This window comes from Sutcliffiella halmapala, assembly GCF_050107295.1.
Classification (GTDB): Bacteria; Bacillota; Bacilli; order Bacillales; family Bacillaceae_I; genus Sutcliffiella_A; species Sutcliffiella_A halmapala_A.
In genome coordinates, this window is the sequence record NZ_JBNIKR010000017.1 from 1 (window position 1) to 57671 (window position 57671).

A 57671-nucleotide genomic window follows, 5' to 3' on the forward strand; every position below is an offset into this window, starting at 1 on the left:
CCTCAAGATGAGATTTCCTTTTGCTTCGGCAAGTAAGATCCCTGAAAGATGATCAGGTAGATAGGTTCGAGGTGGAAGCATGGCGACATGTGGAGCTGACGAATACTAATCGATCGAGGACTTAACCAAAAAACAATGAACGACACTTGTGAATCTTGATAAGAAAAACGTTATCTAGTTTTGAAGGAATATAGCAAATAATGCTTGATTATCTTTCAAAGTTATAGTATAATAATATATGTCTGGTGGCGATAGCGAAGAGGTCACACCCGTTCCCATACCGAACACGGAAGTTAAGCTCTTCAGCGCCAATGGTAGTTGGGGGCTGTCCCCCTGTGAGAGTAGGACGTTGCCAGGCGTATAATTACTATACATATTATTATCGCGGGGTGGAGCAGTCTGGTAGCTCGTCGGGCTCATAACCCGAAGGTCGCAGGTTCAAATCCTGTCCCCGCAACCAATAAGGTCCCGTGGTGTAGCGGTTAACATGCCTGCCTGTCACGCAGGAGATCGCCGGTTCGATCCCGGTCGGGACCGCCATTTTTAAAGAAAACGAAACTTGGTTTCGTTATTTTTTTTGGCCATTTTTAAAGAATGATAAGAAAAATGGGTAATATGTATGGAATGTACAAGTGAAATACGGAAACTAACCGAGATGAATAAAGGTAGATAGTCTATATATTAAGCTTTTCTAGGAGTTCGTGCCAAAACGGGCAAAGTTCGTGCCAAACCGAGGCGAGTTCGTGCCAAAAACCCTAAAGTTCGTGCCAAACTACACAGAATTCATGCCAAACTGTCTTGCGAGCCCTTTTAGACAACATAATACAACAAATATAAAAAACCCCTCGCCTTCACAAGATGGCGAGGGGTTTTTGCTTAATTGTAATTAGCTTGATAATCGGTTTCTTCGAAGATCTCACTTGCAGGCTTCGCTGCCCATTCTTCGATTGGTGTGTCTGGATTTGCATCTAGGTACGCCTTAACTATGTTCTTTTTTAAAGAATGATAAGACAAAATGGGTAATATGAATTGAAATTATATGTAAAATATAAAAACAGACCGAAATGAATAATGGTAGATAGTCTATAATTTAAGCTTTTCAAGGAGTTCGTGCCAAAACTGCCAAAGTTCGTGCCAAACCACGGCAAGTTCGTGCCAAAACTGCCAAAGTTCGTGCCAAACTCTACATAGTTCATGCCAAACTTGTTTGCGAGCCTCTTTCTGACTACAACTCAATCATAAAAAACCCCTCGCCATCACAAGATGACGAGGGGTTTTTGCTTAATTGTAATTAGCTTGATAATCGGTTTCTTCGAAGATCTCACTTGCAGGCTTCGCTGCCCATTCTTCGATTGGTGTGTCTGGATTTGCATCAAGATAGGCCTTGACCATTTTGTAGCCTTCGCTTGCACCATAGCTTTTTGGAAGCTGCTGAACCTGTGCGCCGCCTTTGAGGATCGCATTTCCTCTGTCAGGATCAGAGCTTTCAAGATCTTTTTCGATCTTTGCCCACTGTTCCTTTTTGAAGGCTTCATCAACCGGTGTTAAAGAGAAATTAGGGAATACAGTTTTTTCGAACATAACAGCCTTCCCTTTATTGACCAGTTGATCCAGGACATTCGTTGAATCAGCAAGTTGCTTCTCATAAGCGACACTATTATAGTATTCATGTGCTACTGCTGATTTAATGATATCAGGTGAATAGTTTCGATTGTATAATAGGATGATCTTTCCGGATCCCGCTGAAAACGATAAAGTGGTAGAGTCATTGGTAGGGAAAATACAAACTGTTGTATCTTTTTCAGATGGTAATAGTTTTGAAGATTCAATAAGTGCTTCTTTTACTGCTTCATTTGTGCTAGCATAATCGATTTTCTTGATAACATCCTGAACGGCGATTCTATTTTTGGGTTCCTCGTTCAAGATGGTTTCCGCCATTTGAATATTTTCGCCATCTTTAAAACATTTATCGTTGACCTGGTCAATGATACTTGATTTATATAAAGCCAAAACTTCTTCTTTTGGAAGACTCTTAGATTCTTCATAATATGGGTTGAATAACTGGTATGCATGAATTACTTCGAAGTTTTGATCATTTTCCTTAAATGTAGAAGTTAAACCTTCTTCCCCACTTTCCGTACCTGCACTCTCTCCGTTGCCACAACCTGTCAAGGCTAAAACAATGATGAAAAAAAACAAGAAACCTTTCAAACGCATTAATTTCCCTCCTAAACATAATTTTGTCCACAATTGATACTTATTTGTGCCTGAGGATAAGTATTCTACAAAATACCTGAAAATCCTTTATTTTCAGAAAATTTTTGTTGTAAGGAAACTTCCCACGCCAAATGCCCTACCGGTTAGGGTAGGGCTATTGTCTCAATTGTAATTTTGTTTGAAGAGTTTGTAGGTACCAGTGCGGGCACACCCCGCTTTTCATTGTCTAGATCCGCCGGCTAGGTCCTCGAGTAGCGGAGGTAAAAACCTACCTCCACTGTAATATTTGCTTAAGCTTGTCGGGCTTGACCGAGCCGGCTCCGCTTTTCTATTAATCTACCAATTTAACAAGCATATGTGCGAGCTTGTGGCGTTCTTCCTTGTCGCCGACTTTCCAGAGTTCCTGGAGGAGTTTTTCTTCGCTGTTTCTCGGCTCTTCGTGTTTGGCCAGGTAGTCGGCTACTTTCTCTGCTGCGATGGCTAGTTGCTCTTCACCGAGGCCGACTCTTTTCCCTGCTGATACTTTGTCGTTCAAATAGCTCTTAAAGGTATCAAAATCGGCAAGGATTTGTTCTTTTTTGCTATTATCCATGTTTTCTACTGTTCTTTCCACTTTGCTTTGAGTATCTTGATCAGTGTGTGCCATTATTGAATTCCTCCTTTAATTTCCTTTAAATAATACATCCCTAGTCCATATCCTTTTTTTGGATAGGTTAAACCTTTTGATGTGGGGGGAGGATTTATTTTCTTTCTCTTTCTTCTTTCGTTATAATAGTGGATAGCATAAAAAAGCAGAGGGGTGTCGGCTTTTGGCGGTTTCGGATGAGTTTGGTTTCATTAGGAGTATCAGTCCGGAGTCTTTGTTTCATCAGGACAAGATTGTGGGCATCGGGGATGATGCAGCAATCGTTGGGGTGGATGAGGGCTTTGAAAGCGTGGTATGCGTGGACACCATGGTGGAAGAGGTCCATTTTAGCCCGCAGACCATGAAGTCGTATGATATCGGTTATAAGGCGCTTGCAGCGAATATTAGTGATATTGCTGCCATGGGAGGGATCCCGCTTTATTATCTGGTTTCCATCTCCATTCCAAAAGATTGGCCGGAGGAAGAGCTTTTGGCCATCTATAAAGGGATGAAGGATTTGGGGGATCGGTATCGTATGGACCTTATAGGTGGCGATACGACTTCTGGGAAAGCCCTTGTACTGAGTGTCTTTGTCATTGGGAAGGTGGAGAAGGGGAAGCGTCTCCTCCGGTCCAATGCCAAAACGGGTGATGTTGTATTTGTGTCTGGTACATTAGGTGACTCCGCTGCTGGATTGGATGTTCTTTTACAAAATCATTCCGGTTGGTCCGAGTTGATAAGAAAGCATCAGAACCCTGCACCTCAAGTGGAATTAGGCAGGATTCTCACAGAATTTGATCGGGTGGCATTGAACGATGTAAGTGATGGCATTGCAAGCGAGCTGATCGAAATTGCCGAAGCAAGCCATGTAGATATTGTGATAAACAAGGATACACTACCATTAAGTACATCAATGGTTCAATATAAGGAAGAAAAGGCGCTGAAGTGGGCGCTTACCGGTGGAGAGGATTTTGAGCTGGTAGGTACAATTGGTGCCGGGGATTGGTCTCTTTTACAGAAGCGCTGCCAGGATGAGGATATCAGGCTCACTAGAATTGGTGAAGTGATGGCTTCTGGAAACGGACAGGTTTTTATGAGAGATGAAGATAGTAAAGTATTATTGAAAAAAGAAGGATATAATCACTTTTTAAAAGAGTAGGAGCATGGATATATGATGCAAGTCGAGTTGAAGACACATTCTTCAGAAGAAACGATGACAACCTCGCATGCGCTTGGAAAGCTTCTGAATGGAGGGGAAGTCCTTTTATTGGAAGGTGACCTGGGAGCAGGCAAGACCACGTTCACCAAGGGACTGGCAAAGGGATTGGATATCACCCGCAATGTGAACAGTCCTACGTTTACCATCATAAAAGAGTACGAGGGCAGATTGCCTCTTTACCATATGGATGTGTACCGCTTAGTGGACAGTGAGGAAGATCTCGGGTTTGATGATTATTTTATGGGCAGCGGTGTGACGGTTGTGGAATGGGCCCATTTGATCGAGGAGTATTTGCCGGAGGAACGGTTGGAGATTTATATCTACCATCTTGGCGACGATGAAAGAAAGATTGTGCTGACTCCAAGGGGAGCACGCTATGAAGATATCTGTAAGGAGCTAATGGAATGACTAGAGTACTGGCCATTGATACATCAAGCTATGTGCTTGGTGTCGCGATTGTAGAGGAAGACAGAGTGATCGGAGAACTTGTAACCAACTTGAATAAAAACCATTCGGTGCGTGCGATGCCAGCTATTGATCAGTTGATGAAAGATTGCGAGATAAAGCCGGACACGCTTGATCGAATTGTCGTGGGAAGAGGACCGGGCTCCTTCACCGGTGTACGTATCGGCGTGACGCTGGCTAAGACTTTGGCGTGGACGTTGAATGTGCCGCTTGTAGGCGTGTCGAGTCTGGAGCTGTTGGCAGCTAATGGCCGTTATTTCAAAGGAGTTATATCTCCTATCATGGATGCAAGACGCGGTCAGGTGTATACAGGTTTATACACATGGAATAACATGTCTGTACAGACGGAAGTGGAAGATGTAAATATCGCACTGACGGATTGGCTGGGCATGCTGAAAGAAAAAAATGAGGACGTATTATTCATCGGTAATGATGTGCACCTGCACAAGGAAACCATCATAGAGTATCTTGGGGAAATGGCTCATTTTGCCGAGACAAGTGAAAACAACCCTCGTCCGAGTGAGCTGGCTCTGATCGGGCTGCAAAGGGAAGCGGAGGATGTCCATACCTTTGTTCCGAACTACACCCGCTTAGCGGAAGCGGAAGCAAAATGGCTAGAAAGCAAAGAAAAATAGGTGAACAAGATGGAATCAATGATTGATATTGCTAAAATGACGGTCCATGATATTGAGGGAGTCCATGAAGTGGAAATGCTTTCGTTTGCCACCCCCTGGACTAAAGATGCCTTTTATTATGAGCTTACCAATAACCCTTATGCGCATTATTTTGTCATGAGGGAAGAGAACAGAGTGATTGGCTATTGTGGGATATGGGTGGTCATGGGTGAGGCGCAGATAACCAATATTGCAATCCATCCTTCGTGCCGTGGAAGGAAGCTTGGGGATATAATGATGGGAAATGCCATTCAATATTGCCGAATGATCGGGGCTATCTCATTATCGCTTGAAGTACGGGTCTCCAATATAGTAGCACAAAACCTGTATAGGAAATATGGCTTCCAAAATGGCGGAATCCGAAAAAAATATTATGTGGATAACAATGAAGACGCATTAGTGATGTGGGTGAGTTTATGAAAAATGAGGAACAAAAAGACGAATATATATTAGGGATTGAAACGAGCTGTGATGAAACGGCTGCAGCTGTCATCAGGAACGGGACGGAAATCGTGGCGAATGTAGTTTCCTCGCAGATTGAAAGCCATCAACGTTTTGGAGGGGTGGTTCCTGAGATCGCCTCAAGGCATCATGTGGAACAGATCACCATCGTGCTTGAGGAAACGATGAAGCAGAGTGGCCTTACGATGGATAGCATAGATGCTATCGCCGTTACGGAAGGGCCAGGCCTAGTAGGTGCTCTTTTAATCGGAGTCAATGCAGCAAAAGCGATGGCATTCGCGCACCAGAAGCCATTAATCGGGGTTCACCATATTGCCGGTCATATCTATGCCAATCAATTGGTAGCGGAGTTGAAATTTCCATTGCTGGCCCTGGTGGTTTCCGGTGGACATACAGAGCTTATCTACATGAAGGAGCACGGTTCCTTCGAGGTTATTGGAGAAACGCGTGACGATGCAGTAGGGGAGGCCTATGATAAGGTGGCGAGGACCTTGCAACTGCCTTACCCGGGCGGTCCTCATATCGACCGTTTGGCACAAGAGGGACAACCTACCATTAAACTTCCAAGAGCATGGCTGGAGGAGGATTCCTATGATTTCAGCTTCTCTGGATTGAAATCTGCGGTTATCAACACGCTCCACAATGCGAAGCAAAAAGGGGAGGAAATCAGCCCTGCGGATTTGGCGGCAAGCTTTCAAGCGAGTGTCATCGAGGTGTTGGTAGGTAAAACACTGAAAGCAATGGAACACTATAAGGTGGACCAGGTTCTGTTGGCAGGCGGGGTAGCTGCCAACAAAGGATTACGTAGTGCCCTTCAGACGGCTGTGGATAATGTGGGGAAAGAATTGGTGATCCCTCCATTATCACTATGTACAGATAATGCGGCGATGATTGCTACGGCAGGAAGTGTCCTGTACCGAAAGGGAAAACGTTCCGGGATGAACTTGAACGGAAATCCCGGGCTCGATATCGAAAAACCTTTCAACTGATCTTTTGGTTGAAAGGTTTTTTATTTGTGCAAAAATAGAATGCGCATACGTTATACACAACCCTGTGGACAAATTGTGGATAAAAGTATCACTTCCCTATAAATTCAACAACGTAAATGTGAATAAAAAATGTGGATAACTTTTGATAGAATTGTGGATAGTGTGTATAAACCTCTTGATAACTTATAAAATAAGGGGCGATATGTGAATATGTGTGTGGAAAAGTGAGTTTTATCGACAAAGTTCTTCAAAAGTGGGTCAGGTATCGACAAAAACGGCTAAAAGAAGATTATTATCCACAATCCCATTAAAAAAGCTACTCTCCTATAAAAAGAAAGTAGCTTACTTATCACACCAACTCTTCCCACTCTTCCATCAGTACCATCAATCTTTCCTGCAGGTCCTCATTTTGCGTGTTGAGCTCTAGTACTTTTTCATGATCCTGATAGACTTCCGGGAGACAGAGCTGGCTCTCATTTTCTTCGAGCTTGTTTTCGATTTCTTCTATTTCCTTTTCTATTTCCTCGAGTCTGCGTTTCTTTTGCCGTTCAAGTCGCTTTGCTTCTTTTTCCTGTTCATAGCTCGGCTTTTCCTTTTCAGCCTGAAGAGACCTGACAGTAGAAGAGGAAGATGCTTCGCTTTCCAGCCTTGCAAGCTCCATCGCCTCTTCTTTTTTCTCTATATAATAGTCATAGTCCCCGAGATATTCAGTTGCCCCATCCCGGCTCAATTCATAGACCTTCGTAGCCAGCCTGTTGATGAAGTAGCGGTCATGGGAAACGAATAGGATGGTACCTGGATAATCTATCAAGGCATTCTCTAAAATCTCCTTGCTGTCCAGATCCAGATGGTTTGTAGGCTCGTCCAGGATCAGGACGTTGGAGCGCTGCAGCATCATCTTGGAAAGGGCCAATCGTGCCTTTTCCCCACCGCTTAAGGTAGAAACCGGCTTCAGCACATCATCCCCTGAGAAAAGAAAGTTTCCTAGGATTGTACGGATTTCCTTTTCCAACTTGTGCGGGTATTCATCCCAAAGCTCGGCCAAAACCGTCTTATTGGAAGTGAGGTCTGCCTGCTGCTGATCATAGTAGCTCACAGAAACATTTGCCCCGAAAGAAAAGCTACCTTCGAGCGGCTCCAGCTGCTTGACTAGCGTTTTTAATAGGGTGGACTTTCCGATTCCATTTGGTCCGACAAGCGCCACACTATCGCCGCGTGACAGGGAAAGGTCCACATGCCGGAAAATGGGGGTCCTGTCATAGGAAACGGCCAGGTTATTAGCTTTCAATACATCATTCCCACTTTGCCTATCAATATCAAACATGATGGAGGCTGATTTTTCATCGCCTTGGGGACGGTCCATCACCTGCATTTTATCGAGCTGCTTTCTGCGGCTCTGTGCGCGCTTGGTGGTGGAGGCCCTTGCCAGGTTGCGCTGTACAAAGTCCTGGAGCTTCGCAATTTCGTCCTGCTGCTTTTCGAACATTTTTATATCACGTTCGTATTGCTCGGCCTTCTGGGCAAGGTAGGCACTATAGTTGCCAAGGAACTTCGCAGACTGCTTCCGGGAGATTTCGTAGACGGTTGTGACCACCTTGTCTAGGAAGTAGCGGTCATGGGAAACAATAAGTAATGCACCAGGATAGCCCTGGAGATATCCTTCAAGCCAGGAAAGGGTATCGATGTCGAGATGGTTCGTCGGCTCATCAAGAATCAGGAGATCCGGCTTGGTCAGTAGAAGCTTGGCAAGTGCAAGACGGGTTCTCTGGCCACCGCTCAGTGTCTCGATTGGGGTCTGATAATCAAACTCGGAAAAGCGAAGGCCGTGAAGCACGGAGCGGATATCCGCTTCATATTGAAAACCGCCTTTCTGCTTGAAGGCTTCCTGAATTTCGTCATACTCCTTCAGAATGCGAGCGTAAAGCGGGCCATCCTCAAAATAAGCGGGATCTCCCATTTTCGCTTCCAGCGTGCGCATCTGATTTTCCATCTCTTTCAGACCGGAAAACACCGTCAGCATTTCATCCCAGATGGAACGCTCTGTCTGCAGCCCGGTATCCTGTGCAAGATATCCGATTGTTACATCCTTGGGCTTGATGATATCACCGGAATCATAGGACAACTGATTGGAAATGATCTTTAATAAGGTAGACTTCCCTGCACCATTACGTCCCACCAGCGCAATTCTGTCTTTCGATTGTACTTCTAGTTTTATATTCGATAGAATAAGGTCAGCACCAAAATATTTCGTTAATTGATTTATCTGTAAAATAATCATCATTTTCACCTCATGCAATTCTAATGTAAGTGTATCCTTCTTCATGCAACACTTCAAGAATTGGAAACCGCTACCCCTTACAAAATTGCAAAGAATAAGGTAAAATGAAAGCGATTTAAAATTCGAAAAACGGAGCCGACATCCGTTACATATAGAAAAGAACCGCAAACTGGTTGGACAATGGGGGAGTAAGATGAGTAACGAACCAATGAAAATACCGCAGGCGACTGCCAAGAGATTGCCTTTGTATTACCGTTTTCTTAAGAACTTGAATACATCGGGAAAACAGCGGGTATCGTCTGCTGAGCTGAGTGAAGCAGTGAAAGTGGATTCCGCGACTATCCGACGGGACTTCAGCTATTTTGGGGCACTGGGGAAAAAGGGATATGGCTATAATGTTCAATATTTGTTAACTTTTTTCCGGAAAACGCTCGACCAGGATGAATTGACTTATGTTACTCTAATAGGTGTAGGAAACTTGGGGACAGCTTTCCTGCATTACAATTTCATGAAAAACAATAACACGAAGATCGTGATGGCCTTTGATATCGACGAGTCGAAAATCGGCACGGAGATCGGCGGTGTACCGGTGTATCATCTTGATGACATCGAGGAGCATCTGCCGGATGATGTGACGGTGGCAATCCTCACCGTACCGGCGCCAGTCGCGCAGCCGATAGCAGACAGATTGGTGGAAAAAGGAGTAAAAGGCATCCTGAACTTTACGCCAGCACGGATAAATGTGCCGGAAACCATCCGTATTCATCATATCGATTTAGCCGTGGAACTACAGTCATTGGTATATTTTCTCAAGCACTATCCAACAGAATGAAAAAGTAGTAGAATAAGTATATTTCAAGGAGGTGGCAAGAATGGGTCCAATCGGAATGGGTAGCCTCTTGTTAATCGTTTTCGTAGCACTATTAATCTTCGGTCCAAGCAAATTACCTCAATTGGGTAAGGCAGCTGGTAATACATTGCGTGAATTTAAAAACGCAACTAAAGGATTAGCGGATGACGACGACAGCAAACCAGAGAAAAAAGAAGAAACGAAGTAATGTAAGGATGAACATATATGCTAGATAGAGAAATGTCGGTGTATGACCATATAGGCGAGCTCCGAAAAAGAGTGATCATCATTGCGTCCTTCTTTTTCGTCTCAGCGATCGGCGGTTTTTTCCTCGCGGAACCGATCATTGTCTATTTACAGCACACAAATGAAGCGGAAGCGCTGACGATGAACGCCTTTCGCATTACAGATCCAATCAAGATCTTCATGCAGTTTTCTTTTTTGATTGCATTTATCATTACGTTTCCCGTTACGCTCTATCAGATTTGGGCTTTCATCAGCCCCGGTTTGTATGAGCGGGAGCGGAAAGTGACGTTAAGCTATATACCAATATCCCTCTTCTTGTTCCTGAGTGGACTGACATTTTCCTACTTCATACTGTTTCCGTTTGTTGTGAAGTTCATGAGCAATCTGGCAGACCGCCTGGATATCAACCAAGTCATTGGGATCAACGAATATTTTCAATTCCTGTTCCAGCTTACCTTGCCTTTTGGCATCCTGTTTCAGATGCCGGTTATTGTGATGTTCTTAACAAGGCTGGGGATCATCACTCCAGCTATACTTGTAAAAGTAAGAAGGTACGCTTACTTTGTATTGCTAGTAATAGGGGCATTGATTACGCCGCCGGAGATCATCTCTCATTTAATGGTGACAGTGCCACTTCTTATCCTTTATGAGATTAGCATCATCATTTCCCGCTTCGGCTACAAAAAGGTCAAGCTTGCAGAAGCAAAGCTGAATGAGGAATTAAATAAAAAATAGGCAACCCACCGTAAAGGTAAGTAGCCTATTTTTTTTGCATATTTTTTATTTTCTTATGAAGCAGATATGCCCTTATGGAAACGCCGAAGTCGAAGGTGGCAATCAGCATCAGCAGCATGGTGTGCCATTCAAAGACGCTTTCCTTGAATGACGCAACTGCCAAATACGTAAATAAACATCCCATGACGGCATAGAAAAAGACCATATTGATCGGTTTTATTCTCATTGTGCTAGTCCTCCAGTTGTAGATGGCCTTACTATTGATTCTTTATACTATCAGAAGAAGGAGATAAGATTCGGTAACGTATTCTGCATCTCTTCCATCTGCTTGATCATTTCCTCGATATCTTCCCTGAACACATACTGCACTATGACAACAAAGCTATTCATGGCAACATGGGCGATGATCGGAACAATGATGCGGTTTGTTTTGACATATAGGAAGGCAAAAATCCCACCCATTACAAAATAGATAAGCAGATGCTTGAAGTCATTATGGACTACAGCAAAAAGAAGGGAGCTGATAATGAGTCCGACAGCAAAATTGAAACGCTTGTATAAGGAACCGAAGATTATCTTACGGAAGATGATTTCCTCTAATATAGGTCCAGCAATCGTAATGGCAAAAATCATGATCGGGGTTGCTGTGACAAAGGCCATGATCTCCTGGGTGTTTTCTGAGCCAGGTTCGATACCGAACAGCTTCAACTGAATTTGGGCAGCGATCCCCTGACCGAACAATGCCATCGGAAAGCCTAGCACCGTCCATAGAACAGTTTTTGGAACAGAGGCAGTTTCGCCTCTGAAGTCGCCTTCCTTCCATTCATCCCGGAGAATAAAGCAGACAATCAAAAGACCGATGGTAAAACTGACAAAGGTCCAATACCCTACAATATTTCCACGTTCCACACCTAGAGCCATCAAGATAGGAAAACCGATAAATCCGGACAGCTGCATCAACACATAGGTCAAAATGACATACCAATACTTTTTCGTCATAGTAAACTCCTCTAAAGTCAATTATTCGCTTTCCGTATTGTATCATATTCTAACACTACCCTTATAATGATAAGGTTCCCACATTCACGTATCCTTACGAAAAATATGTCGATATTTTGGTTTATATGAAGACTACGGGGAGATAATGGAAAAGTGCAAAAAAGGGTGAAAAATTTTAAGCAAAGATACTTGCAAAACAGGAAGAGATTCATTATTATAATAATTGTGTTAGCACTCAAGACTATAGAGTGCTAATAAATAAAAATATTACATATGAATCAAGGAGGTAGTTTTCATGTTAAAGCCAATAGGTGATCGTCTAGTAATTGAGCTTGTTCAGTCCGAAGAAAAAACTGCAAGTGGTATCGTATTACCTGACTCTGCTAAAGAAAAGCCTCAAGAAGGAAAAGTAGTAGCGGTTGGTACAGGTCGTGTACTTGACAGCGGGGAGCGTGTAGCGCTTGAAGTTACTGCAGGCGACAGCATCATCTTCTCCAAATATGCCGGTACAGAAGTGAAGTTCGAAGGCAAAGAATATTTAATCCTTAAAGAAACAGACGTACTTGCAGTAGTAAGCAAGTAATAAAATAAAAATAAAAAACTTAACTTTCCTGAGGAGGTCTATCAATTATGGCAAAAGAGATTAAGTTCAGTGAAGAAGCTCGCCGCTCCATGTTACGCGGTGTAGACAAATTAGCTGATGCAGTGAAAGTAACATTAGGACCAAAAGGGCGCAACGTGGTACTTGAGAAGAAATTCGGTTCTCCACTAATTACTAACGACGGTGTTACGATCGCAAAGGAAATCGAATTAGAAGATTCCTTCGAAAACATGGGAGCGAAGCTTGTTGCTGAAGTAGCAAGCAAAACAAACGATGTTGCCGGTGACGGAACAACTACTGCAACAGTTCTTGCGCAAGCGATGATCCGCGAAGGATTGAAGAACGTTACTGCTGGAGCAAACCCAATGGGCATCCGCAAAGGGATTGAAAAAGCGGTGGCGGTTGCTGTTGAAGAATTGAAAAACATTTCTAAACCAATCGAAGGCAAAGCTTCCATCGCACAGGTTGCAGCAATTTCTGCAGCGGACGAAGAGGTTGGCCAACTGATTGCAGAAGCAATGGAGCGCGTTGGAAACGACGGCGTCATCACATTGGAAGAATCCAAAGGCTTCACTACAGAGCTTGAAGTAGTAGAAGGTATGCAATTCGACCGAGGATATGCTTCTCCATACATGGTTACAGATTCCGACAAAATGGAAGCTGTATTAGACAATCCGTACGTGTTGATCACGGACAAGAAAATCACAAACATCCAGGAGATCCTTCCGGTACTTGAGCAAGTGGTACAACAAGGCAAGCCATTGTTGTTGATTGCTGAAGACGTAGAAGGGGAAGCGTTGGCTACATTGGTAGTGAACAAATTACGTGGAACATTTAATGCAGTAGCTGTTAAAGCTCCTGGATTCGGTGACCGTCGTAAAGCGATGCTTCAAGATATCGCTGCTATCACTGGTGGTGAAGTGATCACTGAAGAGCTAGGCTTAGACCTTAAAACTGCGAACATCAGCCAATTGGGACGCGCAGACAAAATCGTGGTTACAAAAGAAAACACTACAGTTGTCAACGGACACGGTAACACAGAAGAGATCCAAGCTCGTGTTGGCCAAATCCGTGCGCAATTGGAAGATACAACTTCTGAGTTCGACCGTGAAAAATTACAAGAGCGCCTTGCGAAAATCGCTGGTGGCGTAGCTGTAATCAAAGTTGGAGCGGCAACGGAAACAGAATTGAAAGAGCGCAAGCTTCGCATTGAAGATGCTCTGAACTCTACTCGTGCTGCAGTGGAAGAAGGAATTGTAGCCGGTGGTGGTACTGCATTTGTAAACATCTACAAAAAAGTATCCGAAATCCAAGCGAAAGGCGACGAAGCAACTGGTGTAAACATCGTATTGCGTGCAATCGAAGAGCCAGTCCGTCAAATCGCACACAACGCTGGACTTGAAGGATCAGTAATCGTAGATCGCCTGAAAAAAGAAGAAATCGGTATCGGATTCAACGCAGCAACTGGCGAGTGGGTAAACATGCTTGACGCTGGTATCGTAGATCCTACCAAAGTAACTCGTTACGCACTTCAAAACGCAGCAAGCGTATCTGCAATGTTCCTAACTACTGAAGCAGTAGTAGCTGACATTCCAGAAGAAAACGCTGGTGGCGGAATGCCAGATATGGGCGGCATGGGTGGAATGGGCGGCATGATGTGATGACCGCTCAATCCCTTGGTATATAGGGGTTTTGAAGTGATTTTGCTAACAAATTGCTAACATAAGGTAAATATAATAGAGGCTTCTCAAAAGTTGATCCAACTTTTGAGAAGCTTTTTTGTGCTTTATGTTCACCACATTCTCTTCAGGTACACGCTTACAGATTAACTCTTGTAATACGTAGTAGCAACTACTGCGAACAAGATAAATTCTATTTCTAATGAAACGATAAAAATAATGAGTATTTATGGAGGGATATAATCATTTTTATATCTATTGAAGCTCAAACATTAGGAGAGATAGAGCTCATTTGAATTTTTTTTTACCACATCCCTATACTTGATTATTAAATAAATATCAATAGACTTGATTCTTAGCTAAAAATATGAAATTACATTGACAAATAGATGTACCTACATTAGCATTGATAATGGTTATCACTTTCAACTAAAGGGAGTAAGTTTAATGAAAAAACGAATACCTATAAAAAGATTCTTAAAAATTTCTGTAATGATTCTAACTTTATCCATGATTTTACTTGGTTGTACGAGTGAAAATTCAGATGCTCCAAGTGAAAATAGCAATATGATTACTTTTGCTTGGCCAAGAGATGTAGGTGAAATGAATCCACATGTATACAATCCATCTCAATTGTTCGCTCAATCTATGATTTATGAAACTTTAGTTAGTTACCAAGATGGAGGAGAGTTAAAACCACAATTAGCAGAGTCCTGGAGGATTTCTGAAGATGGAAAAGAGTATGTGTTCAATTTACGTCAAGATGTGAAATTTTCTGATGGCTCAAGTTTCAATGCTGAGATTGTGAAAAAGAACTTTGATACTATTTTAGACCACAGAGAAAGACATAGTTGGTTAAGATTTATTTCGTTAATTGATAAAACAGAGGTCATAGATGAACATACGTTTAAATTTACATTAAAAGAATCTTATTACCCTACTATTCAAGAATTAGCGGTTGTTCGCCCGGTGCGATTCCTTGGAGAAGCAGGCTTTCCTGAAGACGGTGACACGTCAAAAGGTATAGTACAACCAGTTGGAACAGGTCCATGGGTATTAGATGAATATAAAGTAGATGAATTTGCGACTTTCAAACGTAATGAAAACTATTGGGGAGAATTACCTAATATTGAGAAAATTACTGTTAAAGTCATTCCTGATGCGGAAACACGTGTACTAGCTTTTGAGAAAGGTGAATTGGACCTTATATATGGTGAAGGTGTTATTAATATAGATGCTTTTAATCATTTAAATTCTACAGACTCCTATGAGAGTAGTGTTTCTGAACCAGTTGCAACTAGAATACTAGTAATGAATACGAATAGGGAGACGCTTTCAGATATCCAAGTTCGTCAGGCTTTACATTATGGCTTTAATAAGGAAGCAATTGTTGAGGGTGTGACATCTGGTTTGGAAGAGAAGGCTGACTATCTTTTATCAAGTAACTTCCCTTACACTTCAAATGTTAATGCAACCACGGTTGATTATGATGTTAATAAAGCGGAGCAATTATTAGATGATGCAGGATGGAAGGTACCAGAAGGAAAAGATATTCGTGAAAAAGACGGGAAATCACTTGAAATCGAGCTAATGTATAATTCTGCTGAATCCATTCAAAAGACGATGGCAGAAGCACTACAATCTGAGTGGGCGAAAATTGGTGTGAAATTAAACATTAACGGAGTTGAACTTCCTACTCAAGTCGAAAGATTTAATAAGAATGAATTTGATATGAATTTCTATAGTAATTGGGGAGCTCCATATGACCCACATGCTTTCGTAAACGCAGTTGCAACAGAAGGATTTGGGTTTAGAGAAGCTATATCATCTTATCCTAACAAGGATGAGTTGTTGAGCCAAATTGCTGCTGTCCAACAAACAACTGACGAAAATGAGCGTCAGGAACTATACACATCCATTTTAGGTTCATTACAAGAGCAAGGTGCAATTGTACCGATTTCTTATATTAGGCAAATTGCAATCTATCAAAAAGGTGTCTCTAATTTTACATTCCCTGCTAATAGGGATGAACATCCTTTTACAGGTATTAGTATCGAGGAGTAAGCGACAGGGGTTTTTCTAATGGGTACTTATATTTTGAAACGAATTATAACTATTTTTCCAATTTTTTTAATAGCTACACTGCTGACATTTGGAATGATTCACCTATCACCAGTAGATCCTGCTGAAGCGTACTTAGCTGCAATTAATATCCAGCCGACAGAAGAACTTTTGGCCCAAAAAAGACAGGAGTTTGGATTAGATCAACCTCTCCTTATTCAATATGTGAACGCTGTAATTAAGATATGCCAATTTGATTTTGGCATATCTTATGTTACGAATAAGCCAGTATGGGAAGAGATATCTTCCCGTATTTCAGCAACTGTTCAATTAACCTTAGGCAGTCTCTTGATTGCTATTATGGTAAGTGTGCCTATTGGTTTTTTAGCAGGAGTTAAGAAGAACAGTGGAATTGACCATTTTAGTCGATTCCTCTCTTTTATTGGTGCATCTATTCCATCATTTTGGCTCGGATATTTATTCATATTTTTCTTTTCAGTAAAATTAGACCTTTTCCCGGTAGAAGGTACGGGAACATGGAAACATTTAATTCTGCCTTCTCTTACTTTGGCATTCCCTTTAATAGCATTATATACTCGTCTGTTACGTGCAAGCGTTCTTGAAAATTTACAAGAGTCTTATGTGCTCTTTGCAAGGACGAGAGGGGTTCATGAAAAGGTTATAATGGGTAAACATGTCCTTCGCATTGCTATTTCTCCTATGATTACTGGACTAGGAATGAATTTAGGAAACTTAATGACTGGGGCTATTATTGTAGAGGCTGTCTTTTCATGGCCAGGATTTGGACGGTATTTTATTGAGGCTATTTTTAACCGTGATGTCCCTGTCATTCAAGGATATGTGCTATTAGCAGCGGGTATTTTCCTAATAAGTAACTTAATAGTCGACATTATTCAAATGTATATTGATCCTCGTATTTCAAGAAAAGGAAGTCAGTACCAATGATAGCGAAGTTTCGTGGTATATTAAATAATCAAATGTTGATTGTCCTTTGTTCGTTAATTATTTTAGTGTTATTTTTGATCACGATCTTTGCCCCTTGGCTTGCACCTAATAATCCTGTTTTGGTTAATTTAGCTCATAAATTACAATCACCCTCTTTAGATTATCCATTAGGTACAGACCACTTAGGTAGATGTACGTTTTCACGTATATTATTTGGAGCTCGAATCTCACTTGGGTTTGCTATACTCATTTTTATTTCAGCTCTAAGTATAGGTTTAATCATTGGTATTATTGCTGGGTACAAAGGTGGTTGGATAGATCAATTGTTAATGAGGCTCGGTGATGGTCTAATGGCAATCCCAAGTCTTTTGTTTGTTCTTGGTTTCGTTGGTATTTGGGGAGCCGGACTTAAACAAGTCGTTTTAGGGTTAATCCTCGTACAATGGGTTTATTATGCGAGGGTCATTAGAGGAATGGTGCTTAGCCTGAAAGAACAGAACTACATTACGGCAGCTAAAATCAGTGGTTCTTCTACGTGGACCATCATGAAGAAACATATTTTTCCTAATGTTATACCACCACTAGCAGTAATGGGAACATTAGAAATGGGTTGGGCGATTATGAATTTATCATCCATGTCCTTTTTAGGCTTAGGTGTGCAACCACCTACTCCGGAATGGGGGGCGATGATTCATGAAGGGAAGTCCTATATTAGGACACATCCTTCATTAATGATTTATCCAGGTTTAATGATTATGCTAGTTGTTATTACTTTTAATTTACTAGGTGAATCACTCTCAGAGCGATTTGGAGTAAAACGTCGCTAATGAGAAGGGAGTCTTAAGAATGGGAATGAATGAGCAAAATGTTTTACATGTAAAAAACTTACATGTTCAAGTGCGAACTGATGAGGGTTTTTCTACACTAGTTCAGGATATTAACTTTGGAATTAAGAAAGGAAAGATTTTAGGACTTGTTGGGGAAAGCGGTTGTGGTAAAACCGTTACAAGTATGTCAATCTTACAGCTTCACAACAAGAACAATTTAGATATTAGGGGAAGCATTACACTACAAGGTAGAGAGTTAAATGGTCTAGAAAACAAAGAAATGCGAAAAATACGTGGGAAAGAATTAGCTTTTATTATGCAAAATCCGATGAATGCTTTTACTCCCGTGTTTACAATTGGACATCAATTTGTTGAAACAATTAAATCGCATACCTCATTAAGTAAAAAGCAAGCAAGAGAACTTGCGATTAATGTGATGGAAAGTGTAAATTTGCAAGATCCTCAAAAATTGTTGAAAAACTATCCTTTTGAATTAAGTGGAGGCATGCTTCAACGAGTGATGATTGCTATGGCAGCATGCTTACAACCTTCTGTTATTATTGCAGATGAGCCAACTACAGCATTGGATCTTCATAGCCAATTACTAGTCCTTCGTCTATTAAACAAGGTTCGCTCTGATTATGGAACATCAATTTTACTCATTTCACATGATCTTGGAGTAATTTCAGAAATGGCAGATGATGTAATCGTGATGAAACATGGTAAAATTGTCGAATCAGCAAATGTGTTTGATTTATTTGATAATCCAAGTCATGAATACACGAAGAAGTTATTAAAGAACAGGCCTACTTTATATACTGAGAAACAACCCTATACTTATACGTTGTGATTAGGATTAAATAATCCGAGAGGTGAAATCATTGAGCTTATTGCAGGTAAAACAAGTACACCTTAGCTTTAATTCAAAGAAACTATTTAAAGCTATTACTCAATCAAATAATGTCCTTAATGATATTTCCTTTACTATTGAAGAGGGTACATGTTTGGGCTTGATAGGTACAAGCGGAGCCGGAAAAAGTACCTTAGGAAAAGTAATTCTTGGGATACAACGTCCACAGCAAGGTCAAGTTTTGTTTCAAGGATATGACATATATAATGCCAGCAAAGCATCTCAACAAAAAATACGTCGCGACCTACAAGTTGTTTTTCAGGACTCATATTCATCTGTAAATCCTCGGATGACAGCTGAACGTATTATAAGTGAACCATTAGAGAACTATGAGAAATTAACTAACGAAGAACAAAGAAATAGAGTTATTGAGCTATTAGAAAGAGTAGGATTAGGTGAAAAAGATTTAAAAAAGTACCCTCATCAATTTAGCGGCGGGCAACTGCAAAGGATCAATATTGCTAGAGCTATCGCACTAAAGCCAAAGTTAATCGTCCTTGACGAATCGGTAAGTAGTTTAGATATGGTAACACAAAGCTTAATTTTACAATTATTAAGCGATTTAAAAGATGATTTCGATTTATCTTATCTTTTTATTACACATGATATTAAAGCTGCTTTTTCAATATCTGATAAAATTGGTGTCCTTGAAAAAGGAGAATTGATAGAGCTTTACGATTCAAAAGATGAATTTTTTTCATCAAAGCACCCTGTAGTTACACGATTAAGGAACTCCGTCCTTGCTGAACACCCAAGGTTTCGATCGATTCCAACTTGTGTGAAAATGGTATAAAGCGTTAAATAATGATTAGATATAGTTAAATCAGATTTAAAACGATGATGTAGTGTCACAACATATTATAATGGTGTGACTCTTTTTGTTATTAAAAGGAATAGCATATGGGTTTTAAAACTCCGTTTTAATTACTTTAAATTCATAATGATATAGATAAAAGGTGAAATATTATGAAACTAGCAACACAACCTATAAAAATACAAACCTATGTTACTATTACAAAAAGGGAGTATTTAACACTAGCTATTCCTCTCATTATATCGGGAATTTCAACAACTATATTAGGAGCTGTTGATACGGCGGTAGTTGGAAGAATGCCTGATCCATCTTTAATTGGTGGAGTTGCCGTCGGTGCTTTAATATTTAATACGATGTACTGGTTACTCGGGTTTCTTCGTGTGAGTACATCGGGTTTACATCGCAAGCACAAGTTCAGCGAACTTTTGAGAGGCTTCTTTTTTTATTTCTTCGGTGACGTGAAGATACCCCATTTTTCGTTGTTTGATCGTCCGTATGACCAAGCCGGAAAGGAAAAGAACGCCCCCCTTATATGTGAAACTGCGACAACAGTTCCACGGGAGATGTCCCACATTTTCTTCAGAGTTGGATTCATCAGTTTTTGATATCTGTTAGCGGTTGGATTTTAAGGTCATAATCAACTTTGACCTCCATCTGCTCCCATCTGTTTGACCATTCTTTCCCATTAAGAGGTTTTGAGAAAGGTCTCAAGGTATACTTTCTTAATTGTAAAGGGTCAACCTTATTCTCTTGAAGCTTTTTTAAAAACTTGGTAGTCTGTTCTTCTAAATACAATTCAATTTCCGTCTCGAAATTTGAAAGTTCATCCCGGGTGAGCACGTTATGTTCCCGGGCAATCTCGTCTAGCCGTCCGTTCAATTGAACGGTGAGCTTCAGTTCAGAATATGTCTTATCCATATACCAATGAACATTGGCTGTCACATGGCCTAGAACAAAAGATAAGTCACGGATCGGAAAATACTTTAAAAAGTGATCGTTGTCGATAAGCTGGTATATTTCCTCTTCCATGTTGTTGGTGGTTTCGATCAATTTGTCATTTTTAAAAATGCCAGTACCTTGATATTGGAAATTACCACCACTAGCTTCAAATACAGGCACTACAGGAGAATTCGCTGGTGAATGGAGCGCTTTCATGAATTGATGCAAATTCACAACAGTCAACTTCCCCTGATCTTCGTAATGTTTGAACATCCGATAGAGATAATAATCCAGGTCTTTTTGTGCTCCAAGTTGACTGTTGATGTACTCATCAAAATCCCCTTTGACAATGGCTACATACAAACGTTTAGAAATATCAGGATCTGTCAAAATCGTATCAATCAATGGTTCGATCCCTTCTTTTGCAATTTCATCACTGATCAACAGCATCCGGAGTTGTCCAACTTTCAATTCTCTATAATACTTTAAATTGAAACCCTTCATGCCTTCTTTTAACAAGTCGACTTGAACAGTCAAAAGGCGTTTCTTTTCTTTTACAAGGGGAGGTATCAAAGTGCTCATTCTGTAGTTCTCCTCCTCTCCTTTCTGAATCGACCAAAAAGTCACAGGTGCAATTTCTTCAATCAGATTTTTTTCTGCAATAGGCGAACAACCAGATAAAAAGATTATATTAATTAAAATGACGAAAAGTATTTTGGTATGTTTATGTTTCATACTAGTCACGGACCTTTCGCTTTAAAGAGATGAAAAGAAGTAATGGTACGAATAAATAAGTGAGCGCTCCTGCCCATATCTCTAGTTCTAACAAAATATTTTGATTAGTTGCCTTTTTCCACAACATTTCATTTAGTATCATTAAACAAATGATAAATATAGAACAACATAATGCAAATCCTGATCGAGTCGTTTGAACTTTCGATTTCTTCAGAGTGATACGAATTGCACCATAAAAAAGTAACAAGAAGATTGAAATGGCGAATACAAAGTGAAATAAGTATACAGAGATTAAAATTATATCGATTCGCTCAAACACTGGAGAATTCAGGTAACGTATCATTTCCACCACCGGCAATTTGTTTTCTCCAAGATAATGTGATCCGAAAAAAAACAAAGATGCAATGAATATAAACAGATATTCAAAAACGGTAAATGTATTTCCGATTGTCATGTATTTGAGGATTTTTGCTCTCGTATTGAACCAAGGGGCAAGTAAAACCAAATATTCTGGCCCAGAAAAAGCTGACCATATAAACAGCACACTTTTCCATGATTTCATCGTCCATTCATATGGTATTAACGGAAATAGATCATGTATAGTAGCATAAGGCTGAAAAGGGAAGTTCAATAATAACAAGAGCATTGGAGCTGTAAACAAAAAAGCGATGACGATGAAACGGATCGTACTGTCCATCCCTAGTGAAGCAACATACCAGCAAATAAGCAAAATGAAAAGGATCATCCAATTCGTATTCAATGAAGGGAAGATAAAATGTTGTACTACTTCTACATATCCGAGTGTGATTACTGTCACTTTTAATAAAATGAAACCGATTCCGATGAAAGAAAGTAACCGTACCATACGCTCACCGAAAAGATCTACAAAACCTTCGTAGCCTGTGGATGCATACTTGGAAGTAAACCATTTCGATAACATGAATATACTGACCTGTGATAGTCCGCCTACGATGATAATCATCCAAATCATATAGGGGTATATGAGAAAAACTGGCATGATAATCGCAAAATATAGCATTTGTATCCTGTTGACCATCAAAGTCATATAAACACCGTCATATGAAGAGGTTTTCTCGAACAATGAAAATTCAGTCAATGGGATTATCTCCTTCGGCTATAACGCCATTTCTGTAAAGGATGAAGAGCCTCAGGCCTTGTTTTCATCCATTGCAATGGTCCACGAATAAATAGATCAAGCCAATCTTTTCCATAAAAAGGTGTAACAGGGACTAAATATGGCTGTTTCAAGGAAGTAAGTGCGTTCATATGGACAAAAAGTATAAGGATGCCCATAAAAATGCCCATTACTCCAAGAAAAGAAGCAAGGATCAATAGTATGAACTGTATCAAAGTATTGGCTTTGGACATCAAATAATTCGGCACCAGAAACGAAGCGATAGCAGAAATACCAACCAAAACGATCAGAACTTGACTAGCGAACCCTGCTTCTACAGCTGCCTGTCCAACGACAATACCACCGATGACGCCTAATGTTTGACCAGATTTCGTAGGCATTCTTAGACTTGCTTCTTTAATGATTTCAATTGTCACCAACATAATGAGCGATTCCCAAAACGGGCTTAGTGGCAATTGACTTCTCGTATCCACAAGGACGAATAAAATTTGCAAGGGAATCATCTGATAATGATGTGTCGTTAACGCAACATATATTGGAACCATCAGTAAGGAGAGCATGAAACTTAAATATCTTATGATCCGCAAGAAGCTTGCAACAATCCAACGATTAATATAATCCTCAGGTGATTGGAATAAATGGAAAAAGGTGATTGGAGCATTTAGAGCAAACGGTGTATTATCGACCAGAATGATAAGTTTACCAACGCCAAGAGAGTAGGCACACACATCAGGACGGTCAGTTTGTTGAAATTGTGGCAATACAGTATGTGTGTGATCTTCCATAAATGCTGCTAGTTGGGAGGAGTCAAGGATTTGGTCATAATTGATATTTTTGATTTTCTCCCTGGCAATCGTAATGAATTTAGTATTCGTTATACCTTCGATATACATTAAGACAACATTTGTTTCAGTTAGTGATCCTACCGTGAATTTTTCTGTTTTCAAGGTTGTTATTGGCAGCCTTCTGCGAATCAAGGCTATATTCTGTTCTATGTTTTCAGTGAAACTGTCCTTGGCTCCATAAAGAATTGTTTCTGTTTCAGAGGTTTCTATCCCTCTTCCTAATGGATCTTTAAGATTGACTGAACACCATTGATTTTCATCGGTGTCAAAAATAAGGATAGATCCCAGCATCAATTGCTTTTCGGCCTCTTCCACCGTTAAAATTTCTGTAATTTTGGAGGCGGAAATACATTCCAAATGATTTTCATTGCTGCAGCTCCGTAATGGTTGAATTACAGATTCATTTAACCTTTCGTTATCAATCAATGTTCTTATGTATACCAGTATAATTGTGGAAACATTAGGTGTTTGATGTTCTATTATTTCAGCGTCTTCCATATTGTCTACGCGTTCAAGGATAACCTCTAGTGTGATTGGTGTATTTTGGGCTTGCTCTGTGCTATTTCTTATCCCTGAACTCGTCCTCTTCTTAAACATAAACATCAATCTCCTAATAAGATAATAATGTATTTACACCATTGATATTATGTTCAGACTCAGCCAATTCATACCATCAGAAAATTACATAAGTACCAAAAACCGCCAAGTTATTTTAGTGGTTACTCGTCCCTTTTTCTTTTTTCCTAAACCTTTATCTTTAGTTAGCACTCGGATGTATCCGCATGCTAACTTGGTAAGTAAGACGAACTAAAAAAGCAGACCCCACCGGATCTGCTTCGTTTTATGATGGATTTGTAGACCATAATCCAGCTGTTTTAACAAATACTCTTGGATTAAATTTCAAACTAGCCACGACTAATTCTGCAAGGTCTTCTGGGTGCATCACGTTTTCTTCATTGCCTTTAACAAGATTTGTATCAATCGCTAAATCTGTAACGACCGTACTTGGTGTTAAAGCAGTGACACGGACATTATGTTTTCTTACTTCTAGCATAAGTGATTCTGTTAGTCCTAAAACAGCGAATTTAGAAGCACTGTAGGCACTTGTAACAGGAGCACCTTTTTGGCCAGCCGATGAAGAGATATTGATGATATCTCCTGATTTTCTTTCGATCATTCCTGGTAATACTGCTCTTGTTACATTATACACACCCATTAAATTGACTTGGATGATTTTTTCCCATTCTTCTGGTGTTAGATCAAGGAACCCACCAAATTTAGCAACACCAGCATTGTTGATTAGGATATCAATTGGGCCTAAGTCTGATTTGATATGTTCAACAGCATGGGTAACGGATTCAAGATCGGTCACATCTGCTGTTGCTGCAGAAACCTTAACATCAAATTGTGCTAGTTCAGCAGCTACCTTTTCTAGATTAGACATATTTAAGCCGATTAGGCCTAAATGAACGCCTTCTTTGGCTAAGGCGATAGCAGTTGCACGGCCAATGCCTCTTCCTGCGCCAGTAACTATTGCAGTTTTTCCATTTAAAGAAATCATTTTATCACTCCTAAAAATATTACAAATAATAGTTCATTCTAGCAGAAAGACCGCAAACTTGCATGGAAACAGTTGCGGTCTTTCCTATTTAGAACTTGGGGAATAATATATCTATTCTAAGTTGGCGTGTTTACCGTACATTTTATTGGTATCCAAACCTTTTTTCTCCATGAACCGAAGAATCACAGCGTCGTAAAATAGTAAAAGTGTTTGTTCAAATAATGAGCCCATTGGTTGAATCGTCTTAAAATCACTCTCCGACTGATCTTTAGGTGAGCCAGGCAACTTAATTGTGATATCCGCTAATTGTCCAATAGTGGACTCAGGGAAAATGGTTACAGCTGCAATCGACCCACCGATGCTTTTTGCCTTCTCAGCCATGGAAACTAAACCTTTCGTTTCTCCTGAACCTGATCCGATGATCAAAATATCATCTTTTTCAAAGTTAGGGGTTACGGTTTCGCCAATCACATAAGCATCTATCCCCATATGCATCATTCGCATGGCGAATGATTTGGCCATAAATCCTGATCTACCTGCGCCTGCAACAAAGATTTTTTTTGATTCAAGAATCCCATTAACTAATTTTTCAGCTTCATCATTCGAAATTAAATCTACGGAGCGATTTAACTCTTTTATGATTTCAGCTAGGTATTGAGTTGTATTCATGATGTGAATTAACCTTGGTTAATCATTTGTTGCATTTTGGCAGCAGCAGCTTTTTTATCAGCTTGTCCAGTAATCCCGCCACCTACAATGACAAGGTCTGGTTGTACTTTGATGACTTCTGGAAGTGTGTCTAACTTAATACCACCTGCGATTGCAGTTTTAGCATTCTTTACAACACTTTTGATGGTTTGTAAATCTTCAAAAGAGTTCTTACCAACTGCTTGAAGATCGTAGCCAGTATGAACACAAATATAATCCACGCCCATAGCGTCCACTTCTTTTGCACGTCCAGCAAGGTCTTTAACAGCAATCATATCAACAAGGATTTTTTTACCTTGTTTTTTTGCTTCTTCAACAGCACCTTTAATTGACATATCTTCAGCAGTTCCAAGAATTGTGACGATATCAGCACCTGCTTCAGAAGCTTTCATTACTTCATAACCAGCTGCATCCATGATTTTTAAGTCTGCTAATACCTTTAAGTTAGGGAATGCTTCTTTTACTGCTTTTACTGCATGAAGTCCTTCATTGATTACAACCGGTGTACCGATTTCAACGATATCAATGTGATCCTCCACTTCTTTAACTAACTCAATTGCTTCTGGGATATTTACTAAATCTAATGCTAATTGTAATTCCATCTATATTCACTCCTATAATTTTTTATTGTTGTACAGTGATAATTTCTCCAAAGTGTAATTACTTTTACAGTAATATTATCCTTATAGTGCTTTATCTGTACCTACGAGCAATAAGGAATATCATGGCCTCTCACTGAACAATTGCAAGTATACAACGTATGTTACAACATTAAAAGTACGCACTTTTATTTTACATAGTGTTAAAAAGTATACTATGAGACAAGCCGCTTATAAGTCTTACTATTAACTTTAAAAGAAACAATGCACCATTTCGCATAGCCAATTTCTATATAAGTTTCTTGATACTTGCCCAAATTGTCATTGTTGATGTTGTTTATAAAAATCTCTTATTATTAAAGAAATTTCTAGCTGATTTTCTTAGGTTTAAATACCCTATCTTCCTCTTTACAGCTAAAGTAGATAGCTCGCTTATTACGCCAAAAGGTGCAACACATAAAGAATACTGTTCTCAACAAATTTATATCACATATATTTTTGTGGCCAGGGAGAGGATGCTCACCCTGGCTTTATATTATTTAGTACAAAAGTAGATGAGGTTATTTCCTATAGTATATATTTTGTTAGTATGTATTTTTTTTATCACTATTTAAATAAAAAGTGCGTACTTCCATTTTAAAAATGTAGGTATTATACTTACATCTTGTTGAAACATTAGATTCACGAAATACATCAGTCACTAATCTTCCGCATCCATTTACTACATTGAGAGGGTGAATAGTATGTTCGGGTTTCATGCAAAGCATCACAAGGTTTGTTCAAGATGACTAACCTTCATATCGAATGATGGTTATTGTCCAAAATGTGGTCATTTGCATTTTAGGGACATTATTATTACGGGCCAAACAGGTTCAAATATAAATATGGATAAGCCAGGGATTTGCTATCAAGAGTTATAGTAGTTTTTTTAAAGGCATAAGTGAAATTTTTAATTTTGGAGGTATGTAAAATGGAGGCAATGACATTTGTCTTATTTGGGGCGACAGGGGACTTAGCAAAAAGAAAAATCTTCCCGGCCCTATATAATTTATTTTTGGATAAAAAATTACCTCTGCCCATCTCAATTATTGGGGTGGGCAGAGGAGATTTATCAGATACTGATTTCCAAAACCATGTAATAGATTCTTTAAAAACATTTTCTAGACGATCACTACATGACGATTCAAACCTTGAAGTGTTTATCCGTGCCTTTCGGTATAGCCATGTAGATGCTATCAAGGCTGAAGGATATAAAGGATTACTTGAACTCGTTAAACAACGCGAAGAAGAATTGAATATTCCAGAAAATCGTATGTTCTACCTATCTGTTGCTCCAGAGCTTTTTAATGGGATTGCTTTCAACATTAAAGAGAGTGGTCTAGGTTCTACAAAAGGGTGGAAACGTCTAATTATCGAAAAACCGTTTGGACATGACTTAGAATCAGCTCAAGAATTAAACGATAAACTAAGTAAAGCTTTTGATGAAGAAGAAATTTTTCGCATCGACCACTATCTTGGAAAGCCAATGGTACAAAACCTGGAAGCGTTAGGATTTGCAAATCCAGTGCTTCAAGCATTATGGAACAACCAATACATTGCAAATGTGCAAATTACTGCAAGCGAAACAGTTGGGGTTGAAGAAAGAGCCGATTATTATGATAAAGCTGGGGCTATTCGCGACATGTTTCAAAATCATATGCTGCAAATGTTGATGATGACTGCAATGCAGCTCCCAAAACAAATTAGTGCAGAAGAGATCCGCAATGAAAAGAGAAAAGTAATAGAATCACTTCGTCCATTAAAGAAAGAGGATGTGGTGAATCATGTGATTCGAGGTCAATATGGTCCTGGTGAAATCCAAGGTAAACCAGTTGTTGGGTATACAGGAGAACCTGAAGTTGCTCCTTCTTCATTAAATGACACATTTGTGGCTGCCCGTCTATTTGTGGATGATGATTTTTGGAGAGGGGTTCCTTTCTATATCCGTACAGGAAAAAGAATGACAGAGAAATCGACCAGAATTGTAATTGAATTCAAAAATACTTTAAAGGATTTGTATAGGACTCAAGAAGAAGAAACTGCTCCAAATCTTTTAGTGATTGAAATCAATCCAAAAGAAAGTGTTTCATTACAATTAAATAGTAAAAACCCATTAAACAATGGAAAAATAGAACCAGTCAATGTTGATTTTTCTGCTAAGCAAGCAGATGTTCCTGAAGCGTATGAGCTTTTAATTTACGATGCAATGCGTGGCGACTCAACATTCTTTGCACATTGGAAAGAAGTGGAATCGTCTTGGAAATGGGTACAGCCTATCTTAGAGGCTTTTGAGGAAAATACAATTCCCCTTCAATTATATCCTTCCGGGTCAATGGGACCAGATGCTGCCCGTCGATTATTGGCAGAGGAAGGATATAAATGGTGGTAGTAAAAAAAGATGAAGAATATTTTTAGATTATTAAGGAGGAAATGAACATGAAAGTTGGATTAATTGGTTTAGGAAAAATGGGATTAAACTTAGGTCAAAATTTAATTGATAACAAGCACGAAGTAGTAGCTTTCGATGTAAATGGAAGTGCCGTTGAAGAAATGAAGAAATACGGTGCCCAAGGTACATCTGATTTAAAAGAACTTGTTGAATCTTTAGAAAAACCAAGAGTTGTATGGATTATGGTTCCGCATGCTGTGGTAGATTCAGTAATTGCTGAAATGACACCATTATTAAGCGCTGGAGATATCGTAATTGAAGCTGGGAATTCTCACTATAAGGAATCCATTCGCCGATATGACCAGCTAAAGGAAGTAGGAATTTACTTTATGGATGCCGGTACTTCTGGTGGAATGGAAGGTGCTCGTAATGGAGCATGTTATATGATTGGTGGAGACCCTGAAGCCTGGAGAATCGTGGAACCTATTTTCAAGGATACAGCTGTCGAAAACGGATATATCTATGCTGGTAAAGCAGGGAGCGGTCATTTCTTAAAAATGGTTCACAATGGAATTGAATACGGTATGATGGCAGCGATTGGTGAAGGATTTGAGGTATTAGAAAAAAGCAATTTCGATTTTGACTACGAAAAAGTGGCTAGAGTATGGAATAACGGCTCGGTTATTCGTTCATGGCTCATGGAGTTGACTGAACGTGCATTTTCAAAAGATGCAAAGCTAGATGAAATTAAAGGGATTATGCACTCTTCTGGTGAAGGGAAATGGACAGTTGAAACAGCTTTAGATTTACAAGCAGCGACTCCTGTTATCGCAATGTCTCTTTTAATGCGTTACCGTTCATTAGATAACGATACTTTTACAGGTAAAGTGGTAGCTGCATTAAGAAACGAATTTGGTGGACATGGTGTTGAAAAAAACTAACAGAAATACATCTGTTATTTGTGAGATGGTAATGAAAACAATGAATATGATGGTAGAAAAGGATGTGAAGTTCATGAATGTATTGGATGCAAAAATGATAAATACTCAGTATGGAATAGAAACTTATCTAGATCTATTGAAAAATGTTGAAGTGAAAGACATTCAATATATTACAGAGACAGCTTCTTTTTACGAAATCACTATAGGTGTAGAGTATTTTCGGTTGAGGAATGAAAATTATTATAATAGTGAAAAGAGATATTTTAAGATACGGATGAATTCTGATTTAAATGCTATTACTATAATAGAAACAAAAAGAGAAAGTATATTTGCTGTGAAAAATGAATTTGAAAGATCTGCAACAAAAGAACTGATTGGAGAGTGGCTAATAAAAAGCAGGGCTTTCAGAAAAGTTCTTAATGATTTGATAGATGATAAAAAAATGGAAAACGTTAAAACGGAGGAAAATATAATAGGAACAATAGGAACAATAAGGTTCCTGGAGAAATTACTTGAAATCACAACAGAAGATATTTTAAGTGCTCGTGTTGAGAGCTCTCAATAGTTTCCGTAATGCATCTTCCTATTGAACAGCAGAATAGAGAATTATATGTTCACTGCTAATATATTTTGTATGGAAGGATATAACAAGTACAGACTTATATTTTATTTAGTGAAAAAAGTATACTATGGGCTATAATAAATATGGAGGTGATGATAAATGTCGCGAATGCAGGAAAAGATGTTTAATTGTGAAAAAGAATTAACACTTTCCGTTATCGGTGGTAAATGGAAGATGCTTATACTATGGCATCTAGGGAAAGAGGGAACGAAGCGATTTGGTGAATTGAAAGCTCTAATGCCAGGAATCACGCAGAGAATGCTAGTTAATCAATTGCGAGAACTGGAAGAAGACTTGATAGTAAAACGCGAAGTCTATCCCGTTGTTCCTCCAAAAGTAGAATACTCCCTTACTCAACAAGGAAGAAGCTTGATGCCGATTCTCGATGCGATGTATAACTGGGGAAAAGATTATATGGAAAATGCTGGGTTGTCGATTAGGTGAATTTTAACCGGGAATCTAAGGTTGACTCTGGCCAAGGGGGTCAACCTCTTTTCATGATAATATATTAATTATTTTTAGTGTTTTTTTGATAATGATATTCAATGGGATTGAGTCTGATAGAAATTGGCGAAGAATTTGAGGCATTAAAAAAGTAAATTCAATTTATTATACAAAAATTGGCATAAAAGTAACTAACCATTTCGTTGACTTTTCAAACTGTATTAATTATTATTACAGTACAGGTGCCAAGAGGAAGTGAAATCCAGTGAATAGTGAATTTACGATAGCCGTTCATAGCTTAGTTCTTTTAGCGCATTTGCCTGATCATATGGCAAGTAGTCAAAAGATTGCAGACAATGTTTCCACAAATCCAGCAAGAATTCGTAAAATAATGAGTTGTTTGCGTAAAGATAGATTTGTACGAACAAAAGAAGGAATAGGAGGAGGCTACATTCTTCAAAGAGATCCTGAGGAAATTACATTGGGGCAAATTTATCGCTCAGTGTCAGGTGGAGCGATTAAACCCAATTGGTGCTCTGGAGATCCTGAAGAGGAATGTGTGGTTGCTTCTAATATTCAACTTGTGATGGATGAGGTCTTTGAGGAAACCGATCAATATTTTTCAGCATACCTCGATCGTATTTCAATTGCATCCATCTTAAAGAAAATAAAACAATATTAATAAGTTGCTTTATTTTTAATATAAATGTAATCTTTTTTGTTACAGATGGTAAATGCTATTTTTGTTAGATGTTTTAGGTTTCTTTTTGTGTAAACTGTAACTATTTAAAGTTCAGTTAACTTCGATAAATCTTATGAGGTTTCATTCAATAAAATAAAGAAAGGTATGATAAATGTATGGTTATGTCAAATGCAAAACATAGACACGTTTGCAACAGATGCCTAACGATAACTAAAGAAATTGGTCATTGTCCTAAATGTGGCCATTCCGAATTACGACCATTCATGTTTTTTTTACAGAGTGGGGGCAAATATCATGTCGCAAATCAAAATTCAGTGAAGCAAGAAACTGCATAATTAACAGGGAAGTTCACTTATTAAACATAGGAAGACTGATAGGTTAGTTATAAAAGGGGAGAGTTTAAAAAGTATGAATAAATTTGAAAAGCACAAGGGTTATTCACGCACATTCCAAGAAAACAAACTTTCACTTGGTTTATTCTTTCCTTTGGAAGCATATAAGGGAAGTATCCCAGTTATGGATTTAAAGCATCAAGTAGATCTTGCTCAAATAGCTGAGGAAGCTAATTTTGCTTCTTTATTTGTTAGAGATGTTCCGTTGAATGACCCAACCTTTGGTGATGTTGGTCAAATATATGATCCTTGGGTTTTTCTAGGTTACTTAGCTGCTCAAACAAAAGAGATTGCATTAGGGACAGGGAGCATTGTGACGACACTACGTCATCCACTTGACCTAGCGAAAGGTGCTGCATCTGTAGATCAAATATCTAATCAAAGGCTCCTTTTGGGTGTTGCAACTGGAGACCGACCTATTGAATTTTCTGCATATAAAGTTAATCAACAAGAACGATCCGAATTATTTCAAGAGTCATTTTTTGTTATGAAAGAGGTATGGAAACAGTCATTCCCACTGATCAACTCACAAAGAGTTGGATTAGAAAAAGGAGACCTTTTGCCAAAACCAGTTTTATCAAATATTCCTGTTTTCGTGACAGGTCGTTCAGGGCAGTCACTAGAGTGGATAGCTGAAAACAGTGACGGTTGGATTAGCTACCCGCGAAATATTGATGTACAAGCTAAACTCATTGATGGTTGGCGTTCCTTAACGTATGATTTCCAGCCATTTTCTCAATCGCTTTATATTGATTTAGCAAAAAATCCGGATGAAGGCCCCACTCCTATTCACCTTGGGTTTAGGAGCGGATACAAATTTTTAATTGAATTTCTGAATCGCTTACAGGAAATTGGAGTTAATCATGTTATTTTGAATTTAAAATACGGTCAACGTCCGGCAAAGGATGTAATTAAAGAATTAGGAGAAAAGGTAGTACCTCAGTTTCCTGCATTTAAGTAACATTTAATTGAATAAGAGATTGAAAGGTGGTGAGAGGTATGAAGAAAAGACCAGAAGATACAAGAGTAGTAGTCGGAATGTCTGGTGGTGTTGATTCATCGGTTACAGCTTTGCTTCTTAAAGAACAAGGATATGATGTAATTGGTATTTTTATGAAAAATTGGGATGATACTGATGAAAGTGGTTTCTGTACAGCAACTGAAGACTACGAAGATGTGATTAAGGTTAGTAATCAAATTGGGATCCCGTATTATGCTGTTAATTTTGAAAAACAGTATTGGGATAAAGTCTTCACATACTTCCTAGAAGAGTACAAATCAGGTCGGACACCTAATCCTGACGTCATGTGTAATAAAGAGATCAAATTTAAGGCGTTTTTAAATCATGCGATGTTACTTGGGGCTGACTATATCGCAACAGGTCACTATGCAAGAGTCGAAGAAAAAGATGGACAATTTCGATTGCTGCGAGGTGCTGATCATAATAAAGACCAATCATACTTCCTTAATGCTCTTTCTCAAGAGCAATTATCGAAAACTATGTTTCCGCTAGGGCATTTATCCAAAAAGGAAGTGCGTGACATTGCGATAGAGGCAGGTCTTGCAACAGCAAAGAAAAAAGATAGTACGGGTATTTGCTTTATCGGTGAACGAAATTTCAAGGAATTTTTAAGTGGCTTTTTGCCAGCTCAACCTGGTGAAATGCAAACCGTAGATGGTGAATTTAAAGGTCACCATGATGGTCTTATGTATTATACTATTGGTCAACGTCAAGGTCTTGGCATTGGCGGATCGGGGGAGCCTTGGTTTGTCATTGGTAAAGACTTAAAGCGTAATGTTCTGATTGTTGGACAAGGGTTTCATAACGAAGGACTTTATTCAGAAGGTTTAGAGGCTATTGGTATGAATTGGATTAAAACATATTTAACTTTTAAGCAAGAATTTAGTTGTACCGCCAAGATGAGATACCGTCAAGAGGATCAAGAGGTAACAGTCTATCCGCAAGAAGATGGTACAGTTAAAATTTATTTTCACAAAAGACAAAGGGCTATTACCCCAGGTCAAGCTGTTGTTCTGTATGATGGTGATATTTGTATTGGTGGGGGAACAATAGACCGTGTTGTTAAAAAATAGGAAAATGACTATATCCGTGAAAGTTCAATCATTACTACACTATTAAAATGAAAAGTATATAGGGGGAATAATACATGAAAATGTTAGTTACAGGAGCAACAGGAAAATTAGGTTCTAAAATTGTAGAGACTTTATTAAAAAAGGTACCAGGAAACCAAGTAGCTGTTAGTGTTCGTAATCCAGAGAAAGCAGAAGGATTACGGGCTCGAGGAGTAGATGTCCGAAAAGGTGATTTTGATTATCCGGAAACACTTGATGCGGCTTTTGCTGGCGTTGATCGCTTGCTAATTATCTCTGCGGATGGGGAAAATGAAACAAGAATACGACAACACGCGAATGCAATAGCTGCGGCTGAGCGTGCTGGAGTGAAATTTATTGCTTATACTAGCATAGCGAATGCAAAGGAAAGTGAAAACTTCCTTGCTCCAACGCATAAAGCAACAGAAGAAGCTATCATGAAAACAGGTATTCCTTATTCTTTTTTAAGAAATAATTGGTACTTGGAAAATGAAATTTCAAGTATTCAAGGTGTTCTAGCAGGTGCTCCTTGGGTGACATCAGCAGGAAATGGTAAGGTAGGATGGGCATTACAACAAGATTATGCAGAGGCTGCGGTTGAGGTATTGACTGGTAATGGGCACGAAAACACTATCTACGAGCTTTCTGGAAAATTATTAACACAGGAAGAGTTTGTATCAGCTCTTGGTAATGTATTGGGTAAAGAAGTACCAGTACAACAAGTAGATGACAATACTTATGCAGACATTATGAAAGGTGCAGGTGTACCAGATTTTCTTATTCCTTTTCTAGTGGAGATCCAAACAGGCATTAGAGAAGGTACGCTTGAAGTCGAAAGTAATGACTTCGAAAAACTTCTTGGGCGTTCAGCTACACCAATTAGTGTCGGACTCAATCAAATTGTTAATGGTATCTCTTAAACAAAAATATCGACTTAGTTTAAACCGACCTTTATTATTAGCAAGAATCATTTCCTTGAATTGGTAAATTTAATGCTAACGCAATCCCATAAAAAACGGTAAATCACCATTAAAGATGTTATAGTAAGCAATATCCAAAACGTTGATTTACCACGGTTATTTCACCTCTCGTTAACGATATTACACACTCAAAACTTACGGGTGAGAGATGTAGTACCGTTTCACTAATTAGTGAAAGCTACCCTATGAAATAAATAGTTAGAAAATAAAGGGCTACTTCCTATGGTTAGTAAGTAGTTCCGTAGCAGTCCCAAAAGGACTGCTATTTTATTATGTATTCGTTGATATATTCACCGTTAAAATCGCAAGCTTTTTCGTAGATGCCAATTTTTATAAGATTATTCTGCAAATATGTTATTCTATATACAGAGTTTATTCAACTAACGGGTCAGTATAGTGGAAGAAGGATTATGGATTTTAGTGATAAAATACTAATTCTATAAGCAGGAAATTTATTCATAGTTATTGAAATCTTTGGAATGTGGTTTATAACTGAGGACTTTGGGGTGTGTGTTGTGGAAAAAGGAATGATTTTAGTTCTAAACGGGGTGTCAAGTTCAGGAAAATCAACTTTAGCAAAGGAAATAACAAAGTTACTTCCTGACTTTTTTGCTTTTAGCATAGATGATTATGATTTGGTCATAGAAAAGATGGAAGATAGAGTAAACCAGCGACTTATATCAGTTGAAACAGAATATTTTTATTATAAGAATGTGGCAATGTTCTCAGATCAAGGTGTTAATTTAATTCTTGATCAAATTCTCCATGATCCCTCAACATTACAAAATTTTTATGAAACTCTGAACTCTTACCCAATTCTTCTTGTGGGAGTTCATTGTCCTGTGGAGGAGCTTAAGCATAGAGAAAAGTCTAGAGGAAACCGCCAAATTGGGCAAGCACTTTCTCAGCTTAGTTTAGTGCATAAAAAAGTAATTTACGATGTTGAGGTTAATACATACACCCACTCTATGGAAGAATGTGCAAATGAAATTGTAAACCGATTGGAAAGTAATACACCATTATTAGGATTAAAAAAATCGTTGAAGGAATTCGAATTTTCAAGGTGATTGTAAAAAAACAACTTAACTAACGGATTGCGTTTCTGGCACAGGGATTGGTGGCGGCAGCCCCTTTTCTTATTGAACAAACGGAGCAGTTTAGTTGAAGAGGAAATGTTGTATTTTATTGAATAAATAGAGGGTTTTTTTATAATAAATATCGAAAACATTCATAGTTAATTTGAATGTAGTATGACAAAGTAATCCGTAAGTATCATGGAGGAAAATTTGAAGAAAGTAATAAACATGATTAATCCAAGTTCGAAAGTGGCTGGCGTGTCGTTAATTGAATTGAAAAAAACAGAAAAAGCACTTGGTGCTATTTTTCCAGATGAATACAAGGAACTTTTTTAGAAACAAATGGAGCAAATTTTGGCGATTGGACTTTATTCCCTATTCAAACTAATGAACAAACGGCATTAACAATTGATATAGTTAAACAAAATCAGAACAGACCCAAAAATCTACCGAGTGATATGATTTGTATTGGTGAAAAATATGCCTGAGCTGACCTATAGATACGGGTACTTTGTCGCGCTTGGAGTCATGGCCGTCATGGGGATAAGCTTGTTTATTTGGTTTAAGAGGAAGGCATGGTTTAAGTAAGATAGCATTAAAGAATTTCCTTATATGTAGCGTGAAGCGAGTATGAAACCATTTTTGGTTTCATACTCGTTTTTTATTCGGAAGAATTTTAATATAGGAACTAATTGTATATACGATACATATTAGTTAGGAATATAACCCCAGGGCTCCCGCAAACGCACGCTAGAAGTGTTATAATTTAGAAAATTATAATGGAAGGGTGTGCTAGCATGTCTCTTTCTAAATTAGATGAGAAGCTACATCCTCAACAAGAAGAGCTATTTCAAGTCAAAAATTGGATGACACCAAGCCCTTATTTTATTCATCCATGGACGACATTGGGAGAGGCTTCTCAGATGATGGTACATTTCCAACTGGATTCCCTGCCTGTCGTGGACGAAGCCAATATGATAATTAACATTATTACTTCGAGAAAACTCCTACAATATTTTGCGCAAGGCAATGGTGGGGAAAAACTAATCAGCAGCATTCCAATGGCGAATCTCGCTTTTATCCGTCCAGATGAGTCTATTCTTCATACCCTATCACTTCCTTATGATTATTATCCTGTATTGGATAAAAGCGGCAAGCTCGTTGGCGTTCTAACAGCAAGGGATATACTCGACGGGGTGTCTAAATATATGTATAAACTGAATCAACTACATTCTTCAAGTGCTCTTGGGGCCATTCTAGAATCGGCGTATGAGGGGATTGCGGTAGTCGATGAAAATGGTATTCTGCAGGAATTCAACGAAGCATATAGCCGGTTTACAGGAATTTCACGTGAGGATGCCATTGGGAGGCATGTGACAGAAGTAATTGATAATACCCACCTGCATGAGACAGTGAAAACGGGGATTGCAGAAAGGGGTGTTCTCCAAAACATTCAAGGACATGACATGGTGGTCCATCGGATTCCGCTTTTGCAGAATGGCAGGATTGCTGGGGCTATTGGAATGCTCATTTTTGAAGGTGTAACAGAAGTATATAAAATCTATGAAAAGCTCCAGGGGAATCAAGAAAAGCAACAAGACTTGCTGACAAAAAAACAGGAAAAAGACAGCCGAATTACGATTGATCAAATCATTGGCACAAGCGATGGTGTGATGGAGGTAAAGAGGATGGCTCGTAAGGCAGCAAGAACTGCAGCTACGGTCTTGATAACAGGTGAAAGCGGAACGGGAAAGGAGATGTTTGCAAAAAGCATTCACCACCTCAGCCCCTTTTCAACCGGTCCGTTCATTAGCGTGAATTGTGGAGCCATTCCAGAGCATCTCTTTGAATCAGAATTATTTGGCTATGAAGAAGGGGCCTTTACCGGGGCAAGAAAGGGCGGGAAGCCGGGGAAATTTGAGCTTGCCGACAATGGGACGATATTTCTCGATGAAATTGGAGATATGCCACTTGTGATGCAGACGAAGCTATTAAGGGTGCTTCAGGAAAAGGAAGCGGAACGGGTAGGAGGTCTGAAAAAGATCCAAATCAATGCAAGAGTCATTGCTGCGACCAACCGTAACCTAAAGCAATTAATTGAAGTGGGAAAATTTCGGGAGGATCTATACTACCGGCTTAACATTATTCAATTGCATATCCCTCCGCTGCGTGAAAGGAAAAAGGATATACCGGTTCTTCTGATTTATTATTTGAGAGAAATATGTGAACGGTATCAGATGCCAGCAAAAATTTTCTCGTCTGAAGCAGTGAAGGCCTTTGTCCAGTATTCTTGGCGAGGAAACATCAGGGAGATGGTGAACACGATTGAGCAACTGGTGACGCTTGTAGATGGAAAGGTGATTGAATATCATCATTTGCCGGATATATTGAAACGCTTGGAAACTACGAAAACAAAAGTAGAACGAGGTTTTCTCGAAGAAGCCAAGTTTTTGGGAAACAAAAAAGAGTCGGAATTAATTCTCGAGGCACTAAAAAAAGCTGGTGGGAATAAATCTAAGGCTTCAGAATTGCTTGGCATCCATCGAACAACTCTTTATCAAAAGCTAAAAAAACACGGATTAGTATGAGGGTGGTGTAGGGTTTTCGCTACAATAAATCTACAACTGTAGTGTAGGGACTACATTCTTACGAACATAGAACTTTGGAATGTAAGGGTTTCCATGTTGGCACGCTTTTTGCAAGTATGTTTTTGACAGAACAAAAGGGGTGGAAAGTTCAATGGAGAAACCAGCAATTTTTCGTGTTCCGGAGGTTATTTTTTATGGAAGAGGCTCTTATGAAAAGGTTGGAGCTGAAGCTGCACAAAGGGGGAGCAAAGCTTTAGTCATTAGTGATCGAATAATGGATCAACTGGGATATGTCAATGAATGCAGAACGTATTTGGAAGCAACGGATGTTCAAAGTGTCGTATATCTTGGGGTGGCGTCTGAGCCAACTGATGATTATGTAGCAGAAGCAATGGAGATTTTCCAAAAAGAGCAATGTGATTTGGTTATCTCTGTTGGTGGCGGTAGCTGTATCGATACGGCAAAGGCAATTGCGGTTCTTGTGACGAACGGAGGCTATATTGGCGACTATATGGGTGGAAAGAAGCTCGCAATGCAAGCACCAGTTCCTCACATTGCGATACCGACAACAGCTGGGACAGGCTCTGAGGCGACAGATGTAACGGTGATTACGAGTTCCTCCACTGATGTCAAAATGATGATTAAACAGCCTGCTTTTATGCCAAATGTTGCAATTGTTGATCCGTTGCTGACCTTATCCTCACCGCAACATGTAACATCAGCAACTGGAGTGGACGCGCTAAGTCATGCGGTGGAAGCTTACTTGTCCAAAAGAGCACATCCAATGACAGACACGATAGCCTTGTCAGCTATGAAGCTTATCGTGGAGAATATTTTAACCGCTTACAATGATGGGGGAAATATCGATGCGCGTGAGGCGATGAGTTTGGGAGCGCTTCAGGCTGGAATGGCATTCTCAAACGCGTCTGTATGTCTAGTGCATGGTATGAGCCGTCCGATAGGGGCGTTGTTCCATGTGCCACACGGAATTTCGAATGCCATGCTGTTGCCGGCGGTGTTGGAATTTAGCAAGGAATCATGTGTGGATCGCATGGCGGATATCGGCAGGGTTTTTACACCTCAAAACCAAGCCCTTTCCAATAAAGAAGCGGCTGAGGTTGCGGTTCAATCTATTAAGGAGCTTTGCTTAAAATTACAGATTCCTAACTTGCGAGGTTGGGGGATTGATGAGCAAGCCTTTAAGCTTGCCGTGGCAAAAATGACATCAGACGCAATTGACTCTGGCAGTCCGGCAAATAACCCAAGAGTGCCGACCCAGGTTGAATTGGCAGAACTGTACCATGTTTGCTATGACTATCAGCTTGCTACTGAGGAAGAGAAAGTCTAATTCATAGATTCTAAAGGTGAAAGGAGAAATGAAAGATGACAACAGCAACACAAAACATATTAAAAAACTTTATCAATGGGGAATGGGTCGACTCCAATACGGATAAATTCGAAGCTGTGCCAAATCCTGCTACTGGTGAGGTGCTTGCACATACGCCTATATCTACAAAGGTGGATGTTGATAAAGCGGTTCAAGCAGCAAAAGAAGCGTTCAAAATCTGGAGTAAAACACCAGTTCCGAAGAGAGCAAGGGTATTATTTAAATATCAGCAGCTATTAATAGACAACTGGGATGAGTTAGCCAAATTGATTACACAGGAAAACGGCAAAAGCTTTAAAGAAGCATATGGAGAGGTACAGCGTGGCATAGAATGTGTGGAATTTGCTGCAGGTGCCCCATCCCTGATGATGGGTAAGCAGCTACCAGATATTGCAACAAATATTGAATCCGGTATGTACCGTTATCCAGTTGGTGTCATTGGGGGAATTACACCTTTTAACTTTCCGATGATGGTTCCTTGCTGGATGTTCCCTCTTGCCATTGCATGCGGTAATACATTCGTCCTAAAGCCATCAGAAAGGACGCCGATCCTAGCGAACCGCCTGGCAGAATTGTTTACGGAAGCTGGTCTGCCTTCTGGCGTATTCAATATTGTCCATGGTGCACATGATGTAGTAAACAGCATTATTGAGCATAAAGATGTTCCTGCTATTTCTTTTGTTGGTTCCCAACCGGTTGCCGAATATATTTACAAATCTGCGACCGCTAGAGGCAAACGGGTTCAGGCGCTTGCTGGTGCGAAAAATCATTCCATTGTCATGCCGGATGCGGATCTTGACGGGGCAGTGAAAGAAATTATTGGCGCAGCATACGGTTCTGCAGGAGAAAGGTGCATGGCGTGCTCCGTTGTAGTTGCGGTGGACTCTGTAGCGGATGAGCTTGTTGCGAGATTGAATAAAGAGGCAAGCCAGCTGACAATTGGAAACGGGATGGACGAGGATGTCTTCTTAGGTCCAGTAATCCGCCAGGAAAATAAAGACCGTACAAGTAGCTATATTGAGAGTGGCGAACAAGAAGGGGCTTCCCTTGTCCGTGACGGCCGCAATGACGAAGCTTATCACGAAAAGGGTTATTTTATTGGCCCAACTATTTTTGATCATGTTCAACCAACTATGAAAATCTGGAAGGAAGAAATCTTTGCTCCAGTACTATCCATTGTTCGCGTGAAGAATCTGGAAGAAGCAATCGAACTTACCAATAAGTCTGATTTTGGAAACGGTGCATGCCTATTTACTCAAAATGGGAGCAGTGTCCGTTACTTCAGGGAAAACATTGAAGTCGGCATGCTAGGTGTCAACATAGGTGTTCCTGCCCCAATGGCGTTCTTCCCATTCTCAGGCTGGAAAAACTCCTTCTACGGTGATCTTCATGCTAACGGATCAGACGGAGTAGAATTTTATACAAGAAGAAAAATGCTGACTGCCCGTTGGTAAAATGAAAGAAGAGCTGCTGATATTTAATATCAAGCAGCTCTTCTTTTATGAAGATGAATTTTCTTCCGACCATTTTACTTTTTTAAGTCCCATATCTAGACGCTTAATAGACCTTATCCCCATTAAAAATAGAATTCTTAACAATCACATAATCTACGTGACGGATGGAGTCTAAAGTGGTTCCTCCAGCGTAGGAGATGGAAGATTGAAGATCTTGTTCCATTTCGGTCAATGTGTCCTGTAAGGAGCCTTTATGCTCGACGAACATTTTTTTGCCTTCGACGTTCTTCTTTTCGCCTTTTTGGAATTCGGAAGCGGAGCCGAAGTATTCTTTGACTAATTTTCCTTCTAATTCGATGGTTTCTCCTGGTGATTCTTCATGGCCGGCAAATAGGGAGCCGATCATGACCATTGTTGCCCCGAAACGTACGGATTTTGCGATGTCACCGTGTGTACGGATTCCGCCGTCGGCAATGATTGGTTTGCTTGCTGCCTTTGCACATAAACGAAGTGCTGCCAACTGCCAGCCGCCAGTTCCGAAACCAGTTTTAATTTTTGTGATACACACTTTACCAGGTCCGATTCCGACTTTTGTTGCATCTGCGCCGGCATGTTCCAGTTCACGCACAGCTTCAGGTGTACCAACATTACCAGCAATGACAAAGCTCTCTGGCAAGTGTTTTTTGATATGCTGGATCATATTGATGACAGCATTGGAATGCCCATGGGCAATGTCAATCGTGATGAATTCAGGAGTAAGCCCTGCTGCTGCAAGCTCTTCAACGAATTGATATTCTTCTTCTTTCACTCCAACACTGATGGAAGCGTAAAGACCTTTTGCATGCATGTTTTCAATGAAAGCCTGACGCTTTTGTGGCTCAAAGCGGTGCATGATGTAAAAATAGTTATTTTCAGCAAGATATAGGGCAATTTTTTCATCGATGATGGTTTGCATATTCGCTGGCACAACAGGAAGCTTAAAGTGACGGCCACCCAGTGTCACCGTAGTATCACACTCAGATCGGCTGTTAACCACACATTTATTTGGAACTAACTGAATATCTTCATAATCAAATACATTTTCCATGAGACACACTCCTAAAAGAATAATTTTCATAGTAATGTTCGACAAAATCTTAACGCAACAAAAAAATCCGGACTAAAAATGGGTAGAGTGATCCACCCATTCGTAGTTAGGATTTTACGGCTCCTAGTAGAAACTCTTAGACCATATCTCTAAGAATATACGAATGAAACTATATAATTTATATCAACACAAGTTTGATTATAAACGAACTTTTTTGTTGTGTAAACAATGAATGTTCGTATTTCATGGATTTTTTTATTGTGATTCTTGATATTATAACTTTAGTATGTCTTTTTTGCTAATAATTCTTATAGGTCGGCATATGTGTTCTTGTTACCCTGAATAAGAATAAAAGTATATATCTTCTTCACGCCTTTTGCTAATATGAGAAAAGAAGGAAATTGTTAGTGTACGGTTTATTAGTAGTAGGAAGTGTGTTAACTGCTTGTAGCGAAGTGTTGGATAAAATAAATGAGCAATTTGAGGCGGAGGAAGAAATTTTTGCCTATCTTGATGGCACCAATCCATCATCGAAGCTGGTGTAATAGTGGAGCGAGAGGCAGTTGAATCTGATTTGAAGAAGAGGATTTAGAACGTGCTTATTCTTTTTTGGTCCAGAGGACTATCCCTTCTCTGGAAAAAGTAGTAGAAGATACAGAAGGAGTTGAAATTACATGGGCTCCGTTGCAACCAGCGCATGATAAGTTAATCGAGGCGCACTAGAAGCTGTTGGAAGCCTATTTACTCTATGCAGAAGGATATAAGCTTGGGGATGAAAGTCTAATGGTTGAAGGAGACGCTCTTTACGAAGAACATGTTGCCATTTTTAATGAGCATTTAGCCTAGTTCTCAGAATTTGCAGAAGAGTATAAAGTTGAGATAGAAATCGAAGAAATAGAATAGGTTAGATAAGGGAGATGGAGATCGTGCCATCTTTTTTGTTTGGAATCGGCTTAACAGTCTATCAGAATAATTTTTATAATAGTGCAACTTTTATAGAGTTCAACCGTCTAAACATAGATTATTTTTAAGCAGAAAGGAGGTTTCTCTAAGCTTGTCCAAAGAAAACGAAATCGATCAGTGGTATGTTCAGTACCATCAGACTATCTATAAATATATTTTGTTCATGGTAAAAGACGCTCAGGAAGCGGAGGACTTAACTCAGGATACATTTGTGAGGGCGTATCAGCATCATCATTCGTTTAAACGAAATTCTTCACCAAAAACCTGGCTATTCAAGATTGCCCATAATACAACAATAGATTACCTAAGAAAGAAGAAGCCACAAAGGGTATTTGCCAATGTTTTTATGAAAAAGGAACAAGCTGTGTCAACGGAGGATATTTTAATTCTTAAGGAAAATTCTCATGAGCTTTATTATGCTTTGAACAAATTGAAGGATTCTTACAAGCAGGTAATCATCTTAAGGAAGATAAAAGGGTTCTCCATAATAGAAACTGCTCATATCTTGGATTGGTCGGAAAGTAAAGTGAAGTCTACATTGTTGCGTGCGATTCAAGCTTTGTCAAAGGAATGGAAGGATGAGGAGGGAAATGATGGTGAGAAATGGGCAAAAGAATAAGAACGCATTAGATCAGTCACTCCAGAGGTTGGAATTTGATATGGAATGGAGCATGGATCGTTCGAACTTGGTTAGGAAGCGAGTACACTCTGACATTCAGAAGCTAAGAAAAAAAGGAACGATGAAACGATGGATAGCTGCCGCAGCATTATTTTTCCTTCTCGGCGGAGTTCCCATTTACCTTGAAGCAAATCATCCTTTTAGCAATACAGCGGCAGAGAAAGAGAAGAGTGTATATGAGCTTGAAAAAGAACAGCTTGTATTCCCTTTAGATGCGCAACACCATATCGACCGCATTATCGGTGAGCCGAGTATCGATTATTACATTTCAGAGTATAGTGATGGGCCATATTTATATTTGAGTGCTGCATATACATACAGATTGAACGAACAGAATACGTTGATTCAAATACACACCCAGAAGAATGAATTGTCCATTGAAGAAATGATGAAATCTTTCTTACCACATGAAAAATACCCTTCCACTTCCTATGAAGCAGTCGAAATACAGGTCGGTAAGGAACGTGCGGTGCTGACACATTCCAATCGTGACTACGGTGGGGTTGATCTAAAGCTAGTTACCAAAGACACGGTTTATTATCTCTATCCTGATATACAAATGAAAGACATGGACGAAGAGGAAGTTGCACAACTGAAAAAAGATTTGGTGAAGCTTGCGGAGTTGTTTAAGTTTTAGGGAGGCAGGGGAACGGTTCTGGCGGTTCATTCGGGTAACGAATGAGGCAGGAGAACCGTCCCCCAGGTTCTAGACTCCATGCGAGTCACAGCTCTCGAGAAGTCAGCTCCCAATGCGGTCTCGTAGTACCAGCATTTATGCTCAATGAGTTGCATTGTTTTTTTCGGTTCTTCCATTTGCGCTTCCACGCTAGCTTTTCTTTCCATAAACATGTCATATCTTTGTTGCAAGGTGGAATCTCCATCAGAACACCAATCAATGAAATGCTTTATCTCTTTAAATGGCAAGCCTGTGGATTATGGGAAAAGAGAATTGATAGAGGAATTGATTTACTTAGGAATACAGGATTAACGGTTAGTGAAATTGCTTATCAATCAGGAGTTAAAACGTCACAACATTTTGCACGGTCATTTAAAAAACATACAAATCGTACACCCACAGAAATAAGAATGGAGTATAGGGAAGGTGGAAATTAATAGTTACTTAAATCCATGTTCCCAAATCTAGAGCCTTCACCTTTATCTTGTATGGAAAGGTTGGGTGATATAATTGCTGTTCGGATGCAACTTCGCTTGCAACTTCAACTGTTACAGGGCTGATATAGGCGCTTTTTTGAGTGGGGTACCACGAGCGGCCGGTTTTGGCTAGAACAAATACACCTCCGTTTCCACCGAAAAATCTAAAGGTGGAATTAATAGATGGAAATTCGTTAGGTAATGGTGATAGAAATTGATCCATTTCACTAAGGTCGGGTGCGGGTAAGCCGATTTCGCCGATATCATAAAAGCCTATCAACGGATTTGTCGCGGGATTTGGCCTTTCTAAAATTTCCATAATGTTTCCTTCGGGATCATGGAAATATAGCTGCTTTCCTTTCCAGAACATACTTGTTTCTCCTTGCTCATTTTCTAACAAAACACCAAGCTTCTCTAATTTTCGATACATATAGTGAAAGTGTTCCATATCTGTTCGAAACGCAGCATGATAAAAGGGCTTTTTCTCCGAATGAATAAATGTGAGTCTTGTACTTCCGGCCCTGACTGTAAAGTAGTCCTCAAAATCCTCCAATAGAGGAAGTTCCATAACCTCATGGTAAAATATTTTCATCTCTTCTAAACAAGTGGTCTCTAACGTAACTTTTATTATTTTCATAATTACATCTCCTCCCTTTACTATTAGTGTATAAGATTCACTGAAAGAAGGAATTGGAAGTTAGAATGGTCTTCGCTCGGTCTTTTGGTGTAGATAGAGGCTTAGCTTTTGGAAGTACCTTAAGGAAAACACTTCAATAATCACTAGCATGATAAAGGGTCTTTCATCTCCCAGTGAAAGACCCTTTTCGCATCAAGTAGTATAAATGTTCTTAGGGGAAAAGTCCGATGGACAAGAAAAAAACAGCATATTTAATCACTCTCGATTAAATACGCTGTCATGTTTGACCCTCTAATTCTCTCTAAACCTTAATACACCTTATCCTCATTAAAAATAGAGTTCACAATCACATAATCTACGTGACGAATGGAGTCTAGAGTGGTTCCTCCAGCATAGGAAATAGAAGATTGAAGGTCTTGTTTCATCTCGGTTAAAGTATCCTGTAAGGAACCTTTATGCTCGATGAACATTTTTGCCTTCTACGTTCTTCTTTTTGCCTTTTTGGAATTCGGAAGCGGAGCCAAAATATTCTTTGACTAGTTTTTCATCGATTTCAATTGTTTCTCCTGGTGATTCTTCATGGCCGGCAAAAAGGGAGTGGATGAGTATTGGGGAAAGAAAGTGCGAACTTTTTATTGAGTATTACTTAGAAAACATAAAAAAACAGGCCCTAGAAAAAGGGCCTGTTTGTATAAACGATTTAAGATTAAGAAGCTTTTTGAACGTTAGAAGCTTGAGCTCCACGAGCACCTTGCTCAACGTCAAACGTTACTTTTTGACCTTCGTCTAAAGATTTGAAGCCATCACTTTGAATTGCGGAGAAGTGTACGAATACATCGTCTCCATTTTCACGTTCGATAAATCCAAAACCTTTTTCTGCATTAAACCATTTTACTGTACCTTGTTCCATTTTTGTTGCCTCCTAGTGCGTTGCCACACATTGTATTACTATCCTTGGCCAAAGTAGGATCAAGCTGAAAAATTGATATTCATACTATCCTTTACACCGAACAAAAATAATTCTCTTAATCATATCAGGAAGCGGAAGAAATTGCAAATTGTTGATATTTAACTAAAGCAGAAATGGAAGGATCCCATTCTATTATTTTCCCTTTATTGGTAATTTTACTTAGTTTCTACTACTTTTTCTAATTTTTTAGGTAAAGTAGTTGACGATAAAAATAATTTTATGATATTATTAAAATTTTGTTAAAAAACAATATATGTGTTATGGTTAATAAGGTTACCAAATATGGAGGTGGATTATTTGTTTGAAATTGGCGATAACATTGTTTATCCAATGCACGGAGTAGGTATAATTAAAGACATAGAAGAAAAGGATATTTCAGGGGAAAAACAACAATATTATGTTATAAGCATGTTAATCAGTAATATGCAAGTCATGATCCCTACTGGTAAAATATTGAGTTCAAGTATACGCCCTGTTACTGACATCATTGCATTGAAACACATCATGCACATTTTTCAGCATGGAGAATCAGATAGTTTACTGCCGTGGAAACAAAGATTTAAATTGAACACGGAAAAAATCAAAACAGGTAAAATACAAGAAGGTGCCGAAGTTGTACGTGATCTACTGCGTATGAAGAAGGAGAAAGCACTTAATTCAAGCGAAAAAAGAATGCTGAATAACGCAAATGAATTTTTAATTAGTGAACTAAGATTAATTAAAGGGATTACAGAAAATCAAATTAAAAGCTTTTGTTAAAGTTAACTAAAAGATAATGTAATAAGTTTCCCGAAAATATCCTGATTTTTTGGGGGAATATATTTTATTAAAGTAAACTATTTCAAAGACATTCTACTTCTTCTACTCGCTTTTGGAGCATTAACCTCTTTTGTTATTTCTACAACCTAATTCATTTTTATTTACCACATTAACTTACATTACGTTCCTTCTCGGTGAATAGCGTAATAGATTAAATAAAAAAGGTCTTTCATCAGTTAACACTAGCTGGTGAAAGACCTTTTTTGCATATTATATAATTTAAATGTTTTAGGAGTATAACTGGAAGGACGGTTATTGTGGCCCCATCACTAACTTCCCCCGAATCGCCGTCAGTACCCGAAGCGGACTCGCTTGCAACGGACTGATCTTCCTTTGCAGCCGTCTCATCTTCGGCTTTTTCATCATCAATCGGCTCTTCATTGGTCTCCTCGCTGATTGAAGTAGATATTATTTAGTATATGATGGATAATGGGACAGTAAAAAAGCCCGAATCCACATCTGGGTCCAGGCTTTATGGATGGTAAGTGGATTAATTCATTGGAAAAGAGTTTGCGAGATTTGTTTAGGAAAAGGAGTAAGGGGTAAAGGATAAGAAAGAGGACATTTTACCTACCAGAAGAGCAGTCAATTTCTCAACCATTTGACTACTCGTATTTGTGTGCCGTTGTCCACTTGGCTATCAATCAAAAATTCATCCATCAGCCTTTTTACTCCTGGGAGTCCGGCTCCTAAACCGTCGGAAGTGGTATACCCATCCTCCATGGCCTTTTTGATGTTCACGATGCCTGGTCCGTCGTCACACACGACAACCTGCAGACCGGGAACAAGCTTATGGATTATCTCAATGGAGATGGTGCCATTCCCTGCATACTTCACGACATTTCTGGCCAGTTCCGATATGGCGGTAGTGATTCTGGCCTGATCGATATGATTGAAGCCAAGGCTTGTTGCAACCTCACGGCCAATTTTTCTTACTATAATGATATCTTTCTCATCTTTGATTTTCAGCTGGTGCTTTACAGTCATTCTACAACCCTCCAAGGGTGAGACCTAAAATTTTCTTTGCCTATAAGCAATATCAGCTAATAATGCTCTTTTCGTAAAGTTTGTTGCTTATGACGTAAAAAATCGGCATTTGGATTTTTTATAGCATATTCCCCTGTATTATTAAAAGTAAATTAACCTAATACACGGGAAAAGAGCACGAAAGCAAGTAATGTTACGTGTTTACGTTGAATACGTCAAATGCAACAATATATGCGAAATCATTTGCTAATAAAAAAAGGCCAAAGAGAAGGTCGGTTTCCACCTTCTCTTTGGCTTATGTCTAGTTCCATGCCTAGATCATTACTGCCTATTGTTAGGATTTAAAATAAATACGATGGTACTTTTGTCCAGGTTGAAATCCCAGTTTACAAATATGTCGTCAATTTGTACATCTAGATACTCTTCGAACAGTTCTTTTCTTTTATAGAGAAGAACTTTTTCAAGCTTTCTTTTTGAAATTGTCAATGGTTCTTCAAAACCCAGCTCAATGAGCATCTTCTCGATTTCAACCAGTATCCCTTTTCGGATAACGATAAGAGTTCGAGAGTTTAATTGATGGGAAAAAATTTGATTTGGTGCTTTTTCGGCAATTTTGCTTACATTGGAGACTTCCAATTCCACTTTGATGCTCTCCGGGTAGGAATAATCAGGTGGAAATGCATCTTCCGGGCCGATCCCTACGAATATGCCTGAAGCATTTGCTAATGTCCAATCATAATAGAATTCGTTTATCTCCATACCGGACACATTTTTTATAAGTTCTTTCAATTCAGGCGCCAGTCTTTGCATGAGCTTATCCCGTGTCTCTTCGACAGTCAATTCATGCTTTTCATTTATTAATGCTTGTTCCATGGGAGTCAAAAAATTACGCAAATAAATGGTAATATACGGCCTCGAAATGGTTACAAAAATGGATTCCGGACCTTTTCCGAAGTGATCCCTTAAAATTCTTCCGATACTGCTTGCTAATTCCAGCTGGCTTTTCTTTATCCCCATCATGTCATTCCTCTAAGAACAAAGCATCATATCTTTATTCCTTATAATTTTTCTATCAAACAGGGTTAATTTTTCCAAAAATAAAGAAACATCTAAAGTAGAGTATAACGCAAATAAGGAAACAATCCCACCAATAACGCTTATCTCCCAGTATCTACCTCTTTATTAATGAACACTAACCGCACATGTAAATACATTCTTTGTAGTATTCTACACAAAAGTTTGGAAACCTTTTTTAAAAGAGTGATTACTACCTATTCATCTATTTTTTTTGTTATTCTATAAATAGGGAATATTGCAAAATTATATTCATTACCTAAAAAAGGAATTTCGCCAGTGTCAGGCGAATAGTATGAAGGTTAAGTGTCTTTATGGAAAAATGCTAGAAACATAGATTCTCTAGGGGGTACATAGTCAATGGAAACTTCTCAGTTACAAGTCAAACGCATCTTGGATAATATCGGAAACGTCATGATTGGTAAAGAGCATGTGGCAGAATTAAGCATAGTAGCACTTTTGGCAGGAGGTCACGTTCTGTTGGAGGATGTGCCTGGTGTCGGAAAAACACTGATGGTTCGCTCGTTGGCAAAATCTGTTGGCGCGGAATTCAAACGTATTCAATTTACTCCGGACCTTTTGCCATCGGATGTTACGGGGAGTTCCATCTACAACCCGAAGGAACTGCGCTTTGAGTTCCGCCCTGGCCCGATAATGGGGAATATCGTATTGGCGGATGAGATCAACCGGACCTCACCGAAAACACAAGCAGCCCTGCTCGAGGGGATGGAGGAAGCAAGTGTGACGGTTGATGGCAATACGCTCTCATTGGGCAGTCCATTCTTTGTCATGGCAACCCAGAACCCGATTGAATATGAAGGAACATATCCTCTTCCGGAAGCGCAATTGGACCGTTTTCTCTTTAAGATGAATATGGGCTACCCGACTCCGGAAGAAGAGGTGCAGATTTTACATACCACAGAAAAGCGCCAGCCAATCAATGAACTGCAATCTGTGATCACATTGGAAGAACTCCAGGAAATGCAGAAGCAGGTAAAAGAGGTACACGTGGATGTAACGGTAAAGGAGTATATCGTTGACCTTGTGAATCGAACAAGAACCCATCAATCAGTTTATCTTGGTGCGAGCCCGCGTGGTTCCGTTGCGCTCATGAAAGCTGCGCAGGCTTATGCCTTTATCCATGGCAGGGATTATGTCCTGCCGGATGATGTGCAATATTTGGCTAAATACGTACTGCCACACCGTATTATCCTGAAATCGGAAGCGAAATTTGAAGGAATGACAGCGGAGCAGGTAGTCAGAAAAGTGATCGATCGTACCCCGATTCCTGTACAAAGGTCGATGAGCCGCTAATGAAACTATTTTTTCAAAAAGCCAAGAAGGTTTCAAAATTAATTTCCTTCCTATTTCTGGTCATTATCACGTTTGTTTATGCCATGTTCCAGGGGGGCTTTGTCAGCTGGTTCCTATTTTTCAGCTTTTTGCCCTTTGCCCTCTTCTCCTTATTGGTGCTGCTTTATCCACTTGGTGATTTCAAGGTGGAGAGAAGCTTGAATCAGGAGCAGTACAAGGCAGGGGACAGGCTGATCGGAACCATTACGTTAAAGCGGACCATTCCTTTTCCGCTCACCTATCTATTGGTGGAGGAAGTGCTTCCAAGCAATCTCCTGTTCAGCCAGCAAACCAAGCAGGCGAAAAGAATCATATTCCCTTGGTTCAAAAACACGATCTCGTTTCAGTATGCACTGGACCGCATTCCCCGCGGGGAACACACTTTATCGGGCATACGCTTCAAGACCGGGGATTTTCTTGGGTTGATGGAAAAGGAAAGACTGATCGAAATGAAACGGAAATTCCTGGTCTATCCACACTATTCGGAAATGGTCTACAAGCAGAATGAAAACAAATTTGATCAAGGCTCCACTTCTTCCAATATGAGATTGATCCGCGATACCTCGATGACAGTGGGGGTCCGGGAATACCAGCCGGGCGACCGCTTTTCCTGGATAGATTGGAAGGCGACAGCCAGAAAGAATGACATTATGACAAAGGAGTTTGAACAGCAGCAAAGCCATGATGTGGTGCTCCTGCTGGATCGCTCCCAGTCCTCGTCCTTTGAAGCGGCAGTCAGTTATACCGCCACTCTGACAAAGGCGGTATTGAAATATGGGTCCCAGATCGGACTAGTATCCGTCGGAGAAGATCATTCGGTGTTCCCTTTACGCAGCGGGGAGGAGCAGTTTTCGCAAATTTACTATCACCTGGCAAAGGTGCAACCCAACAGCAAACGCAGCTTCGCTAAGGTGATAGAAATGGAGATTGGAAAGTTCCAGCCGACGGTGACCTTTCTTTTCCTCACAGGTAAATTGGTAAAAGAAACGGTGGAAAGCCTTGAAAAATTATCGCACCGCCACATTCATCTGCAGGTGGTCATCACCAAGGATGAAGGGGCAAGGTTGTCGAAGGAAGAGCATTCGTATATGAATCTCTTAAAACGAAGAAATATTCAAGTGAAGGTCAGTAACGCTGGTCATTCAACCGAGACGATAAGTGAGGTGAGTTAAGCGTGGCCACAGCCAATCCGTATCAACGAAACTTGTATGCCTTCCTTATGCATGTATTTGGTTTCATCCTGCTGCTTGAGTGGGTGCTCCCATTGGAGGAAGTGACAGACACCGCCAATCTCTATGTTTTCATCGTGTTCCTGACGGTGGCGTTTGCCCTGTCCTTTTTACAGATCATTCCCATTTTGAGCATCATCGTGCAGATGGGGTTTATGATGTATTTTCTTCACATCCTGTACATGGATGGCGTGTTCCTGAGCAGGGAATGGCTCTCCTTTTTATGGCAGGATCTGACCTTTAACTTCGATATCATATGGGCAGGTGAGTGGACTTCCATGACCGGCCTGTTTCGAAGCCTTCTCCTATTCATTTTATTATGGCTTGTAAGCTATCTGGTGATTTATTGGATTCTGTATCGCAAGCAGATGCTCCTGTTTGTCGTTTTCACGGTCACCTATGTGGCCATCCTCGATACCTTTACGGTGTACGAGGGGAACACGGCGATTGTTCGCCTGATGATTGTCGGCTTGCTCATCGTCGGATTTGTCCATATGGAGCGCCTGAAGGAGAAAGAGGGAATCTATAAATCAGGTAAAATGCTGCTGGCATGGGGAATTCCCCTTACCGCTTTTGTTCTGCTATCTGCAACAGTCGGATACTTGTCCCCTAAAGCCGCTCCAATCTGGCCGGACCCGGTACCGTTCCTTACATCTTTCAATAAAGATAGCGGCAACGGATCAGGCGGAGTCAAAAAAATAGGCTATGGGGAAAATGATTCCCGCTTGGGAGGGCCGTTCGTTCCGGACGACACGGTGGTATTCCAGGCAGAGGTCACCCAGTCGCACTATTGGCGGGTAGAGACAAAGGATATCTATACAGGTAAGGGCTGGGATGCGACAGAAGCAGATCCGGTACCGCTTGAAGGCGGAGAGAACACCGCTGTGGAATGGATTGCCGAAGCGGTGGAAAAGAGCCCCTTGACAGCAACGATCATGATGGAAAAAACCTATCCGCATATCAACTATCCACTCGGTTTTACCGGAGTGGAAGCCGAGGAAGAAGCGTTATATGAAATAAACCCAATCACAGAAAAGATAACCACCAGCGACTTGGAAGAGGAAGCAATCCGATTGGAAGAATATCAGGTCAACTATCATTTTCCTCGATATTACATCGAATCATTGAAAAGTGCGGTCCCGGGAACAGGACTGGAAAGTGAGGAAGAATTCGTCGAGCGCTATACACAATTGCCGGAAAGCTTGCCGGAGCGGGTAAGAGAGCTTGCTGTCGACATCACGGACTCCTACTCCACAAGGCATGATAAAGTCCAGGCGGTCGAGCGCTATTTCAGAAACAATGATTTTACTTATGAAACCACCAATGTAGCGGTTCCAACAGGGGACCAGGATTATGTCGATCAATTCCTTTTTGAAACACAGATGGGATATTGCGACAACTTCTCCACTTCCATGATCGCTTTACTGCGTGCAGTCGATATTCCTGCAAGATGGGTGAAGGGATACACAGAAGGGGAAACAGCCCAGGGCACCCAAGCTGTGAACAGCGCCAACAGAGTGCTCGAAGTAACCAATAACAATGCGCACTCATGGGTGGAGGTCTACTATCCGGAGGTTGGATGGGTAACCTATGAACCGACAAGCGGCTTCAGTAATCCATATAGCTTCGTGTATGAAGCAGTAGACCGCAATGAAGCAGGCGAAAATGGGGAAGAACAGACCCCGGAACTGCCTGAAACACCTGAACGACCTGATGCGGAACGACCGGAACTTGGCCAAGAGGATATAGATGAAGGTGGAAGTTCTTCGAAGGGTACAGGTACAACCTTTGATTTTGAGCTTACATGGAAACCGGTTCTCCTCACTCTTGGTGCAACGATTTTATTATTCTGCATTTTCTACTTCACAAGAAACAAATGGAAGCCTTATTTCTATATTGCACGGTACAAGGGTCGCAGAGATGAGCAGGCCTTCGGCAAAGCGTACAACACCTTATTGAAGCAATTCCATTCCATCGGACTAGTCCGGGAGGATGGGCAGACCTTAAGGGAATACGCTAAGTATATCGATAATTTCTACCGGAGCAGCGATATGCAGAGCCTGACGTCCCACTACGAACGAGTGCTGTACCGTGGAAACTCCTCTCGGGAAGAATGGGAGAAATCGGTGGAATTATGGGAAAATTTAATTAAAAAGGCATCATCTTGACCTCCTAGAAACACATTGATAGAATAAGGACAAATTATTAATCAAGGCTCTTTTCTTAAAGTTTGTTGCCTATGTCCGTAAAAAATCAGCTTTTGGATTTTTTACAGCATTTAGCCCCATAAAATTCAAATGGAAAATCAATCTATTTTATGGGAAAAGAGCACGAAAGCAAATAATGTAACGTGTTTACGTTGGATGCGTCAAAAGCAACAATGGATGCGAAAAAGCTTAAATCAAATATGTATTGGCTTCATATATCCTCGATAATATGGTTCGAGAGTCTCTACCGGGTTGCCGTCAACTACCCGACTATGAAGGCAGTTTATTCTTTTGGGGATTTCATCCTCTAGTAAACTAGAATTCTGCCTTCTTATGTATATATGAGGGGGAAATTCTGGTTTTTTTGTGTTTTTCAGGCATATCTTTCCTTTTTGCGTGCAAAATAAGCGGAAAGCTGTGCTCCGAAATAAATATTCTATTATGAGGTGAATTGGGTTGGAAGGTATTCAACAGATGGTCGTCGTTTTAGACTTCGGTAGTCAATATAATCAGTTAATAACTCGTCGTATCCGTGAGTTCGGTGTTTACAGTGAACTGCACCCGCATACGATTACAGCGGAAGAAATCAAAAAGATGAACCCGAAAGGAATCATCCTTTCCGGTGGACCGAACAGTGTGTACGGAGAAGGTTCTTTCCGTTGTGATGAGGAAATCTTTGAGCTAGGCATTCCTGTTCTGGGGATCTGCTACGGCATGCAATTAATGACGATGCATTTTGGCGGAGTAGTGGAAAAAGCCAGTCACCGTGAGTACGGCAAAGCGCTTGCTACTGTTACAAACCAATCCGCATTATACAGTGAGCTTCCAGATCAGCAGGTTGTGTGGATGAGCCACGGGGATCTGGTAGTAGGAGCACCTGAAGGCTTCGTGACAGACTTGACGAGTCCATCATGCCCGATTGCCGGCATCAGTAATGAAGAGAAAAAAATGTACGGTGTTCAATTCCATCCTGAGGTACGTCACTCCGTTTACGGGAATGAACTATTGAGAAACTTCGTCTACAATGTTTGTGGCTGCACAGACAGCTGGACGATCGAGAACTTCTTTGAAATTGAAATGCAAAAAATCCGTGACATCGTCGGTGACAAGAAAGTACTATGCGCTCTTAGTGGTGGCGTTGACTCCTCTGTCGTGGCGGTTCTGATTCACAAAGCAATCGGTGATCAGTTAACGTGTATTTTCGTTGACCATGGTCTATTGCGTAAAAATGAAGCGGAACAAGTGATGAAAACATTTACCGAAGGCTTCCATATGAATGTAATCAAGGTTGATGCAAAAGAACGTTTCTTAAATAAACTAAAAGGTGTATCCGATCCGGAGCAAAAACGAAAAATCATCGGGAACGAATTCATTTACGTATTTGATGATGAAGCGTCCAAGCTCGAAGGCATCGACTATCTGGCACAAGGAACACTCTATACAGATATTATCGAGAGTGGTACGGCAACTGCACAAACAATCAAATCACACCACAACGTAGGCGGTCTTCCTGAAGACATGCAGTTCCAGTTGATTGAACCGTTGAACACATTGTTCAAGGATGAGGTCCGTGCACTTGGAACAGAAATGGGTATTCCGGATGAGATCGTATGGCGCCAACCATTCCCGGGTCCAGGACTCGGTATCCGTGTTCTTGGAGAAATCTCCGATGAGAAGCTGGAAATCGTTCGCGAATCCGACCACATTCTACGTGAAGAGATCAAGAAAGCGGGCCTTGACCGTGACATCTGGCAATATTTCACGGTATTACCTGATATCCGCAGTGTAGGGGTAATGGGAGATCAGCGTACCTATGACTATACAATCGGGATCCGTGCCGTTACTTCCATTGACGGGATGACTTCTGACTGGGCGCGTATTCCTTGGGATGTGCTGGAAATCATCTCTACACGTATCGTAAACGAAGTGGACCACATCAACCGCGTCGTGTATGACATTACAAGCAAGCCACCTGCAACGATTGAGTGGGAATAGATCGAAAAGCTGACTGGATTTGAACCCAGTCAGCTTTTTTATTTGTAAAAAACGAATAAATATTAAGTTCTTGTCGAAAATGTTCGTATTTTGTATTGACGTGTTGCTGGTTGCTTGGTAAAATAAGAGCAGAAATCATATCTTATATAGTTCAAATCTCGTATAAATTTGGGAATATGGCCCAAAAGTTTCTACCAGGCTACCGTAAACGGCTTGACTACGAGGTGTATGGAATGGTGTATGGACTACTCTTAAATGGAGAGCCTATATGCATTTCCTTATCCTCGTCTGTCAACGTCCCTGGTATCCAGGGGCGTTTTTCTTATTTATACGATCATCTGCTTCACACATTCGAGGAGGATTCATATGAAGAAATACTTTGAGTTTGAAAAATTCGGAACAAGCTATAAAACAGAATCCATTGCAGGCTTGACAACATTCCTTGCAATGGCCTATATCCTGATCGTCAATCCGCTTATGCTTTCCTTGGCAAGTGTAGGGGATTACCCGGATGCATTAAGAATGGATCAGGGAGCGGTCTTCACAGCGACGGCATTATCAGCAGCTATTGGTTGCTTAGTCATGGGACTATACGCCAAGTATCCTATCGCACTAGCACCTGGTATGGGTCTTAACGCGTTCTTCGGTTATACAGTAGTTCTTACAATGGGGATTCCTTGGCAGACTGCTCTAGCAGGAGTATTAGTTTCAGGATTAATCTTCATCGCTTTGACACTTACAGGTCTACGTGAAAAAATCATCAACTCCATCCCTGCAGAGTTAAAATATGCAGTGGGAGCGGGTATCGGATTGTTCATCACCTTCATCGGCTTTCAAAATGCAGGTGTGATTGTCGGGGATGACGCAGTTCTAGTTGGATTGGGTGATCTCACAGCTGGAAATACACTTCTTGCAATCTTTGGATTAATCGTGACAGTAGTTCTTATGGTCCGTGGGTTCAAAGGCGGGATATTCTTCGGTATCGTCATTACTGCAGCGGTTGGGATGATGTTCGGTCTCATCGATACGCCTGCTAATGTCGTAAGCGCACTACCACCAAGCCTGGATCCGACATTCGGTGCTGCTTTTGCTCACCTTGGTGACATCTTTACTATTGAAATGCTGGTTGTTATCCTGACTTTCTTATTTGTGGACTTCTTTGATACAGCAGGTACGCTTGTAGCGGTAGCCAATCAGGCTGGACTAATGAAAGATAACAAGCTTCCTAGAGC

At 40.1% G+C, this 57671-nt stretch carries 54 protein-coding genes, 2 tRNA genes, 2 rRNA genes, 4 pseudogenes and 3 riboswitches (1 of these 65 running past the window's edge); of the genes and pseudogenes, 44 read left to right on the forward strand and 18 right to left on the reverse strand.

All coding sequences use genetic code 11. From position 1 onward, the window contains the following. From ACQCT5_RS20940 to ACQCT5_RS20955, 4 genes are all read left to right on the forward strand, one after another. Positions 1-129: ribosomal RNA gene (locus ACQCT5_RS20940) — 23S ribosomal RNA — on the forward strand; the annotation flags it as partial. Between the two features lie 112 nt (positions 130-241). After that, positions 242-358 (forward strand): 5S ribosomal RNA (gene rrf / locus ACQCT5_RS20945). A gap of 25 nt (positions 359-383) precedes the next feature. Continuing rightward, positions 384-460: transfer RNA gene (locus tag ACQCT5_RS20950), tRNA-Met, on the forward strand. Between the two features lie 4 nt (positions 461-464). Next, positions 465-540: transfer RNA gene (locus ACQCT5_RS20955), tRNA-Asp, on the forward strand. 741 nt (positions 541-1281) lie between these two features. On the opposite strand, the gene ACQCT5_RS20960 is transcribed toward ACQCT5_RS20955, so the two are convergent. Then, the gene (locus ACQCT5_RS20960; protein ID WP_499644810.1) at positions 1282-2217 is read right to left on the reverse strand and encodes a DUF2268 domain-containing putative Zn-dependent protease; all 936 of its coding nucleotides are present in this window, start codon (positions 2215-2217) and stop codon (positions 1282-1284) included. A gap of 331 nt (positions 2218-2548) precedes the next feature. Beyond that, positions 2549-2863, reverse strand: a complete 315-nt coding sequence (locus ACQCT5_RS20965) for a DUF3243 domain-containing protein (protein WP_499644812.1) — start codon at positions 2861-2863, stop codon at positions 2549-2551. Positions 2864-3026: 163 nt separating this feature from the next. On the opposite strand from ACQCT5_RS20965, the gene thiL reads away from it, so the two are divergent. From thiL to tsaD, 5 genes are read left to right on the forward strand one after another with little or no spacing between them, the layout of a single operon-like run. Further along, complete coding sequence (thiL, locus tag ACQCT5_RS20970) at positions 3027-4001, forward strand: thiamine-phosphate kinase (RefSeq protein WP_499644814.1); 975 nt, start codon at positions 3027-3029, stop codon at positions 3999-4001. A gap of 12 nt (positions 4002-4013) precedes the next feature. Beyond that, positions 4014-4469: a tRNA (adenosine(37)-N6)-threonylcarbamoyltransferase complex ATPase subunit type 1 TsaE gene (gene tsaE, locus ACQCT5_RS20975; protein ID WP_499644816.1), complete on the forward strand. Its 456-nt coding sequence runs from the start codon at positions 4014-4016 to the stop codon at positions 4467-4469. After that, positions 4466-5161 carry a tRNA (adenosine(37)-N6)-threonylcarbamoyltransferase complex dimerization subunit type 1 TsaB gene (gene tsaB, locus ACQCT5_RS20980; RefSeq protein ID WP_499644818.1) on the forward strand — a complete coding sequence of 232 codons (696 nt, stop codon included), beginning with the start codon at positions 4466-4468 and terminating at the stop codon, positions 5159-5161. The genes tsaE and tsaB overlap by 4 nt, the downstream gene beginning before the upstream one ends. A gap of 9 nt (positions 5162-5170) precedes the next feature. Next, entirely contained in the window at positions 5171-5620 is a 450-nt protein-coding gene (rimI, locus tag ACQCT5_RS20985; protein ID WP_499644820.1) for a ribosomal protein S18-alanine N-acetyltransferase, read from the forward strand. Next, positions 5617-6651, forward strand: a complete 1035-nt coding sequence (tsaD, locus tag ACQCT5_RS20990) for a tRNA (adenosine(37)-N6)-threonylcarbamoyltransferase complex transferase subunit TsaD (RefSeq protein ID WP_499644822.1) — start codon at positions 5617-5619, stop codon at positions 6649-6651. The genes rimI and tsaD overlap by 4 nt, the downstream gene beginning before the upstream one ends. Positions 6652-7000: 349 nt before the next feature. Here tsaD and ACQCT5_RS20995 read toward each other — a convergent pair whose 3' ends face one another. Then, entirely contained in the window at positions 7001-8929 is a 1929-nt protein-coding gene (locus ACQCT5_RS20995) for an ABC-F family ATP-binding cassette domain-containing protein (RefSeq protein ID WP_499644907.1), read from the reverse strand. 193 nt (positions 8930-9122) lie between these two features. On the opposite strand from ACQCT5_RS20995, the gene ACQCT5_RS21000 reads away from it, so the two are divergent. Genes ACQCT5_RS21000 through tatC form a run of 3 tightly spaced genes read left to right on the forward strand, consistent with a single transcriptional unit; the run spans position 9123 to position 10760 of the window. Then, positions 9123-9761 (forward strand): redox-sensing transcriptional repressor Rex, encoded by a 639-nt coding sequence (locus tag ACQCT5_RS21000; protein ID WP_499644824.1) that lies wholly within the window; start codon positions 9123-9125, stop codon positions 9759-9761. 40 nt (positions 9762-9801) lie between these two features. Beyond that, entirely contained in the window at positions 9802-9987 is a 186-nt protein-coding gene (locus ACQCT5_RS21005) for a sec-independent protein translocase protein TatAY (protein ID WP_386645904.1), read from the forward strand. A gap of 17 nt (positions 9988-10004) precedes the next feature. After that, positions 10005-10760 (forward strand): twin-arginine translocase subunit TatC, encoded by a 756-nt coding sequence (gene tatC / locus ACQCT5_RS21010; protein ID WP_417898232.1) that lies wholly within the window; start codon positions 10005-10007, stop codon positions 10758-10760. Positions 10761-10785: 25 nt separating this feature from the next. On the opposite strand, the gene ACQCT5_RS21015 is transcribed toward tatC, so the two are convergent. Both ACQCT5_RS21015 and ACQCT5_RS21020 read right to left on the reverse strand, forming a co-directional pair. Next, the gene (locus tag ACQCT5_RS21015) at positions 10786-10986 is read right to left on the reverse strand and encodes a YdiK family protein (protein ID WP_499644827.1); all 201 of its coding nucleotides are present in this window, start codon (positions 10984-10986) and stop codon (positions 10786-10788) included. A 50-nt stretch (positions 10987-11036) separates the two neighbouring features. Then, a complete protein-coding gene (locus tag ACQCT5_RS21020) occupies positions 11037-11759 on the reverse strand; it encodes a CPBP family intramembrane glutamic endopeptidase (protein WP_499644829.1) in 723 nt (240 codons plus the stop codon). A gap of 295 nt (positions 11760-12054) precedes the next feature. On the opposite strand from ACQCT5_RS21020, the gene groES reads away from it, so the two are divergent. The 8 genes and pseudogenes from groES to ACQCT5_RS21060 all read left to right on the forward strand — a co-directional run. Then, on the forward strand, positions 12055-12342 hold the full coding sequence (groES, locus tag ACQCT5_RS21025; RefSeq protein WP_499644831.1) for a co-chaperone GroES: 288 nt from the start codon (positions 12055-12057) through the stop codon (positions 12340-12342). Between the two features lie 47 nt (positions 12343-12389). After that, entirely contained in the window at positions 12390-14021 is a 1632-nt protein-coding gene (groL, locus tag ACQCT5_RS21030; RefSeq protein ID WP_499644833.1) for a chaperonin GroEL, read from the forward strand. Between the two features lie 465 nt (positions 14022-14486). Next, positions 14487-16103, forward strand: coding sequence for a nickel ABC transporter substrate-binding protein (nikA, locus tag ACQCT5_RS21035; RefSeq protein WP_499644836.1), 1617 nt, complete (start codon positions 14487-14489; stop codon positions 16101-16103). A gap of 18 nt (positions 16104-16121) precedes the next feature. Then, entirely contained in the window at positions 16122-17066 is a 945-nt protein-coding gene (gene nikB, locus ACQCT5_RS21040) for a nickel ABC transporter permease subunit NikB (RefSeq protein ID WP_499644838.1), read from the forward strand. Beyond that, on the forward strand, positions 17063-17893 hold the full coding sequence (gene nikC / locus ACQCT5_RS21045; protein ID WP_499644841.1) for a nickel ABC transporter permease subunit NikC: 831 nt from the start codon (positions 17063-17065) through the stop codon (positions 17891-17893). The genes nikB and nikC overlap by 4 nt, the downstream gene beginning before the upstream one ends. Before the next feature lie 19 nt (positions 17894-17912). Then, entirely contained in the window at positions 17913-18743 is an 831-nt protein-coding gene (gene nikD / locus ACQCT5_RS21050; protein ID WP_499644843.1) for a nickel import ATP-binding protein NikD, read from the forward strand. Positions 18744-18774: 31 nt separating this feature from the next. Then, the gene (nikE, locus tag ACQCT5_RS21055) at positions 18775-19596 is read left to right on the forward strand and encodes a nickel import ATP-binding protein NikE (RefSeq protein WP_499644845.1); all 822 of its coding nucleotides are present in this window, start codon (positions 18775-18777) and stop codon (positions 19594-19596) included. A gap of 173 nt (positions 19597-19769) precedes the next feature. Beyond that, a pseudogene (locus ACQCT5_RS21060) lies at positions 19770-20012 on the forward strand (MATE family efflux transporter); the annotation flags it as partial. Positions 20013-20211: 199 nt separating this feature from the next. On the opposite strand, the gene ACQCT5_RS21065 reads toward ACQCT5_RS21060, so the two are convergent. From ACQCT5_RS21065 to hxlA, 6 genes are all read right to left on the reverse strand, one after another. Further along, positions 20212-21291 (reverse strand): Ger(x)C family spore germination protein, encoded by a 1080-nt coding sequence (locus ACQCT5_RS21065; protein ID WP_499644847.1) that lies wholly within the window; start codon positions 21289-21291, stop codon positions 20212-20214. A gap of 1 nt (position 21292) precedes the next feature. Then, a complete protein-coding gene (locus tag ACQCT5_RS21070) occupies positions 21293-22408 on the reverse strand; it encodes a GerAB/ArcD/ProY family transporter (protein ID WP_499644849.1) in 1116 nt (371 codons plus the stop codon). Positions 22409-22413: 5 nt separating this feature from the next. Next, positions 22414-23889, reverse strand: a complete 1476-nt coding sequence (locus ACQCT5_RS21075; protein ID WP_499644851.1) for a spore germination protein — start codon at positions 23887-23889, stop codon at positions 22414-22416. Positions 23890-24133: 244 nt separating this feature from the next. Continuing rightward, a complete protein-coding gene (locus tag ACQCT5_RS21080) occupies positions 24134-24853 on the reverse strand; it encodes a 3-ketoacyl-ACP reductase (RefSeq protein ID WP_026566628.1) in 720 nt (239 codons plus the stop codon). A gap of 111 nt (positions 24854-24964) precedes the next feature. Beyond that, entirely contained in the window at positions 24965-25522 is a 558-nt protein-coding gene (gene hxlB / locus ACQCT5_RS21085; RefSeq protein WP_499644854.1) for a 6-phospho-3-hexuloisomerase, read from the reverse strand. 8 nt (positions 25523-25530) lie between these two features. Beyond that, positions 25531-26163 (reverse strand): 3-hexulose-6-phosphate synthase, encoded by a 633-nt coding sequence (hxlA, locus tag ACQCT5_RS21090; RefSeq protein ID WP_010191728.1) that lies wholly within the window; start codon positions 26161-26163, stop codon positions 25531-25533. A 967-nt stretch (positions 26164-27130) separates the two neighbouring features. Between hxlA and zwf the strand changes: the two genes are divergently transcribed. The 14 genes and pseudogenes from zwf to ACQCT5_RS21160 all read left to right on the forward strand — a co-directional run bounded on the left by zwf (position 27131) and on the right by ACQCT5_RS21160 (position 41287). After that, positions 27131-28588 (forward strand): glucose-6-phosphate dehydrogenase, encoded by a 1458-nt coding sequence (gene zwf, locus ACQCT5_RS21095; RefSeq protein WP_499644857.1) that lies wholly within the window; start codon positions 27131-27133, stop codon positions 28586-28588. Between the two features lie 47 nt (positions 28589-28635). Further along, the gene (gene gnd / locus ACQCT5_RS21100; protein ID WP_499644859.1) at positions 28636-29529 is read left to right on the forward strand and encodes a phosphogluconate dehydrogenase (NAD(+)-dependent, decarboxylating); all 894 of its coding nucleotides are present in this window, start codon (positions 28636-28638) and stop codon (positions 29527-29529) included. Beyond that, positions 29516-30094, forward strand: a complete 579-nt coding sequence (locus ACQCT5_RS21105; protein WP_499644861.1) for a hypothetical protein — start codon at positions 29516-29518, stop codon at positions 30092-30094. The genes gnd and ACQCT5_RS21105 overlap by 14 nt, the downstream gene beginning before the upstream one ends. A 156-nt stretch (positions 30095-30250) precedes the next feature. Continuing rightward, complete coding sequence (locus tag ACQCT5_RS21110; RefSeq protein ID WP_499644863.1) at positions 30251-30595, forward strand: winged helix-turn-helix transcriptional regulator; 345 nt, start codon at positions 30251-30253, stop codon at positions 30593-30595. 265 nt (positions 30596-30860) lie between these two features. Beyond that, positions 30861-31277, forward strand: a complete 417-nt coding sequence (locus ACQCT5_RS21115; protein ID WP_499644865.1) for an Rrf2 family transcriptional regulator — start codon at positions 30861-30863, stop codon at positions 31275-31277. Between the two features lie 429 nt (positions 31278-31706). Next, positions 31707-32651, forward strand: coding sequence for an LLM class oxidoreductase (locus ACQCT5_RS21120; RefSeq protein ID WP_499644867.1), 945 nt, complete (start codon positions 31707-31709; stop codon positions 32649-32651). Positions 32652-32689: 38 nt separating this feature from the next. Next, positions 32690-33784 (forward strand): tRNA 2-thiouridine(34) synthase MnmA, encoded by a 1095-nt coding sequence (gene mnmA, locus ACQCT5_RS21125; RefSeq protein WP_499644869.1) that lies wholly within the window; start codon positions 32690-32692, stop codon positions 33782-33784. Positions 33785-33858: 74 nt separating this feature from the next. Beyond that, positions 33859-34722 carry an SDR family oxidoreductase gene (locus ACQCT5_RS21130; protein ID WP_499644871.1) on the forward strand — a complete coding sequence of 288 codons (864 nt, stop codon included), beginning with the start codon at positions 33859-33861 and terminating at the stop codon, positions 34720-34722. Between the two features lie 575 nt (positions 34723-35297). After that, entirely contained in the window at positions 35298-35849 is a 552-nt protein-coding gene (locus ACQCT5_RS21135) for a chloramphenicol phosphotransferase CPT family protein (RefSeq protein ID WP_499644873.1), read from the forward strand. A 219-nt stretch (positions 35850-36068) separates the two neighbouring features. Continuing rightward, positions 36069-36194, forward strand: a complete 126-nt coding sequence (locus ACQCT5_RS21140; protein ID WP_499644875.1) for a hypothetical protein — start codon at positions 36069-36071, stop codon at positions 36192-36194. A gap of 144 nt (positions 36195-36338) precedes the next feature. Further along, positions 36339-36446: pseudogene (locus ACQCT5_RS21145) on the forward strand (magnesium/cobalt transporter CorA); the annotation flags it as partial. A gap of 209 nt (positions 36447-36655) precedes the next feature. After that, a complete protein-coding gene (locus tag ACQCT5_RS21150; protein WP_499644877.1) occupies positions 36656-38446 on the forward strand; it encodes a sigma 54-interacting transcriptional regulator in 1791 nt (596 codons plus the stop codon). A gap of 151 nt (positions 38447-38597) precedes the next feature. Continuing rightward, entirely contained in the window at positions 38598-39794 is a 1197-nt protein-coding gene (locus ACQCT5_RS21155) for an iron-containing alcohol dehydrogenase (protein WP_499644879.1), read from the forward strand. Between the two features lie 35 nt (positions 39795-39829). Continuing rightward, positions 39830-41287 carry a CoA-acylating methylmalonate-semialdehyde dehydrogenase gene (locus ACQCT5_RS21160; protein ID WP_499644881.1) on the forward strand — a complete coding sequence of 486 codons (1458 nt, stop codon included), beginning with the start codon at positions 39830-39832 and terminating at the stop codon, positions 41285-41287. Positions 41288-41390: 103 nt separating this feature from the next. Here the strand turns inward: ACQCT5_RS21160 and guaC are convergent, their stop codons facing one another. Continuing rightward, positions 41391-42374, reverse strand: coding sequence for a GMP reductase (gene guaC / locus ACQCT5_RS21165; RefSeq protein ID WP_499644883.1), 984 nt, complete (start codon positions 42372-42374; stop codon positions 41391-41393). Positions 42375-42457: 83 nt separating this feature from the next. Next, a riboswitch (purine riboswitch) is annotated at positions 42458-42557 on the reverse strand. A 224-nt stretch (positions 42558-42781) separates the two neighbouring features. Between guaC and ACQCT5_RS21170 the strand changes: the two genes are divergently transcribed. From ACQCT5_RS21170 to ACQCT5_RS21180, 3 genes are all read left to right on the forward strand, one after another. Further along, complete coding sequence (locus ACQCT5_RS21170) at positions 42782-42919, forward strand: hypothetical protein (RefSeq protein WP_499644885.1); 138 nt, start codon at positions 42782-42784, stop codon at positions 42917-42919. Between the two features lie 509 nt (positions 42920-43428). Next, on the forward strand, positions 43429-43956 hold the full coding sequence (locus ACQCT5_RS21175) for an RNA polymerase sigma factor (protein ID WP_499644887.1): 528 nt from the start codon (positions 43429-43431) through the stop codon (positions 43954-43956). Beyond that, complete coding sequence (locus ACQCT5_RS21180) at positions 43928-44653, forward strand: hypothetical protein (RefSeq protein WP_499644889.1); 726 nt, start codon at positions 43928-43930, stop codon at positions 44651-44653. The genes ACQCT5_RS21175 and ACQCT5_RS21180 overlap by 29 nt, the downstream gene beginning before the upstream one ends. A gap of 26 nt (positions 44654-44679) precedes the next feature. Here ACQCT5_RS21180 and ACQCT5_RS21185 read toward each other — a convergent pair. Continuing rightward, positions 44680-44949 (reverse strand): annotated as a pseudogene (locus ACQCT5_RS21185) (MerR family transcriptional regulator); the annotation flags it as partial. On the opposite strand from ACQCT5_RS21185, the gene ACQCT5_RS21190 reads away from it, so the two are divergent. Beyond that, positions 44917-45129, forward strand: coding sequence for a helix-turn-helix domain-containing protein (locus ACQCT5_RS21190; RefSeq protein ID WP_499644913.1), 213 nt, complete (start codon positions 44917-44919; stop codon positions 45127-45129). The pseudogene ACQCT5_RS21185 and the gene ACQCT5_RS21190 overlap by 33 nt on opposite strands. Before the next feature lie 7 nt (positions 45130-45136). On the opposite strand, the gene ACQCT5_RS21195 is transcribed toward ACQCT5_RS21190, so the two are convergent. The 3 genes and pseudogenes from ACQCT5_RS21195 to cspC all read right to left on the reverse strand — a co-directional run bounded on the left by ACQCT5_RS21195 (position 45137) and on the right by cspC (position 46715). After that, a complete protein-coding gene (locus tag ACQCT5_RS21195) occupies positions 45137-45805 on the reverse strand; it encodes a VOC family protein (RefSeq protein WP_499644891.1) in 669 nt (222 codons plus the stop codon). Positions 45806-46113: 308 nt separating this feature from the next. Then, positions 46114-46414: pseudogene (locus ACQCT5_RS21200) on the reverse strand (IMP dehydrogenase); the annotation flags it as partial. Positions 46415-46511: 97 nt separating this feature from the next. Then, a complete protein-coding gene (gene cspC / locus ACQCT5_RS21205) occupies positions 46512-46715 on the reverse strand; it encodes a cold shock protein CspC (RefSeq protein WP_047972459.1) in 204 nt (67 codons plus the stop codon). 342 nt (positions 46716-47057) lie between these two features. Here cspC and ACQCT5_RS21210 point away from each other — a divergent pair, with 342 nt between their 5' ends. Then, positions 47058-47534 carry a CarD family transcriptional regulator gene (locus ACQCT5_RS21210; protein ID WP_499644894.1) on the forward strand — a complete coding sequence of 159 codons (477 nt, stop codon included), beginning with the start codon at positions 47058-47060 and terminating at the stop codon, positions 47532-47534. Between the two features lie 645 nt (positions 47535-48179). Here the strand turns inward: ACQCT5_RS21210 and ACQCT5_RS21215 are convergent. Both ACQCT5_RS21215 and ACQCT5_RS21220 read right to left on the reverse strand, forming a co-directional pair. Further along, positions 48180-48581, reverse strand: a complete 402-nt coding sequence (locus ACQCT5_RS21215) for an anti-sigma regulatory factor (protein ID WP_499644896.1) — start codon at positions 48579-48581, stop codon at positions 48180-48182. 321 nt (positions 48582-48902) lie between these two features. Then, positions 48903-49601 (reverse strand): Na-translocating system protein MpsC family protein, encoded by a 699-nt coding sequence (locus ACQCT5_RS21220; RefSeq protein WP_499644898.1) that lies wholly within the window; start codon positions 49599-49601, stop codon positions 48903-48905. A 414-nt stretch (positions 49602-50015) separates the two neighbouring features. Here ACQCT5_RS21220 and ACQCT5_RS21225 point away from each other — a divergent pair, with 414 nt between their 5' ends. The 5 genes from ACQCT5_RS21225 to ACQCT5_RS21245 all read left to right on the forward strand — a co-directional run. Further along, the gene (locus ACQCT5_RS21225; RefSeq protein ID WP_499644902.1) at positions 50016-50969 is read left to right on the forward strand and encodes an AAA family ATPase; all 954 of its coding nucleotides are present in this window, start codon (positions 50016-50018) and stop codon (positions 50967-50969) included. Next, a complete protein-coding gene (locus tag ACQCT5_RS21230; protein WP_499644903.1) occupies positions 50969-52180 on the forward strand; it encodes a DUF58 domain-containing protein in 1212 nt (403 codons plus the stop codon). Before ACQCT5_RS21225 ends, ACQCT5_RS21230 begins: the two co-directional genes overlap by 1 nt. Before the next feature lie 2 nt (positions 52181-52182). Next, positions 52183-54405: a transglutaminase TgpA family protein gene (locus ACQCT5_RS21235; RefSeq protein ID WP_499644904.1), complete on the forward strand. Its 2223-nt coding sequence runs from the start codon at positions 52183-52185 to the stop codon at positions 54403-54405. Between the two features lie 230 nt (positions 54406-54635). Further along, a riboswitch (purine riboswitch) is annotated at positions 54636-54737 on the forward strand. A 181-nt stretch (positions 54738-54918) separates the two neighbouring features. Beyond that, positions 54919-56439, forward strand: a complete 1521-nt coding sequence (gene guaA / locus ACQCT5_RS21240; RefSeq protein WP_499644915.1) for a glutamine-hydrolyzing GMP synthase — start codon at positions 54919-54921, stop codon at positions 56437-56439. Between the two features lie 138 nt (positions 56440-56577). Beyond that, a riboswitch (purine riboswitch) is annotated at positions 56578-56679 on the forward strand. Positions 56680-56805: 126 nt separating this feature from the next. Further along, a protein-coding gene (locus ACQCT5_RS21245; protein WP_499644906.1) for an NCS2 family permease crosses the window boundary here: on the forward strand, positions 56806-57671 show its 5' portion. Its footprint extends 463 nt past the window's final position; 866 of the gene's 1329 nt are visible here — the first part of the coding sequence; it begins with the start codon at positions 56806-56808; the stop codon falls past the right edge of the window.

Coding starts and splice junctions, on each gene's coding strand:
- ACQCT5_RS20960 (WP_499644810.1), bottom strand. CDS start 2,217: ATGCGTTTGAAAGGTTTCTTGTTTTTTTTCATCATTGTTTTAGCCTTG.
- ACQCT5_RS20965 (WP_499644812.1), bottom strand. CDS start 2,863: ATGGCACACACTGATCAAGATACTCAAAGCAAAGTGGAAAGAACAGTA.
- tsaE (WP_499644816.1), top strand. CDS start 4,014: ATGATGCAAGTCGAGTTGAAGACACATTCTTCAGAAGAAACGATGACA.
- tsaB (WP_499644818.1), top strand. CDS start 4,466: ATGACTAGAGTACTGGCCATTGATACATCAAGCTATGTGCTTGGTGTC.
- rimI (WP_499644820.1), top strand. CDS start 5,171: ATGGAATCAATGATTGATATTGCTAAAATGACGGTCCATGATATTGAG.
- tsaD (WP_499644822.1), top strand. CDS start 5,617: ATGAAAAATGAGGAACAAAAAGACGAATATATATTAGGGATTGAAACG.
- ACQCT5_RS20995 (WP_499644907.1), bottom strand. CDS start 8,929: ATGATTATTTTACAGATAAATCAATTAACGAAATATTTTGGTGCTGAC.
- ACQCT5_RS21000 (WP_499644824.1), top strand. CDS start 9,123: ATGAGTAACGAACCAATGAAAATACCGCAGGCGACTGCCAAGAGATTG.
- ACQCT5_RS21005 (WP_386645904.1), top strand. CDS start 9,802: ATGGGTCCAATCGGAATGGGTAGCCTCTTGTTAATCGTTTTCGTAGCA.
- tatC (WP_417898232.1), top strand. CDS start 10,005: ATGCTAGATAGAGAAATGTCGGTGTATGACCATATAGGCGAGCTCCGA.
- ACQCT5_RS21015 (WP_499644827.1), bottom strand. CDS start 10,986: ATGAGAATAAAACCGATCAATATGGTCTTTTTCTATGCCGTCATGGGA.
- ACQCT5_RS21020 (WP_499644829.1), bottom strand. CDS start 11,759: ATGACGAAAAAGTATTGGTATGTCATTTTGACCTATGTGTTGATGCAG.
- groES (WP_499644831.1), top strand. CDS start 12,055: ATGTTAAAGCCAATAGGTGATCGTCTAGTAATTGAGCTTGTTCAGTCC.
- groL (WP_499644833.1), top strand. CDS start 12,390: ATGGCAAAAGAGATTAAGTTCAGTGAAGAAGCTCGCCGCTCCATGTTA.
- nikA (WP_499644836.1), top strand. CDS start 14,487: ATGAAAAAACGAATACCTATAAAAAGATTCTTAAAAATTTCTGTAATG.
- nikB (WP_499644838.1), top strand. CDS start 16,122: ATGGGTACTTATATTTTGAAACGAATTATAACTATTTTTCCAATTTTT.
- nikC (WP_499644841.1), top strand. CDS start 17,063: ATGATAGCGAAGTTTCGTGGTATATTAAATAATCAAATGTTGATTGTC.
- nikD (WP_499644843.1), top strand. CDS start 17,913: ATGGGAATGAATGAGCAAAATGTTTTACATGTAAAAAACTTACATGTT.
- ACQCT5_RS21065 (WP_499644847.1), bottom strand. CDS start 21,291: ATGAAACATAAACATACCAAAATACTTTTCGTCATTTTAATTAATATA.
- ACQCT5_RS21075 (WP_499644851.1), bottom strand. CDS start 23,889: ATGTTTAAGAAGAGGACGAGTTCAGGGATAAGAAATAGCACAGAGCAA.
- ACQCT5_RS21080 (WP_026566628.1), bottom strand. CDS start 24,853: ATGATTTCTTTAAATGGAAAAACTGCAATAGTTACTGGCGCAGGAAGA.
- hxlB (WP_499644854.1), bottom strand. CDS start 25,522: ATGAATACAACTCAATACCTAGCTGAAATCATAAAAGAGTTAAATCGC.
- hxlA (WP_010191728.1), bottom strand. CDS start 26,163: ATGGAATTACAATTAGCATTAGATTTAGTAAATATCCCAGAAGCAATT.
- zwf (WP_499644857.1), top strand. CDS start 27,131: ATGGAGGCAATGACATTTGTCTTATTTGGGGCGACAGGGGACTTAGCA.
- gnd (WP_499644859.1), top strand. CDS start 28,636: ATGAAAGTTGGATTAATTGGTTTAGGAAAAATGGGATTAAACTTAGGT.
- ACQCT5_RS21110 (WP_499644863.1), top strand. CDS start 30,251: ATGTCGCGAATGCAGGAAAAGATGTTTAATTGTGAAAAAGAATTAACA.
- ACQCT5_RS21120 (WP_499644867.1), top strand. CDS start 31,707: ATGAATAAATTTGAAAAGCACAAGGGTTATTCACGCACATTCCAAGAA.
- mnmA (WP_499644869.1), top strand. CDS start 32,690: ATGAAGAAAAGACCAGAAGATACAAGAGTAGTAGTCGGAATGTCTGGT.
- ACQCT5_RS21130 (WP_499644871.1), top strand. CDS start 33,859: ATGAAAATGTTAGTTACAGGAGCAACAGGAAAATTAGGTTCTAAAATT.
- ACQCT5_RS21150 (WP_499644877.1), top strand. CDS start 36,656: ATGTCTCTTTCTAAATTAGATGAGAAGCTACATCCTCAACAAGAAGAG.
- ACQCT5_RS21155 (WP_499644879.1), top strand. CDS start 38,598: ATGGAGAAACCAGCAATTTTTCGTGTTCCGGAGGTTATTTTTTATGGA.
- ACQCT5_RS21160 (WP_499644881.1), top strand. CDS start 39,830: ATGACAACAGCAACACAAAACATATTAAAAAACTTTATCAATGGGGAA.
- guaC (WP_499644883.1), bottom strand. CDS start 42,374: ATGGAAAATGTATTTGATTATGAAGATATTCAGTTAGTTCCAAATAAA.
- ACQCT5_RS21180 (WP_499644889.1), top strand. CDS start 43,928: ATGATGGTGAGAAATGGGCAAAAGAATAAGAACGCATTAGATCAGTCA.
- ACQCT5_RS21190 (WP_499644913.1), top strand. CDS start 44,917: ATGCTTTATCTCTTTAAATGGCAAGCCTGTGGATTATGGGAAAAGAGA.
- ACQCT5_RS21195 (WP_499644891.1), bottom strand. CDS start 45,805: ATGAAAATAATAAAAGTTACGTTAGAGACCACTTGTTTAGAAGAGATG.
- cspC (WP_047972459.1), bottom strand. CDS start 46,715: ATGGAACAAGGTACAGTAAAATGGTTTAATGCAGAAAAAGGTTTTGGA.
- ACQCT5_RS21210 (WP_499644894.1), top strand. CDS start 47,058: ATGGAGGTGGATTATTTGTTTGAAATTGGCGATAACATTGTTTATCCA.
- ACQCT5_RS21215 (WP_499644896.1), bottom strand. CDS start 48,581: ATGACTGTAAAGCACCAGCTGAAAATCAAAGATGAGAAAGATATCATT.
- ACQCT5_RS21220 (WP_499644898.1), bottom strand. CDS start 49,601: ATGATGGGGATAAAGAAAAGCCAGCTGGAATTAGCAAGCAGTATCGGA.
- ACQCT5_RS21225 (WP_499644902.1), top strand. CDS start 50,016: ATGGAAACTTCTCAGTTACAAGTCAAACGCATCTTGGATAATATCGGA.
- ACQCT5_RS21230 (WP_499644903.1), top strand. CDS start 50,969: ATGAAACTATTTTTTCAAAAAGCCAAGAAGGTTTCAAAATTAATTTCC.
- guaA (WP_499644915.1), top strand. CDS start 54,919: ATGGTCGTCGTTTTAGACTTCGGTAGTCAATATAATCAGTTAATAACT.